This window comes from Pandoraea terrigena (assembly GCF_902459705.1).
Taxonomy (GTDB): Bacteria; Pseudomonadota; Gammaproteobacteria; order Burkholderiales; family Burkholderiaceae; genus Pandoraea; species Pandoraea terrigena.
Window position 1 is genome coordinate 170,915 of sequence record NZ_CABPRU010000007.1, and the last position, 56,027, is coordinate 226,941.

Annotated in this window: 54 protein-coding genes and 2 tRNA genes (1 of these 56 cut by a window edge); 20 read left to right on the forward strand and 36 right to left on the reverse strand. The window is 65.2% G+C overall.

The window, feature by feature from the left end:
• The first annotated feature begins 7 nt into the window (after positions 1-7).
• The 4 genes from PTE31013_RS15770 to PTE31013_RS15785 all read left to right on the forward strand — a co-directional run bounded on the left by PTE31013_RS15770 (position 8) and on the right by PTE31013_RS15785 (position 1,346).
• A tRNA-Ala gene (locus PTE31013_RS15770) sits at positions 8-83 on the forward strand.
• A gap of 17 nt (positions 84-100) precedes the next feature.
• A tRNA-Glu gene (locus PTE31013_RS15775) sits at positions 101-176 on the forward strand.
• 290 nt (positions 177-466) lie between these two features.
• Positions 467-685 (forward strand): hypothetical protein, encoded by a 219-nt coding sequence (locus tag PTE31013_RS15780; RefSeq protein ID WP_150552241.1) that lies wholly within the window; start codon positions 467-469, stop codon positions 683-685.
• Positions 686-842: 157 nt separating this feature from the next.
• On the forward strand, positions 843-1,346 hold the full coding sequence (locus PTE31013_RS15785) for a M48 metallopeptidase family protein (RefSeq protein ID WP_150613771.1): 504 nt from the start codon (positions 843-845) through the stop codon (positions 1,344-1,346).
• Between the two features lie 91 nt (positions 1,347-1,437).
• On the opposite strand, the gene PTE31013_RS15790 is transcribed toward PTE31013_RS15785, so the two are convergent.
• Entirely contained in the window at positions 1,438-1,977 is a 540-nt protein-coding gene (locus PTE31013_RS15790) for an outer membrane lipoprotein (RefSeq protein WP_150613717.1), read from the reverse strand.
• A 547-nt stretch (positions 1,978-2,524) separates the two neighbouring features.
• On the opposite strand from PTE31013_RS15790, the gene PTE31013_RS15795 reads away from it, so the two are divergent.
• Entirely contained in the window at positions 2,525-4,012 is a 1,488-nt protein-coding gene (locus tag PTE31013_RS15795) for an MFS transporter (protein ID WP_150613718.1), read from the forward strand.
• A gap of 248 nt (positions 4,013-4,260) precedes the next feature.
• Here PTE31013_RS15795 and PTE31013_RS15800 read toward each other — a convergent pair whose 3' ends face one another.
• On the reverse strand, positions 4,261-4,737 hold the full coding sequence (locus PTE31013_RS15800; RefSeq protein ID WP_150613719.1) for a CBS domain-containing protein: 477 nt from the start codon (positions 4,735-4,737) through the stop codon (positions 4,261-4,263).
• Positions 4,738-5,321: 584 nt separating this feature from the next.
• On the opposite strand from PTE31013_RS15800, the gene infA reads away from it, so the two are divergent.
• The gene (gene infA / locus PTE31013_RS15805) at positions 5,322-5,543 is read left to right on the forward strand and encodes a translation initiation factor IF-1 (protein WP_017234638.1); all 222 of its coding nucleotides are present in this window, start codon (positions 5,322-5,324) and stop codon (positions 5,541-5,543) included.
• A 312-nt stretch (positions 5,544-5,855) separates the two neighbouring features.
• Here infA and PTE31013_RS15810 read toward each other — a convergent pair whose 3' ends face one another.
• From PTE31013_RS15810 to PTE31013_RS15820, 3 genes are all read right to left on the reverse strand, one after another.
• Positions 5,856-6,152, reverse strand: coding sequence for an acylphosphatase (locus tag PTE31013_RS15810; protein WP_150613772.1), 297 nt, complete (start codon positions 6,150-6,152; stop codon positions 5,856-5,858).
• Positions 6,153-6,280: 128 nt separating this feature from the next.
• A complete protein-coding gene (locus tag PTE31013_RS15815; RefSeq protein WP_150613773.1) occupies positions 6,281-7,393 on the reverse strand; it encodes a metallophosphoesterase in 1,113 nt (370 codons plus the stop codon).
• 188 nt (positions 7,394-7,581) lie between these two features.
• Positions 7,582-7,962: a nucleotide pyrophosphohydrolase gene (locus tag PTE31013_RS15820; protein WP_150613720.1), complete on the reverse strand. Its 381-nt coding sequence runs from the start codon at positions 7,960-7,962 to the stop codon at positions 7,582-7,584.
• Positions 7,963-8,133: 171 nt separating this feature from the next.
• On the opposite strand from PTE31013_RS15820, the gene PTE31013_RS15825 reads away from it, so the two are divergent.
• The 4 genes from PTE31013_RS15825 to PTE31013_RS15840 all read left to right on the forward strand — a co-directional run bounded on the left by PTE31013_RS15825 (position 8,134) and on the right by PTE31013_RS15840 (position 12,441).
• Positions 8,134-8,481 (forward strand): 2Fe-2S iron-sulfur cluster-binding protein, encoded by a 348-nt coding sequence (locus PTE31013_RS15825; RefSeq protein WP_246174619.1) that lies wholly within the window; start codon positions 8,134-8,136, stop codon positions 8,479-8,481.
• A gap of 63 nt (positions 8,482-8,544) precedes the next feature.
• Positions 8,545-10,212, forward strand: coding sequence for an energy-dependent translational throttle protein EttA (ettA, locus tag PTE31013_RS15830; protein ID WP_150613721.1), 1,668 nt, complete (start codon positions 8,545-8,547; stop codon positions 10,210-10,212).
• Positions 10,213-10,366: 154 nt separating this feature from the next.
• Complete coding sequence (locus PTE31013_RS15835) at positions 10,367-11,164, forward strand: 3-hydroxybutyrate dehydrogenase (protein ID WP_174978589.1); 798 nt, start codon at positions 10,367-10,369, stop codon at positions 11,162-11,164.
• Positions 11,165-11,259: 95 nt separating this feature from the next.
• Complete coding sequence (locus PTE31013_RS15840) at positions 11,260-12,441, forward strand: DUF3734 domain-containing protein (RefSeq protein WP_150613722.1); 1,182 nt, start codon at positions 11,260-11,262, stop codon at positions 12,439-12,441.
• Between the two features lie 121 nt (positions 12,442-12,562).
• Here PTE31013_RS15840 and PTE31013_RS15845 read toward each other — a convergent pair whose 3' ends face one another.
• The 10 genes from PTE31013_RS15845 to hemA all read right to left on the reverse strand — a co-directional run bounded on the left by PTE31013_RS15845 (position 12,563) and on the right by hemA (position 22,888).
• Complete coding sequence (locus PTE31013_RS15845; RefSeq protein ID WP_150613723.1) at positions 12,563-14,155, reverse strand: chemotaxis protein CheW; 1,593 nt, start codon at positions 14,153-14,155, stop codon at positions 12,563-12,565.
• The gene (locus PTE31013_RS15850) at positions 14,152-14,679 is read right to left on the reverse strand and encodes a chemotaxis protein CheD (RefSeq protein ID WP_150613724.1); all 528 of its coding nucleotides are present in this window, start codon (positions 14,677-14,679) and stop codon (positions 14,152-14,154) included. The genes PTE31013_RS15845 and PTE31013_RS15850 overlap by 4 nt, the downstream gene beginning before the upstream one ends.
• A complete protein-coding gene (locus PTE31013_RS15855; protein ID WP_150613725.1) occupies positions 14,663-15,505 on the reverse strand; it encodes a CheR family methyltransferase in 843 nt (280 codons plus the stop codon). The genes PTE31013_RS15850 and PTE31013_RS15855 overlap by 17 nt, the downstream gene beginning before the upstream one ends.
• 106 nt (positions 15,506-15,611) lie before the next feature.
• Positions 15,612-17,309, reverse strand: coding sequence for a methyl-accepting chemotaxis protein (locus tag PTE31013_RS15860; RefSeq protein ID WP_150613726.1), 1,698 nt, complete (start codon positions 17,307-17,309; stop codon positions 15,612-15,614).
• Positions 17,310-18,161: 852 nt separating this feature from the next.
• Positions 18,162-18,455 (reverse strand): hypothetical protein, encoded by a 294-nt coding sequence (locus PTE31013_RS15865; RefSeq protein WP_150613727.1) that lies wholly within the window; start codon positions 18,453-18,455, stop codon positions 18,162-18,164.
• Positions 18,456-18,640: 185 nt separating this feature from the next.
• Entirely contained in the window at positions 18,641-19,252 is a 612-nt protein-coding gene (locus PTE31013_RS15870) for a UbiX family flavin prenyltransferase (RefSeq protein ID WP_150613728.1), read from the reverse strand.
• A gap of 20 nt (positions 19,253-19,272) precedes the next feature.
• Positions 19,273-19,587: a Grx4 family monothiol glutaredoxin gene (grxD, locus tag PTE31013_RS15875; RefSeq protein ID WP_150613729.1), complete on the reverse strand. Its 315-nt coding sequence runs from the start codon at positions 19,585-19,587 to the stop codon at positions 19,273-19,275.
• Positions 19,588-19,667: 80 nt separating this feature from the next.
• On the reverse strand, positions 19,668-20,525 hold the full coding sequence (gene prmC / locus PTE31013_RS15880) for a peptide chain release factor N(5)-glutamine methyltransferase (RefSeq protein ID WP_150613730.1): 858 nt from the start codon (positions 20,523-20,525) through the stop codon (positions 19,668-19,670).
• Positions 20,525-21,607 carry a peptide chain release factor 1 gene (gene prfA, locus PTE31013_RS15885; protein WP_150613731.1) on the reverse strand — a complete coding sequence of 361 codons (1,083 nt, stop codon included), beginning with the start codon at positions 21,605-21,607 and terminating at the stop codon, positions 20,525-20,527. The genes prmC and prfA overlap by 1 nt, the downstream gene beginning before the upstream one ends.
• On the reverse strand, positions 21,608-22,888 hold the full coding sequence (gene hemA / locus PTE31013_RS15890; RefSeq protein WP_150613732.1) for a glutamyl-tRNA reductase: 1,281 nt from the start codon (positions 22,886-22,888) through the stop codon (positions 21,608-21,610).
• Positions 22,889-23,204: 316 nt separating this feature from the next.
• On the opposite strand from hemA, the gene PTE31013_RS15895 reads away from it, so the two are divergent.
• The 3 genes from PTE31013_RS15895 (at position 23,205) to PTE31013_RS15905 (ending at position 25,425) form a co-directional block, all read left to right on the forward strand.
• A complete protein-coding gene (locus PTE31013_RS15895; RefSeq protein WP_150613733.1) occupies positions 23,205-23,459 on the forward strand; it encodes a GlsB/YeaQ/YmgE family stress response membrane protein in 255 nt (84 codons plus the stop codon).
• Between the two features lie 21 nt (positions 23,460-23,480).
• Positions 23,481-23,720 carry a GlsB/YeaQ/YmgE family stress response membrane protein gene (locus tag PTE31013_RS15900; protein ID WP_150613734.1) on the forward strand — a complete coding sequence of 80 codons (240 nt, stop codon included), beginning with the start codon at positions 23,481-23,483 and terminating at the stop codon, positions 23,718-23,720.
• 205 nt (positions 23,721-23,925) lie between these two features.
• Positions 23,926-25,425 carry an MDR family MFS transporter gene (locus PTE31013_RS15905; RefSeq protein ID WP_150613735.1) on the forward strand — a complete coding sequence of 500 codons (1,500 nt, stop codon included), beginning with the start codon at positions 23,926-23,928 and terminating at the stop codon, positions 25,423-25,425.
• Between the two features lie 136 nt (positions 25,426-25,561).
• Here the strand turns inward: PTE31013_RS15905 and ychF are convergent, their stop codons facing one another.
• A complete protein-coding gene (gene ychF, locus PTE31013_RS15910; RefSeq protein WP_150613736.1) occupies positions 25,562-26,656 on the reverse strand; it encodes a redox-regulated ATPase YchF in 1,095 nt (364 codons plus the stop codon).
• A gap of 181 nt (positions 26,657-26,837) precedes the next feature.
• Complete coding sequence (gene ypfJ, locus PTE31013_RS15915; RefSeq protein WP_150613737.1) at positions 26,838-27,707, reverse strand: KPN_02809 family neutral zinc metallopeptidase; 870 nt, start codon at positions 27,705-27,707, stop codon at positions 26,838-26,840.
• Positions 27,708-27,896: 189 nt separating this feature from the next.
• Between ypfJ and PTE31013_RS15920 the strand changes: the two genes are divergently transcribed.
• The 3 genes from PTE31013_RS15920 (at position 27,897) to PTE31013_RS15930 (ending at position 31,796) form a co-directional block, all read left to right on the forward strand.
• Positions 27,897-29,084, forward strand: a complete 1,188-nt coding sequence (locus PTE31013_RS15920; RefSeq protein ID WP_150613738.1) for a UbiH/UbiF family hydroxylase — start codon at positions 27,897-27,899, stop codon at positions 29,082-29,084.
• Positions 29,085-29,183: 99 nt separating this feature from the next.
• A complete protein-coding gene (locus PTE31013_RS15925; protein WP_150613739.1) occupies positions 29,184-29,948 on the forward strand; it encodes a DsbC family protein in 765 nt (254 codons plus the stop codon).
• A gap of 51 nt (positions 29,949-29,999) precedes the next feature.
• Positions 30,000-31,796 (forward strand): M61 family metallopeptidase, encoded by a 1,797-nt coding sequence (locus tag PTE31013_RS15930; protein ID WP_150613776.1) that lies wholly within the window; start codon positions 30,000-30,002, stop codon positions 31,794-31,796.
• Positions 31,797-31,809: 13 nt separating this feature from the next.
• On the opposite strand, the gene PTE31013_RS15935 is transcribed toward PTE31013_RS15930, so the two are convergent.
• Complete coding sequence (locus tag PTE31013_RS15935; protein ID WP_150613740.1) at positions 31,810-32,748, reverse strand: LysR family transcriptional regulator; 939 nt, start codon at positions 32,746-32,748, stop codon at positions 31,810-31,812.
• A 213-nt stretch (positions 32,749-32,961) separates the two neighbouring features.
• Here PTE31013_RS15935 and PTE31013_RS15940 point away from each other — a divergent pair, with 213 nt between their 5' ends.
• Complete coding sequence (locus PTE31013_RS15940; RefSeq protein ID WP_150613741.1) at positions 32,962-33,561, forward strand: FMN-dependent NADH-azoreductase; 600 nt, start codon at positions 32,962-32,964, stop codon at positions 33,559-33,561.
• 64 nt (positions 33,562-33,625) lie between these two features.
• On the forward strand, positions 33,626-34,537 hold the full coding sequence (locus PTE31013_RS15945) for a pirin-like C-terminal cupin domain-containing protein (protein WP_150613742.1): 912 nt from the start codon (positions 33,626-33,628) through the stop codon (positions 34,535-34,537).
• A 20-nt stretch (positions 34,538-34,557) separates the two neighbouring features.
• Here PTE31013_RS15945 and PTE31013_RS15950 read toward each other — a convergent pair whose 3' ends face one another.
• The 12 genes from PTE31013_RS15950 to rpe all read right to left on the reverse strand — a co-directional run bounded on the left by PTE31013_RS15950 (position 34,558) and on the right by rpe (position 49,462).
• On the reverse strand, positions 34,558-35,367 hold the full coding sequence (locus tag PTE31013_RS15950; protein WP_150613743.1) for a uracil-DNA glycosylase: 810 nt from the start codon (positions 35,365-35,367) through the stop codon (positions 34,558-34,560).
• Between the two features lie 77 nt (positions 35,368-35,444).
• Positions 35,445-36,140 carry a CYTH domain-containing protein gene (locus PTE31013_RS15955; protein ID WP_150613744.1) on the reverse strand — a complete coding sequence of 232 codons (696 nt, stop codon included), beginning with the start codon at positions 36,138-36,140 and terminating at the stop codon, positions 35,445-35,447.
• 63 nt (positions 36,141-36,203) lie between these two features.
• Positions 36,204-37,016, reverse strand: coding sequence for an indole-3-glycerol phosphate synthase TrpC (trpC, locus tag PTE31013_RS15960; protein WP_150613745.1), 813 nt, complete (start codon positions 37,014-37,016; stop codon positions 36,204-36,206).
• A gap of 116 nt (positions 37,017-37,132) precedes the next feature.
• On the reverse strand, positions 37,133-38,161 hold the full coding sequence (trpD, locus tag PTE31013_RS15965; RefSeq protein WP_150613746.1) for an anthranilate phosphoribosyltransferase: 1,029 nt from the start codon (positions 38,159-38,161) through the stop codon (positions 37,133-37,135).
• 58 nt (positions 38,162-38,219) lie between these two features.
• A complete protein-coding gene (locus PTE31013_RS15970) occupies positions 38,220-38,807 on the reverse strand; it encodes an anthranilate synthase component II (protein ID WP_150613747.1) in 588 nt (195 codons plus the stop codon).
• Between the two features lie 390 nt (positions 38,808-39,197).
• Complete coding sequence (locus tag PTE31013_RS15975) at positions 39,198-40,322, reverse strand: ABC transporter permease (RefSeq protein WP_150613777.1); 1,125 nt, start codon at positions 40,320-40,322, stop codon at positions 39,198-39,200.
• A gap of 65 nt (positions 40,323-40,387) precedes the next feature.
• The gene (gene rbbA / locus PTE31013_RS15980) at positions 40,388-43,261 is read right to left on the reverse strand and encodes a ribosome-associated ATPase/putative transporter RbbA (protein WP_246174623.1); all 2,874 of its coding nucleotides are present in this window, start codon (positions 43,259-43,261) and stop codon (positions 40,388-40,390) included.
• Between the two features lie 10 nt (positions 43,262-43,271).
• Positions 43,272-44,345 (reverse strand): HlyD family secretion protein, encoded by a 1,074-nt coding sequence (locus PTE31013_RS15985; RefSeq protein WP_150613748.1) that lies wholly within the window; start codon positions 44,343-44,345, stop codon positions 43,272-43,274.
• A gap of 19 nt (positions 44,346-44,364) precedes the next feature.
• Positions 44,365-45,891, reverse strand: a complete 1,527-nt coding sequence (locus tag PTE31013_RS15990; protein ID WP_246174625.1) for an efflux transporter outer membrane subunit — start codon at positions 45,889-45,891, stop codon at positions 44,365-44,367.
• 285 nt (positions 45,892-46,176) lie between these two features.
• Positions 46,177-47,682 carry an anthranilate synthase component I gene (gene trpE / locus PTE31013_RS15995; protein WP_150613750.1) on the reverse strand — a complete coding sequence of 502 codons (1,506 nt, stop codon included), beginning with the start codon at positions 47,680-47,682 and terminating at the stop codon, positions 46,177-46,179.
• Positions 47,683-48,068: 386 nt separating this feature from the next.
• Positions 48,069-48,785 (reverse strand): phosphoglycolate phosphatase, encoded by a 717-nt coding sequence (locus tag PTE31013_RS16000; protein ID WP_150613751.1) that lies wholly within the window; start codon positions 48,783-48,785, stop codon positions 48,069-48,071.
• On the reverse strand, positions 48,782-49,462 hold the full coding sequence (rpe, locus tag PTE31013_RS16005) for a ribulose-phosphate 3-epimerase (protein WP_150613752.1): 681 nt from the start codon (positions 49,460-49,462) through the stop codon (positions 48,782-48,784). Before rpe ends, PTE31013_RS16000 begins: the two co-directional genes overlap by 4 nt.
• A gap of 204 nt (positions 49,463-49,666) precedes the next feature.
• On the opposite strand from rpe, the gene apaG reads away from it, so the two are divergent.
• Entirely contained in the window at positions 49,667-50,041 is a 375-nt protein-coding gene (gene apaG, locus PTE31013_RS16010) for a Co2+/Mg2+ efflux protein ApaG (protein ID WP_130027213.1), read from the forward strand.
• A gap of 27 nt (positions 50,042-50,068) precedes the next feature.
• Here the strand turns inward: apaG and PTE31013_RS24835 are convergent, their stop codons facing one another.
• Entirely contained in the window at positions 50,069-50,329 is a 261-nt protein-coding gene (locus PTE31013_RS24835) for a hypothetical protein (RefSeq protein WP_174978581.1), read from the reverse strand.
• Between PTE31013_RS24835 and mltA the strand changes: the two genes are divergently transcribed.
• Positions 50,328-51,470 (forward strand): murein transglycosylase A, encoded by a 1,143-nt coding sequence (mltA, locus tag PTE31013_RS16015; protein ID WP_246174628.1) that lies wholly within the window; start codon positions 50,328-50,330, stop codon positions 51,468-51,470. The two genes, PTE31013_RS24835 and mltA, sit on opposite strands and share 2 nt — an antisense overlap.
• A 70-nt stretch (positions 51,471-51,540) precedes the next feature.
• Here mltA and paaK read toward each other — a convergent pair whose 3' ends face one another.
• The 5 genes from paaK to paaN all read right to left on the reverse strand — a co-directional run.
• Complete coding sequence (paaK, locus tag PTE31013_RS16020; RefSeq protein ID WP_150613753.1) at positions 51,541-52,836, reverse strand: phenylacetate--CoA ligase PaaK; 1,296 nt, start codon at positions 52,834-52,836, stop codon at positions 51,541-51,543.
• 92 nt (positions 52,837-52,928) lie between these two features.
• A complete protein-coding gene (gene paaI / locus PTE31013_RS16025) occupies positions 52,929-53,387 on the reverse strand; it encodes a hydroxyphenylacetyl-CoA thioesterase PaaI (protein ID WP_174978590.1) in 459 nt (152 codons plus the stop codon).
• A gap of 32 nt (positions 53,388-53,419) precedes the next feature.
• Positions 53,420-54,202, reverse strand: coding sequence for a 2-(1,2-epoxy-1,2-dihydrophenyl)acetyl-CoA isomerase PaaG (gene paaG / locus PTE31013_RS16030; RefSeq protein WP_150613754.1), 783 nt, complete (start codon positions 54,200-54,202; stop codon positions 53,420-53,422).
• A 50-nt stretch (positions 54,203-54,252) separates the two neighbouring features.
• Positions 54,253-55,455 carry a 3-oxoadipyl-CoA thiolase gene (gene pcaF / locus PTE31013_RS16035; RefSeq protein ID WP_150613755.1) on the reverse strand — a complete coding sequence of 401 codons (1,203 nt, stop codon included), beginning with the start codon at positions 55,453-55,455 and terminating at the stop codon, positions 54,253-54,255.
• 141 nt (positions 55,456-55,596) lie between these two features.
• Positions 55,597-56,027, reverse strand: the final stretch of a protein-coding gene (gene paaN, locus PTE31013_RS16040) for a phenylacetic acid degradation protein PaaN (protein ID WP_150613756.1). 1,264 nt of this gene lie beyond the right edge of the window; 431 of the gene's 1,695 nt are visible here — the last part of the coding sequence; its start codon lies off the right edge, out of view; it ends in the stop codon at positions 55,597-55,599.

Genomic DNA, 56,027 nt, shown 5'->3' on the forward strand with positions numbered 1-56,027 from the left:
TCGCGCGGGGGGTATAGCTCAGCTGGGAGAGCGCTTGCATGGCATGCAAGAGGTCAGCGGTTCGATCCCGCTTACCTCCACCAAACGAATGACGGTTTCCGTCCCCTTCGTCTAGAGGCCTAGGACATCACCCTTTCACGGTGAGTACAGGGGTTCGAATCCCCTAGGGGACGCCATCTCACGGCTGCGGTGTGACATCGACACATCGAAGCTGGCCGGCGTCGGATTCGGCAAATCGCACAAAGAAGCCGGATGTCTTTCACGACGTCCGGCTTCTTGCGTTTACGGGCGGTTTGCCGACTTGTCTGCCGTCCCGCCTGCCCCGGGCGGCGGAGGGCAGGCGATGCGCGCGCCGTGTGCGGCCGGCCCCAGGCGTCGCCCAGTGCTGACGGGCCAACGGGCGATCGCCGGTACAATGACGTCTTTGCGCGCGCCATGTCGACGTGCGCGCCGTCGTGAATTCCTCATGAGCAAACCTGCCCTCACTCTCAAGTTCAAGTGCACGAAGTGCGCCAAGCCGGTCACGTTGTATCTGCAAAAGACGACCGCGTGTTCGCATATCACGCCGTATCAGGGATGGTGCAAGTGCGGTCAGTTGATGCGCCATGCCACGGGCGACAAAAACGCAGTGGCGTCGTTCGTCGACTCGATGGACCCGCTGTGGTCGCACCATCATCACCATTGAGCGCTGGGCTCGCTCTCGTGCGCGCAGCGCGGTTGTGCGTGTGCACGCCGTTCGCGCTCGTATTCGCTGGCCCGGCCGCTGAGGTGGCCCGGTCCCGCCGCGTGAGTCAACCGTGACTGCCGTGCTTACGCCGTGGCGGCCCGCGCCGAAGGATCCGATGCGCTTCATCGCCGCCTATCCCGCGGGCGTGCTCGCGCAGGTTCGCGAACTGGTCGACGCGGGGCAACTGGCCGCGCATCTTGACAGGCGCTATCCTGCGCGCCACGCCGTGCAGACGGACCGAGCGCTATACGAGTTCACGGCGCAGATCAAACAGGATTACCTGCGCAGCGCACCGCCCATCCATAAGGTGGCTTACGACGCCAGGATCGATGTCGTGCATCACGCGCTGGGGCTGCATACGGCCATCTCGCGGGTGCAGGGGAGCAAGCTCAAGGCCAAGAAGGAGATTCGGGTCGCCTCGTTGTTTCGCGAAGCCCCGCCTGAGTTTCTGCGCATGATCGTCGTGCACGAACTCGCGCACCTCAAGGAAAGCGACCATAACAAGGCGTTCTACCGCCTGTGCGAGTTCATGGAGCCTCAGTACCATCAACTCGAATTCGACACGCGGCTGTTTCTCGTGCGACGCGAAATCGAGGCGGCTTCGCCGGCAGCCGATTGAGCGCCGCGAGCGAGCCAAACGACAACGCCCGCCGGCATGACACCGGCGGGCGTTGTGTTTGGGGACCGCGCGGGTGGCGGCGTGCGTGCGATCAGTACGGATACACCGTATCGTTCGCGACGGCGGCACGCTGGCCCTGCTGAACGCGCAGCGGCGGCGCTTGCGTGACCGTCGCGACGCGACCGTCGTCCAGGCGCACGGTGATGCGGTACAACACGTTCGGCTGCCCCATGTTGTTTTCGATGCGATTCCCCGCGATGGCGCCGATCAAGGCGCCGCCGATGGTGGTGGCGGTGCGCCCGCGCCCGCCGCCCATTGTGTTGCCGAGCAGACCGCCCGCTGCGCCGCCGAGCACCGTGCCGAGGATGTTCGGGCTGTTGTTGTCGCCGTTCACTTGCTCGATCGATTCGACGCGGCCGTACAGCGCTCCCGGAATCTGCTGCTGCTGCTGGGGTTGCTGATACCCCTGTTGGTAGCCTTGTTGATACCCCGGTTGTTGATAACCCTGCTGGTATCCCCCCTGTTGGTAGCCCGGCTGCTGATACCCGTACTGCGGTCCCGGCGCAACGCAACCGGCCAGCGTGAGGGCGGCCAGTGCCGCGCTGATTCCCGTAAGTGTCTTGATGTTCATTTTGGTTCATCCTCGTGAGCGTGAGGTAAATGCTTGATCACCGAAGTCCGCAGTGATGGCACGCACCCTGTGGTGAGTCTATTGCGACCACGACGCGGAATGTAGGGTTCCGCAGACCTTTATGCTGTAAGAAAAGGTAAGCGTTTGTAATGGCGTCGTGCCGGCGACGACGCAGGCCAGGTGCGGATTCCACACACATTGTCTCCTGTTCAAACCGCCCATCGGTGATATTCATCGCCAGATGCGCCATGGCGCCATGCTCTGTAAGCGCTTAATGTGAAAGCGGAATTCGCTAACTCATAGCGAATAGTTAGGAATTTTCCATCGTTGACTGGCTCGTGAGTGCAATTTTGCGCCGAATTCGTCTAAGCATATAACCAGAAAGCACTTGGGTGCCGCAATACCAAACGGTAACATCGCGGCCTCTGGCGTCGGGTTGGCCGTCGTTGGCAATTATGCGGTGCAGTCCTTTCGCCATCGTGGTGCGGGTGCCGCAAGCGTGCCTCAGCCACCTGCCGCTCCGATCATCGTTTTTCCATTCAGCATTATGTCCGTCGACGTTTCCCTGTCTCCCGTCGCGTCTGCCCACGCGAGCTCCACGACTTCGCCCATTTCTCATGCCGCAGGGTCGCATGGGCCCGCCGTGATCCGCTCGGCGGCCGACATCGCCCAACTCGTCAACCAGGGCGGCGCCCGTGTCTCGAATGCTGGCTGGATCGTGGCCATTGCACTCGGCGGTGTGTTCCTCGACGCCTACGACCTCGGCGCGCTCGCCTTCGGCCTGAAAGACGTTTCCCGTGAATTCCATCTCACGCCGGCAGGCACCGGCATGGTGGCGTCTGCCATCACGTTCGGCGCCATCGTCGGCGCGTTCCTCGGTGGCTACTTCACGGACCGCATTGGCCGCTACCGTGTATTCATGGCCGACATGCTGTGCTTCGTGATCGCCGCCATCGCGTGTGCGCTGGCGCCGAACCAGTACGTGCTTGCCGGTTCGCGTTTCGTGATGGGGCTGGGCGTCGGCATCGATCTGCCGGTGGCGATGGCCTTCCTCGCCGAATTCTCCAAACTCAAGGGACGGGGCAATAAGGCCGCGCGGGTGGCGATGTGGTGCCCGACCTGGTACGCGGCGATCTGCGTGTCGTATCTGCTGGTGCTGCTGTGCTACGCGGCACTGCCATCGTCGCACAGTGCGCTGCTGTGGCGCATCATTCTCGGCTTTGGCGCCGTCCCCGCGCTGGCGATCATTGCCCTGCGCAGCCGCTACATGAGCGAATCGCCGGTGTGGGCCGCCAACCAGGGCGATCTCGAAGGTGCGGCGAAGATCCTGAAGCGGTCCTACGGTATCGACGCCGTCGTGGCCGCCGACGCTGAACGCGTGGCGCCGAAGCGTCCGGCCACGTGGCGCAACTACGGGGCACTGCTCAAGGGCATCTACCTGCGCCGCACGACGCTCGCGACCGTTATCGCCGTGGCCTCGTCGTTCGCCTACAACGCGGTGGCATTCGGGTTGCCGGTGATCATCGCCAGCTTCCTGGCGCAGTCGATGCTCACCACCATCCTGATGTCGCTCGCGCTGAATCTGCTGTTCGCGTTCACGGGCGGGTTGCTCGGGGTGCGGCTGGTGCCGAAGGTTGGCGCATGGAAGCTGACGGTGCTCGGCTATGCGTTCCAGTTGACTGCGCTCGTTGGACTGGCGCTCGTGGGCAAGCCTGACGGCGGCGGGCAAGTCGCCTGGGCGCTGGGTTTCCTCGCGTTGTTCCTGCTGGGGCAGGGCTTCGGCCCGGGGGCGCATTCAATGACGTTCGCGTCGCTGAGCTATCCGACGTCGCTGCGCGGCGTGGGCGTGGGCTTGAACCAAACCCTCATGCGCGCCAGCTCGACCGTCTCACTGTTCCTGTTCCCGGTGTTGGCGGCCACGCTCGCCACGAAGGTGTTCTGGGTGATCGCCGCCGCCCCGGCCATCGGTTTGCTGGCGTTGCTGGCCATCCGCTGGGAACCGTCGAATTACGACGTCGACGCGGAAGACTTCTGAGCATCGCTCGCCCCACTATCGATGACGCATGGCGTGCGAACGGCTGATCGGGTGAGCTAAGCGATGGGAGCGGCAGGGGGGATGTTTGCGTTCTGGCATGCGCCTATCGACGGGGCAGGCGCATCCCGGCATTTTGCGTCATGTCCTCAAAAAAAAGGGCGCTTCGAACGAAGCGCCGTGCCCCTGATTGCGCTGTCGGCTTGAATGCGACGCGATGCCGGGTGGTATTGACGCGGGGGTGCGCTGGTTCAACTGGGGCGCGGCGGTGTGCGGCCCGCCAGTGCGGCGCTTCCCCCCATGATGTAATTCTCTAGCTGGTCGATGGTGAACTGTTGTTCCGTGATGATGGCTTTGACCAGGTCGCCGATGGAAAGCAGGCCCACCAGTTCGCCGTCTTTCATGACAGGCAGATGACGAATGCGATGCTCCGTCATCAGCGACATGCACTCCTCGTTGGTCTGTTCGGGGCTGACGTAACGCACCGCCGAGGTCATGACGTCGCGCACCGGCGTATTGACCGAGGTGCGCCCCATGAGGGCGACCTTGCGGGCATAATCGCGCTCGGTAAAGATGCCAACGATCGTGCGGCTGTCTTCGCTGACCAGCACCGCGCCAATGCGTGCCTCGGCCATCAGGGTCAACGCGTCGAGTACCGAATCGGACGGGCGCACCTTGTACACCGTATCGACCGATTTGGACTTCAGGATCTGAGCGACTGTTTTCATGGTCATCCTCGTGCGGGCTGCGGGTACTTACAGCATAGTTGAGCGCGCGCTGCGCGTCATGCTCGCGTTGTCCCCGAGTGAATCCGGGCGCGGTAGACGCGCGCGGGCGCTCCGGCCGGGCTCCCTTGGTGCGTTGCGCCACAAATGTGCACCCCAAGTCCCCGGATTGCCGCCTGGAGGCCACTTTTTTCCCACGCGCAACGTAGAAAGGCGTATCCTTGCGGGATCGGCGAAAATTCGCCGATCAACGCCTGACGATCGCGAAAAGCTTTATCGGCGTCGCTGACAGCCATGTCCTGCGAGCCGGATCACTCGCTGTGCCGATGGCGCAGACCCCACGGTCTTCGCCCTCCCGACACACACTGCTCGTCATTGTGGCACTGCCGCAATGTGCCTTGCTCCTTCGAACCATCGCCGCGTTTCGGTGCGTCGCCATGCTGTCATGGCCGATCCACCGGGTAGGCTCCTTTTGGCGTTCGATGTGCACCCCGCATACCCAGGGTGCGGCGACGGTATTGGCGAACGAACCTTCAGTAACATTGGTGCTGCGCCCTCGCGAGCGGCACCCTCAAGAGGACACGATATTGGCCAAGGAAGAACTGATCGAATTCAGCGGACACGTTTCGGATGTATTGCCGGACAATCGCTTTCGCGTCACGCTGGAAAATGGCGTGGTAGTGATGGCATATGCGAGCGGCCGTATGCAGAAGAATCGCATCCGCATTCTCGCGGGTGACCGCGTGACGCTGGAAATGTCGCCCTACGACCTCAGCAAGGGCCGCATCAACTACCGTCACAAGAATTAAGTCAGCGAAGACGTCTGGCTTTTGCGCGTTGCGGGCATCGCCCTGGCGCGCACGGAAGCGATGTGCGGCGACCCGACGGTTGGTCGCTGCCCGTCACTTCGGATTTCCTCCCGAATTTTCCCCTCCCGCGTTTTCCCCCGGATCGTTCCCCTCGCGCTCGTATCGCGCGCAGAACGCCCCTGTCTGAGCGGTTACCATTTGCGCATGCCTGACGCCAGCGCTGCGTGACGATGGGTTGCGCGCCCGGTTTTGCCGTCGATGGCGCGCCGGGCGAGGTGCGGGCGATGTGGCGGGCGCGTGGGCCTTGTGCGCTCAGAGCTGTTCGAAGCGGTCGAACCGGCGGCCGGTGTATTCGATTTCGCTCTCGAACGCCGTCACGCGCGCGCCGGGCGGTCCATGCCGCATCCATTCGAGCATCTTGTCGACCTGATCGGGCGTGCCTTGCACCATCGCAAGGATGTCGCCCTCGGGCAGCGCCTGAACCCAACCGCGCACGCCGATCAGATGCCCCTCGCGCACGGCCGCCTGACGGTAGCCCACGCCCTGAATCTTGCCGCGCAAACGCACGGCAACGGTTTCGAGCGAGGAACTGGGCGAGAGTGACTTCATGGCGGCAAGCAACGGAAAAACGGCGACAAGGGTGAGGGTGCGAAAGACAAGCCTTCCGGAAAGGGGCGATTGTAACGTCATCGCCTGACGGTTGCCCGCGCCTTTGCCGGTCAGCGCGCCGGTGCCGCTCACGCCGTGCCCACAACCAGCCGAAGGCGCGTGATCTCCGACGGTGCCCCAAAGCGCTTGGGCGGCCCCCAGTAGCCTGTGCCCCGGCTGACATAGATCGCGAGGCGGCCAAGCCGGTGCAGGCCATGCACATAGGGCTGTTGCAGCGGTACGAAGTACATCCACGGCCAGAACTGCCCGCCGTGCGTGTGTCCCGAGAGTTGCAGATCGAAGCCGGCTTCGTGCGCCGCCGGTGCGCTGCGCGGCTGGTGAGCGAGCAACACGCGCGGCACCCCCTCCGGGGCCCCGGCGACAGCCGCGAGCGGGTCGCTCGACTTCGCCGGGTCGAAATGGTGCGCCGTGAAGTCGGTCACGCCAGCCACCGTCAGCGATGCGCCTTCGTGGGCGAGCACCACATGTTCGTTTTCGAGCACCGTCAGGCCGATGCGTCGCAACTCGTCGACCCATGCCGGCGCGCCCGAGTAGTACTCGTGGTTGCCGGTGCACACGTAGGTGCCGTGGCGCGACGTGAGTTGTGCGAGCGGTGCGATGTGCTCGCGCAAGGCGGGCACCCCGCCGTCGACCAGATCGCCGGTGATGGCGATGAGGTCGGGCGAGAGTTTGTTGGTCGCCTCGACGATCGCTTCGATGTAGCTGCGGCGAATCGTCGAACTCACGTGAATATCGCTCAATTGCACAATGGTGAACCCGTGGAGTTCGGGGGGCAGGTTGGCGATGGGAACGTCGACGTCGACCACGCGCGCGAGGCGCCGCGCATTATAGAAGCCCAGCAGGGTGGCCATGGCGGTGAGCATCAGCACGATGACCGCTGAGCGGACGACGAGTTGCGCGTCGATCGCCGAGATCACCATGGCCACGCCAAGCACGATATCGCGCAACACCGTGAGTACGAACAGCGTCGAGAAGATGCCGATGGCGGTCATGCCGGTCCAGGTCAGCAGGGTCGCGAGCGGCTCCCGTTGGATTGCGCGGCTCATCAGGCCGAGCGGGATGAGGGCGGTCGAGGCGACCAGCCATAGCCCGCCCAGCACCTTCCAGCCGACGGCCACGGGCAGCGGCGTGAGCAGGCGCCAGCCAATGTAGGCATGCAGCAGCGCGATGAGCGCGAGCATCAACCAGCGCGGGCGCGCGGGCAGGGCGCGGCGCGGCGACTTGCCGTGCGCGTGCGCGGCGTCCGGGGAGGGCGGGGATGTGCTGGAAGCTTGTGAGGGTTGCGACATGGCGTTGCCTGTTCGGAATTCGGGGGGCGGACGGGATCTCTCTCAGAGGCCCGGCACGATCACAAAGGGCGGCGGGCGCGCTACGCTTGCGGCGCCGGGTACTTCTGCCCGTTCATGACGAGCTTTTCTGTCACGGCGCGGTTCAGGTCGACACCGAGCACCGACGACAGCCGCACGAGATACATGGCGATATCGGCCAGTTCCTGCTCGACGTGGCGGGCTTCGTTCGTCTGCATGACGGCCTGGGCTTCGGCATCCGTCTGCCACTGGAATATCTCGACCAGTTCCGCCACTTCGACGGATAACGCCATCGCGAGGTTCTTGGGCGTGTGGTACGGCTGCCAGTGGCGCGCGTCGGCGAACGCCTGCAGGGCGGTCTCCAGCCCGGCCGTATCGATCAGGCGGGAATGGGGGGCGACGGCGTCGCCGTGCACGGAAGCATTGTTCGGAGCAGCGGGCATGGGAAGCGAAGGTCGGCGATGGCCCGGCAGCGACCCAAGCGATGCAGGCGGGCCGATGTCGGACGCGATGAACGAGATGAACGCGACAAACTGCCGCGAGAACGGAGTATGGTAGCGCGTTGGCGCAAGATGCGCCTTGCACCGTCCCGGTCACTTCCGAACCCGCATCCCTTGGACTGTTTCCCGCCCACCCCCGCGCAATCCGACGCAAGGCCCGAGCCGACGTCCTTCCGCGTTACGCTCACGCCGTATCGCTGGCAGTTCGACGCTCCGGCCGACACGCCGATTCTGCTCGCGGCGCTATCCGCGGGCATCAAGCTGCCGAGCCTGTGCCGCAACGGTACTTGCCGCGCCTGCCTCTGCCGGGCGCAAACCGGCGGCGAGCCTGCGCCGGTGGCTTACCGGATCGCGTGGCCCGGGCTGTCGCGCGAAGAGAAGGCCGAAGGCTGGCTGCTGCCATGCTGCGCCCATGCACGCGCCGACCTCGTCATCGACGCGCCCGACGCCACGCTTTGTTAAACTTGGCGCTATCTGACGCTCGTCCCCGAGCCGACATAACCGATTCAGGATCAGGAAAGCCGAATGGCACAGTACGTATTCAGCATGAACCGTGTGGGCAAGATCGTGCCGCCCAAACGTCACATTCTCAAGGACATCTCCCTGTCGTTCTTCCCGGGCGCCAAGATCGGCGTGCTGGGCCTGAACGGTTCGGGCAAATCGACCCTGCTCAAGATCATGGCCGGTGTCGACAAGGAAATCGAGGGCGAAGCGATCCCGATGTCGAACCTGAACATCGGTTATCTGTCGCAGGAGCCGCAGCTCGATCCGGAGCAGACCGTGCGTGAAGCCGTCGAGGGTGGCATGGGCGAAGTCTTCGAGGCGCGCACGAAACTCGATGAAATCTACGCCGCGTACGCCGAGCCGGACGCCGACTTTGACACGCTCGCGGCCGAGCAGGCCAAGTACGAAGCGATTCTCGCCGCGAGTGATGGCAACAACATCGAACAAACGCTGGAAGTGGCCGCCGATGCGCTGCGCCTGCCGTCGTGGGACGCCCGGATCGGCGTGCTCTCCGGCGGTGAAAAGCGCCGTGTGGCACTGGCGCGCCTGCTGCTCTCCAAGCCGGACATGCTGCTGCTCGACGAGCCGACCAACCACCTGGACGCCGAATCGGTCGACTGGCTCGAACAGTTCCTCACGCGCTTCCCCGGCACGGTCGTGGCCGTCACCCACGATCGCTACTTCCTGGACAACGCCGCCGAGTGGATTCTCGAACTCGACCGGGGGCACGGCATTCCCTGGAAGGGCAATTACAGCTCCTGGCTCGACCAGAAGGAACAGCGCCTGAAGCAGGAAGAGTCGACCGAGTCGGCTCGCCAGAAAGCGCTCAAGAAGGAACTGGAGTGGGTGCGTCAGAACCCGAAGGGCCGTCAGGCGAAGTCGAAGGCGCGTCTTGCCCGTTTCGATGAGCTGAACAGCCAGGAATACCAGAAGCGCAACGAAACCCAGGAAATCTTCATCCCGGTGGGTGAGCGTCTGGGTAACGAAGTCGTCGAGTTCAAGAACGTGTCGAAGGCGTTTGGCGACCGACTGCTGATCGACGACCTGAGCTTTACCGTGCCGCCGGGCGCGATCGTCGGCATCATCGGCCCGAACGGCGCCGGTAAGTCGACCTTCTTCAAGATGCTCTCGGGCCGAGAGCAGCCGGACAGCGGCGAGATCAAGGTGGGGCCGACGGTCAAGATGGCTTACGTCGACCAGAGCCGCGATGCGCTGGATGGCAGCAAGACGGTGTTCGAAGAGATCTCGGGCGGCGCCGACGTGTTGACGGTGGGCAAGTACGAAACGCCGTCGCGCGCCTACATCGGCCGCTTCAACTTCAAGGGCTCGGATCAGCAGAAGCAGGTGGGATCGCTCTCGGGCGGTGAGCGCGGGCGTCTGCACATGGCCAAGACGCTGATCTCGGGCGGCAATGTGTTGCTGCTCGATGAACCGTCGAACGATCTGGACGTCGAAACCTTGCGCGCCCTCGAAGATGCCCTGCTCGAGTTCGCCGGTTGCGTGATGGTCATCTCGCACGACCGCTGGTTCCTCGATCGTATCGCCACGCACATCCTGGCCTTCGAAGGCGACTCGCACGTCGAGTTCTTTCCGGGCAACTATCAGGAGTACGAGGCGGACAAGAAGAAACGCCTCGGCGAGGAGGCCGCAAAACCGAAGCGCATCCGCTACAAGCCGATCGCCCGGTAATGCAGGAAAGGGCGCCGCAAGGCGCCTTTTCTGTTTGAACGACGCCGGCAAGTGCGTGGCAGTATGCCGGCTGTCGGTATCCCGTGTTCGACGAGTCGTGCTGGCGCGCGCTGCGCCGCATGACCCGCCATTTTGACGAATCAGGAGTGTGCAAATGAGCCAGTCAGTGAACCCGTTGAATGGGAAAGTCGCCGTGGTCACCGGTGCCGCCAGCGGCATCGGTCGGGAAATTGCGTTCACGCTCGCGCGTGCCGGCGCGGCCGTGGCCATCGCCGACCTGAACCAGCAGGGGGCGGATGCCGTGGCGCAAGAGATCCAGGCGGCCGGTGGCCGCGCCCTTGGCGTGGCGATGGACGTGACCAGCGAGGAGGCCGTGAATAGCGGCATCGACAAGGTGGCGGCGACCTTCGGGTCCATCGACATCCTGATCTCGAACGCGGGTATTCAGATCGTCAATCCCATCGAGAACTACGCGTTCGCCGACTGGAAGAAGATGCAGGCCATTCACGTGGACGGCGCCTTCCTCACGACCAAGGCGGCGCTCAAGCATATGTACAAGGATGATCGCGGCGGTATCGTCATCTACATGGGCTCGGTGCATTCGCACGAGGCGTCGCCGCTGAAGTCGGCCTATGTGGCGGCCAAGCATGCGCTGCTGGGTCTCGCGCGCGTGCTCGCCAAGGAAGGTGCGAAGCACAACGTGCGCTCGCACGTCATTTGCCCGGGCTTCGTGCGTACACCGCTCGTCGACAAGCAGATTCCGGAGCAGGCGAAGGAACTGGGGATTTCGGAAGACGAGGTCATCAAGAAGGTCATGCTTGGCGGCACGGTCGACGGCGTATTCACCACCGTCGACGACGTTGCGCAAACCGCGCTCTTCCTCGCCACGTTCCCGACGGCCGCATTCACCGGCCAGTCGTTCGTGGTGAGCCACGGCTGGTTCATGCAGTAACGCGCAGACGGTGCGGGGGCGCCGGTCGCGTCATGCGCCGTCGCCCCCCTCCGTTGCGTCTTGATTCAGCCTCGGAAAGCTTCAGGAGAACGGTCATGACGGCTAACCCGCCGCAAGTCCCCAAACGCGCCATCGATCTGCCGCCTTACGAGACGGTCGCACTTGTCTTGCAGGGCGGTGGCGCGCTCGGGGCCTATCAGGCCGGCGTGTACGCCGGCCTGTTCGAGGCTGGCATCGCACCGAACTGGATCGCCGGCATTTCCATCGGGGCGCTCAATACCGCGATCATCGCGGGCAATCCGCCTGAGCGCCGCGTGGCGCAGCTCGAAGCGTTCTGGCGCACGATTTGCGAGCCGGCCGTGTTCCCGCCGCTGCCCGCAGCGCTCGAAGCGGCCATCCTCAACGGCCCCGAGTCGGGACGCATCGCCTACAGCGCATGGCAGGCATGGCGCGCCATCGCGGAAGGCCAGAAGGGCTTTTTCTCCCCGCGGTGGCCGCAGCCGTTGCCCGCCGCGATGGGCGATCCGGCGCATGCGAGCTACTACGACACGTCGGCGCTGCGCGGCACGCTGGAGCGTTTCGTCGACTTCGACCGGATCAATTCGTGTGAGACGCGGGTGTCGGTCGGCGCCGTCAACGTGCACACGGGCAACTTCGTCTACTTCGACAACACACGCGAGAAGCTGCGTGTGGAGCACTTCATGGCATCGGGGGCCTTGCCGCCGGGGTTTCCCGCCGTGGAGATCGACGGCCAGTATTTCTGGGATGGCGGCCTCGTGTCGAACACGCCGCTCTCGGAGGTGCTCGGTACGTCGCCGCGCCGCGACACCCTCGCGTTCCAGGTGGATCTGTGGAGTGCGCGCGGACCGTTGCCCGACAATCTGAACGATGTCGCGGACCGGCAGAAGGACATCCAGTTCTCGAGCCGTACGCGTCTGGTGACCGACAACCTGCAGCGCGCCCAGCACTATCGTCGCGTGCTGCGTGAAGTGCTCGATCGCGTGCCAGCGGACGTGCGCGCGCGCGACCCGTGGTGTCACGCAGCGCAGGAGATCGCTTGCAGCAAGCGCTATAACGTCATCCAGCTCATCTATCGCAACAAGGAATATGAGGGGCACTACAAGGACTATCAGTTTGGACTTGCCACGATGCTCGATCACTGGGCGAGCGGTCTCGACGATGTGCGCCGCACGCTCTCGCATCCCGACTGGCTGTCCATGCCTGATGACACCTCGGGCTTCGCCACGCACGACATTCATCGTCACGAAGTCATCTGACCCGTCGTCGCGTCCCATCGCCTTTGGACTACCCCTGTGGCGTGCCCCCCGACACGCCACAGGGCCCTGCGACCGGCAGTTGCAAATCGCCGGCATTTCGTGAACCGATTCCCTCACATGCTCACACCGACGACTGCGCCAGCGCCGTTTCCAGTCGCGCCTTGAGCGGTTGCAGATCGAGCAGCATGGCCGTGCGTGCGGTGCCGTCTGCGGCGGGCAGCTCGACGGCTTCGCGCATGTCATTGCGCATTTCGTGCGTGGCGCGTCCGAGCAGCATGGCGGGCACCGGCAGCTTGTCGGCGTCGTCGAGCGTGACAATGTTCTCGATGGCGTCGACGAGCAGCCCGAGCTTGTCCTTCCCGTGTTCGATAACGAGAATCTTGCGCGCCTGCGCGTCGTCCTGCGGCGGCATGCCGTACAGCGCGCGCAGATCGACGATAGTCACCAGTTCGCGTCGCAAATTGAGCATGCCGCGCACGAAAGGCGGTGCGCCCGGTGCGGGCATGATGTCCGCCGAGTCGTGAATGATTTCGCGCAGTTGATCGAGACGCACGGCCAGCATGTGTTGCAGACGGAATGACACATACGCGTGGCGTGTACCGCGCGACGACTTGGTCCCAGTGCCACGCCACGCCGGATCGCCCGACTTCGCGCATTGTGCGCTGTCCGTCTCCCGATATAGCTCGCGATGGCCGCGCGTGAGTTCGAGCACCTGCGTGTGCGTGAAGAGTTCGTCGGCGTTGAGCAGCACGATGTCATCGGCCTGCTCGCGCGCGATGCAGCCCGAGAAGAGCTGGGCGTGCGAGGCGCTGAACGACGGCATGGCGAGCAGCTCGTCGGCGAAGTACGTCACGATGCTGTCCACGGCGTCCACCAGCAGGCCGAAATGCACGTCTTCCTGCTTGACGATCAGGATCCGGCGTGGATCCGAGGCGGTGCCCGCGACATCGGCGTCGGGGCGGCTGGCGTGCAGGCCGAGGAAGTGGGCGAAGTCGATGACGGGCACAACGGTGCCGCGCAGATTGAGCATGCCAACGCAGAACACGCTGGCGAGGGCCGAGTTCTGCAGGTCGGGCATGCGGATGATCTCGCGAATCGCACTCATCGGCAGCGCCAGGCGCGAGTGCTCGACCGAGAACGACACGCATTGCAGGCGCTGACGTTGCTGACGTCGCTGCGGCGCGGTGAGCGCCTGACGCGAGAGCAATTGCGGCATGTTCTCGATGCGCACAAGGGCGCCCGGGGCGAGGATCTGCAGGATGCGGTCGCCATCGTCGAGCTTGATGGCGCCGCAGACGACCTGCGGCGTCGTGTGCGACGGGGCGTACTCGAACTCTGTGCGCTGCGATGCGCGTACGCGCAGGATTTCGCCCGTTGTGTCGAACACCAGCCCCACCCGCACGCCGTCGACATCGACAATGGCGATCTTCTCGGTCACCGGTGCGGGCCGTCCCGAGGTCTCGGCGGCCATCGCCAGCAACGGCTTGAGATCGACGATGGGGATGAGCGTGCCGCGCAGATTGAACAAGCCGAGCAGGAAGGGGGGCGAGAGCGGCACGGGCGTCACGCGCGCCGGGTAGTTCACGACCTCCTGCAAGGCGGCGATGGGCAGCGCAAATTCGACGTCGCCCAGATGAAATGAGCCGAAGACTTCGACGTCCTCCGGGTTTGACACGCGCTGCGGAAACGGAAATCCGGATGTACGTGCGTTCATGATTCTCGTCCCACGAGTCGGAGAGCGGGCGGGTGGGTCGCCGCGGCGTCCCCATGAGTGCCGATCGTGCGCACCTGGAAGGTGTGATGCGCGCAGTGAATCGTCAGTTGCCGGCCGATCTCGCCGCCGACCTCGACGTGCACGATGGGAATGCCGGTCTCGGCCATCAGCGCCTGTGCCATCCTGGCATTCGCCACACCGATCAGTCCGTGCCGGGCCGGTGGCTGGTGGGGCATCATGTTGCCGCCGCCAGCGATCACCGCTTCGATCTCGCCGCGCCGTGCGCCGTCGGCCCGCATCAGCGCGAGCAGCGACGGCACCGCTTGCGTGACGTACTTCGCCCCGATGGCAAAGGTGGGGTTCGGCGCTTCGGGCAACAAGCAGTGCGCGAGACCGTAGAGTCCACGCGCGCGCCACATCAGACCGATACCCACACACGACCCGAGGGTGGCGCGCAGCACGTCGTCGCCGCGCCCGATGCGCACCTCGCCCATCAACACCTGAATGTCATGCGACGGCCCCATTCGACGCCCCCTGGTTCCGGTAAATGAGTGGCTGCTCAAACTGATAGCCGGTCGAGAGCCGCGTCAGCGACTCGGATTCCCCGACAATCAACACGCCTTCGGGGGTCAGCGTGTGGCGCACGTTCTCGAGAACGCGCTCCTGATCGGCGGCTTCGAAATAGATCAGGACATTGCGCAGCATGACGAGATCGAACGCCTCGCGGCGCGGCATGCGCTGGTACAGGTTGTGCTCGGCAAAGGTGATATGCGCACGCAGTTCCGGGGCAACGGAAAAGCCGCCTGCGCTCGGGCGGAAATACTTCGCGAGCATGGCGGGGCGTTGCTGTTTGAGACCGTCGATGCTGCGCCCGCCGAAGTTGCCCGCCATCGCCATGGCCAGCACCTGGCTCGAAATGTCGGTCGCATGAATCTGGTACTGGAAGCCGCTGTGCCGCGATCGAAACTCCTCGCAGAGCATCGCTGCGGAATAGGACTCCTCTCCGGAAGCCGCCGCAGCCGACCACATCCGGAACATCCGGCCGGGATTCGCCGCATGCCAGCGTGGCAGGTAGTGTTGTGCGAAGTAATCCCAGACGCGCGGCGTGCGAAAGAAGGTGGTCTCATTCGTGGTGACCAGGTTCACGAAGTTGCGCACCTCGTCGGGGGTGGTCTCCAACAGCGCCAGGTAGTCCCGATAGCAGCACAGGGAGAGCATGCGCAGACGCGGGCGAAGGCGGCCCTGCAACATCGTCCACTTTTTTTCGTTCATCGAGATGCCGGTGTGCCGGTGGACAGCGCGCAGCAGGGCGTGCTGGGTAGCGGGGTCGACGTCGGCTTCGATTTCCATATCGGGCCCTCGTGGTGGACGTGAGATCCGGTGTGGCGCGCGGCCAGAACCGGCAGAGACTGGCGAACGACCCGTGCAGAAGCCCGTGGTGTTCGCCGGATGGGGCTTATACCTTGAACCGCGACACCGTGCGGTCGAGGTCCTGCGCGCCGTGATTGAGCCCGGTGGTCGCCTGTGCGATGGTCTCGCAGGCGCCGGCGGATTTCTCCGTTTCTTCCGCCACGTGCTGAATGGCAAGGCTCACCTCACGGGCGGCGACGAGCTGCTCCTCGGCCGCGCACGAGATTTCGGAGATCGCCTGCGTGGTGCGCGACACGCCGCCGACGATTTTCTCGAACGCCTCGCCCGCTTGCCGCGAGACGTCGCTGCCCTGGACTACGCGCTTGGTTGACTCGTTGATCAGCTTGGAGATTTCCTTGGTCGCCTGCGACGAGCGTTCGGCGAGCTTGCGCACTTCGTCGGCCACGACCGAGAAGCCGAGGCCGTGTTCGCCGGCGCGGGCCGCTTCGATGGCCGCGTTGAACGCGAGCAGGTTGGTTTGCCCGGCGATCTCGCCGATCACCTTCACGATCTCGCTGATGTCTTCGGACGACTTGTTGATCAGCTCCATGGCTTCGACCGAGCGCGCAATCGCACGGGCACCGGTCTCGGCTTCCTGTTGCGTTGCCTTGGCGAGCTGGTCGGCACCCTTGGTGTTGTCCGCAATCGAGTTGATCGATGCCGTCAGCTCTTCGATCGACGCGTTCATCTCCTCGACCGTTGCGCCGAGTGCTTGTGCGCCAGTGGCCACGGTATTGGCACGGTCGGCGATATCGCGCGACGCGCCCGAGAACTCGCCCGCCGATTTGACTACCTTGCCGATGACGCCGCGCAGGTCGTCCATCATGTGACGGATGCCGCCGGCCAACTGGTCGATGGGGTCGTTGCCGGCGACCGCGATCTCGCCCGTCAGGTCGCCCGACGCCGCACGATTGACCGTATCGAGCAGCAGCGCCACCTTGTGCTGGTCGTCTTCGGCGCGGCGTTTCACGCTCACTTCCAGCTCGACCTGCTGGGTGATATCGGTGGCGAACTTCACGACCTTGTAGGGGCGGCCGCTCGCGTCGAGGATCGGATTGTAAGTCGCCTGAATCCAGATTTCCCGCCCGCCGCACCCGATGCGCTTGTAACGGCCCGCATCGAACTCGCCACGATTGAGCTTCGCCCAGAAGTCGCGATAGGCCGGCGACGCGGTGTACTCCGTCTCGCAGAACATGCGATGGTGCTTGCCGCGAATCTCGTCGAGCGAATAGCCGAGCGCGCTCAGGAAGTTGTCGTTGGCGGTGATGACGGTACCGTCGAGGTTGAATTCGATGACGGCCTGGGCGAGATCCATGGCGCGCACCTTGCCTTCGAATTCGGCCTGACGCGCGCGATCCGCCGTAATGTCCGTGGCGAACTTGATGACTTTGTAAGGCGCGCCATGCGTGTCGAATACCGGGTTGTACGAGGCCCGAATCCACACCTCGCGTCCGCCTTTGCCGATGCGCTTGTACTCGCCGGCGTCGAACTCACCACGGTCGAGCTTGGCCCAGAATTCGCGGTACGCACCCGATGCCGCGTAGTCAGGCTCGCAGAAGATGCGGTGATGCTGCCCCTGGATTTCATCGAGCCGGTAGCCGACCGTCTGCAGGAAATTCTCGTTGGCGTGCAGGATACGGCCCTGCAAATCGAATTCGATCACGGCCTGCACGCGATTGAGCGCGGCGCTGACGGCCTCTAGTTCCTGCTGTTCCATCTGGAATTCCGGTGTGGCGATTTCCATGACGTTCTCCCTTGATACGCTTGCCCCGGCGCGTGTCGTGCGGCCGTCACGAAAGGGATGCTGCGCCAACACTCCATTGGCGCGCAGTCCTCTATAGACGCGATTACGACAGGGCAGCGGGACAACTTGAGATCGGTGCCTACCCGTATGCCGTTGTCTGCCACGAACGATGAACCCCGTCGAAAGCCGCGTCAAATAAGGTTCTCACGATAAAGCAACCGTGCAGGAAGTCGACGTTCTTATACTGGCGATGTATTTCAAACGCTCAAATGAAGTGGAGTTCAGAGGACTCCTGCATAGTGTGTATGCAGGAAGCGCGCGCGATCCGGTGTCGGATTGCCGGAGGGGCGGGAGGAGGGTCAGACGCAAAGTTGCTCGCTTCGCGGCCGTTGAAAGGGCGACGTCGATTCCTGGGCAAACCGTTGCGGCAATGGGGATGATCCTGGCAACCGGCGCCGCTATTGCGGCATTGGATGTTGCGAAGGCGCAATGCTTCGGTGCGGTAGCCGGCGTGTTACGTAACAAAGTGCGACGCGTTCGCCGTTCCGGCAACCTTCGCTTACACCGCTTACAGACGTGTGATGGGTTTCCTGCCGGCGCAGCGATATAAAGAAGGCGAGCCGATTGGCGTTTCCCTTTCCAGGAGTCTGATCATGAAGTTAGTCGTCGCTGCGTTACTCGCCCTCACGCTTGCCGGGTGCGTCGTCGTCCCCGCCCAGCCCTATTACGGCGGGGGCTATGGTCATCGATGCTGTTATCGTTACTGACCGGTGAAGCGCTGCGCGAATGAGAAAAAGCCCCGCCAGTTCGACCTTGCGGGGCTTTTGCCATCGTTGCCGCAAATGGAGGCGCTCAACGGCGCTCGTGATCGCGCGGGGCAAGAAAGCTCGCCGGGCGGCGTGGGCGGCGCGACGATGCCTCGAAGTACGAGGGGCGGCGCAAGTCCTGCGTGTCTTCCGGGGAGCGCCAGTACGGCGTGCGCGGTGTGCCGAGCAGGTCGCCCGGACGATGCGGCGACAGCGGTGGCATCGACGCGGGCCAGGCCACCTGGCGCCAGCGGGCGCCGACGGGCACGACGAGGACGAGCACGACGAAAATGAGCGTTACGACGGCATAGACGACAACAGGCGAGAGGTCGGTCTCCATCACAAACTCCGATCGCTAAGATGTCACACCACGGGGGAATGCGGCTCGGCACGCAACGCATGGCGCTTTCACTATAGCCCAAGCGGCTCCCGCTGGCACTCGGTTGCCGCTGCGCAATGGGGCGGCACCGTGCCACGGCGGGCTTGCCAGTCGCGCCGCCAAGCCGCTAGGCACTGCGGCGGCGCTCATCGGTCCTGGACGTCGGTACCCTTGCCAAGGCCGTTCCAGCTGGTGGAGACGGGCGGCGCGATCCCGAACAGATCGATCACGCGTGCCACGGTGTCGTCGACCATCGCGTCGAGCGATGCCGGGTGGTTGTAGAACGCGGGGAGTGGCGGGTAGACGATACCGCCCATTTCCGTGACAGCCGTCATATTGCGCAGATGCGCGAGGTTGAAAGGCGTTTCGCGCACCATCAGCACGAGGCGGCGCCGCTCCTTGAGCGTGACGTCGGCGGCGCGCGCGATCAGGTTGTCCGACAGTCCATGGGCGACGCTCGCGAGCGTTTTCATCGAACAGGGGGCCACGACCATGCCCGCCGTGGCGAACGAGCCGCTGGCGAGATTGGCGCCCACCTCGCGCACGCTGTGGTACGCATGGGCCAGTGCCTGCACGTCGGCGCGTTCCAGGCCGAGTTCGTGACGCAACGTCAGCCAGCCCGCGCTCGACACCATCAGATGGATCTCGACGCCACCCATTGCCCGCAGCCGTTCCAGCAGGCGCACGCCATAGATGGCACCGGTCGCGCCGGTGATGGCCACGACCAGACGCGCCGGCTGCGAGGCTCCCGTCGACACCGTCTTCAATCAGCGGGGCGTTACGCCAGGTCGGCGAGGACCTGCTTGAGTTCGCCGCTCTGGTACATCTCCATCATGATGTCCGAGCCACCGACGAATTCGCCGTTGATGTAGAGCTGCGGAATGGTCGGCCAGTTGGCGAATTCCTTCACGCCCTGACGGATTTGCTCGTCCTGCAGCACGTCCACCGTGAACAGGTTGTCGACGCCGCAGGCTTTCAGGATTTGCACGGCACGGCCCGAGAAGCCGCACATCGGGAATTGCGCGTTGCCCTTCATGAAGAGCACGACGGGATGTTCGGTGACGATTTGCTGGATACGTTGCTGGGTGGTCATGGTGGAAAGCCCGTGGAGATACCGGAAAGTCGGCGTATCCGCCATTTTAGCGGTTTTCCGCCGCGTCCGTCGGTGCGCGCTCAGACGCGCCGGCCGCCCGTGGTGCGCTCGATGCCCGCGAGGTCGCGGTCGGAGGCGACGTCGGCGAAGCCCGTGGCCAGACAAAGTGCACGTACCTCGGCGGCCTGATGGTAGCCGTGCTCGCAGAGCAGCCAGCCGTTCGGCAACAGGCGCGACGGGGCACCGGCCACGATCGCGCGCAGCGCGGCAAGACCGTCCGAGTGATCGGTCAGCGCATCGATCGGTTCGAAGCGCAGATCCCCTTGCGAGAGATGCGCGTCGCCCGACACGATGTACGGCGGATTCGAGACGATGATGTCGAATGGTGCCTCGTTGGCGGGCAATGCGGCATACCAGTCGCTGGCGAGGAACGTGACGCGGTCCGCCAGCCCAAGCTGCCGGGCGTTCTCGCGAGCGACATCGAGTGCGTCGGGCGAGCGGTCGAGCGCCGTGACTTGGGCGTCGGGGCGGCTATGCGCGATGGCCAGCGCAATCGCGCCGCTGCCCGTGCCCAGATCGAGTACGCGCGGCGCCCGCCGGCCTTCCAGACGCGCCAGCGCCAGTTCCACGAGCAGTTCGGTCTCCGGCCGGGGAATCAACACCGACGGGCTGACGGTCAGCGTCAGGCCGAAGAATTCCCGGGAGCCGGTCAGATAGGCGATGGGTTCGCCCGCCACGCGACGCGCGTGCAGCGCGCGGTAGACGGCGAGCGTCTCGGGCGCCAGCGGCTCGCGGTCGCGGGTGATCAGTTGCGTGCGGGGCCAGCCGAGGACGTGCGAGAGCAAGATACGCGACTCCGGCGGCGGCAGCCCCGGCTCGCGCAGCAGCGATGCCACAGTGGCGACGTCCGGCCTGGCGTCGTGCTCACCCGGTGACATCAAGCGGCCTCGCCCAGCGACGCCAGTTGCTCGGCCTGATGCTCGGTGACGAGGGCGTTGATCAGGTCGTCGAGATCACCGTCCATGATGTATTCGAGCTTGTAGAGCGTGAGATTGATGCGGTGATCGGTCATCCGCCCTTGAGGGAAGTTGTATGTGCGAATGCGCTCCGAGCGGTCGCCCGAGCCGATCAGGCTTTTGCGCGTGGCGGCTTCCTTGGCTTGCTGGGCGCGCAGTTGGGCGTCCTTGATGCGTGCCGCCAGCACCTTGAGGGCCTTGTCCTTGTTGCGATGCTGCGAGCGGTCGTCCTGGCATTCGACGACGATGCCCGTGGGCAAGTGCGTGATACGCACCGCCGAATCGGTCTTGTTGACGTGCTGGCCGCCGGCGCCCGAAGCGCGAAACGTGTCGATACGGATATCCGCCGGGTTGATGTCGACGTCCGCGACATCGTCGGCTTCCGGCATCACGGCCACCGTGCAGGCGGACGTGTGAATCCGGCCCTGCGTTTCGGTGGCCGGCACCCGCTGCACGCGATGGCCGCCCGACTCGAACTTGAGGCGAGAGTAGGCGCCGTGACCAATCAGCCGGACGATGACTTCCTTGTAGCCGCCCAGATCCGATTCGCTGGCCGACATGATCTCGACCTGCCAGCGCTGGCGTTCCGCGTAACGCGTGTACATGCGCAGCAGGTCGCCCGCGAACAGCGCCGATTCGTCGCCGCCGGTCCCCGCGCGGATTTCCAGGAAGATGTTGCGCTCGTCATTGGGGTCGCGCGGCAACAGCATACGTTGCAGCGAGCCTTCCATGTCGTCCATGCGTGCTCGCGCGCTGGCGGCTTCGTCGTCGGCGAACTCGCGCATCTCGGGGTCGAGTGCCATCTCCTGCGCGGCAGCGACATCGCTCTGGGCCTGACGATAGTGACGATACTGCTCGACGACGGGCGCCAACTCGGCGTGTTCGCGCGTGAGCTTGCGGTAGTTGTCCAGGTCGCGCGTGACGTCGCCCTGGCTCAATAGCCCATCAAGCTCGACCAGACGTTGCGTCAACTGGTCGAGCTTGGCTTGCATGCTCGCTTTCATCTATTTGTCGGCGGATCCCGAGGTGCGGAACAGTTCGGGAATGAGGTGGAGGATTTGCTCGCGCGAATCGCCGCGCGCCGTGTTGAGCGCGTGCGTCGGGCCGTGCAGAAATTTCTTGGTGAGGGACTGGGACAGGGCTTCGAGCACGGCGGCGGGGTCGTCGCCGCGCGCGAGCATGCGCTGGGCACGCTCGAGTTCGGCGAGGCGCATGGCCTCCGCCGTGCCGTGGATGTCGCGGATGACGGGCACGACGCTGCGCGCGTCGAGCCATTGCATGAAGTGCTGGACGCGCGTCTCGATGATCGCCTCGGCCTGCGCGACCGCGGCTTGACGCAACGCATTGCCTTCGCGCACAACCGCGCCGAGATCGTCGACGGTGTACAGGAAGATGTCGGTCAGGCGGCCGACTTCCGGCTCGATGTCACGCGGCACGGCCAGATCGACCATGAACATCGGCTTGTGCTTGCGGGCCTTGATGGCGCGCTCGACGGCGCCCAGACCGATCAGCGGCAGCGTGCTCGCCGTGCAGGACACGACGATGTCGAACTCGTGCAGGCGCTGCGGCAGCTCGGACAGGCGGATGGCCGTGCCGCCCAGCCGCTCGGCCAGCCTCTCGCCGCGCTCGGCGGTCCGGTTGGCGATGTACAGGGCTTTCGGGTTCTGCGCGGCGAAGTGCGTGGCGCACAGGTCGATCATCTCGCCCGCGCCGATGAACAGCACCTTCTGCGTGCTGAGGCTCTCGAAAATACGCTGGGCGAGACGCACCGCGGCGGCGGCCATCGAGACCGAGTGCGCGCCGATCTCGGTCTGGCCGCGCACTTCCTTGGCCACGGCGAACGTGCGCTGGAAAAGCTGGTTCAGGTAGGTGCCCAGTGCCCCCGCCTCGGCGGCAGTGCGCACAGCGTCCTTCAACTGGCCGAGGATCTGCGTCTCGCCAAGCACCATCGAGTCCAACCCGCTCGCCACGCGAAACGCGTGACGCACGGCGTCGGACTGGGGCAGGGCGTACAGATGCGGTGCGAGATCGCTGGCCGGGATGTTGTGAAACTCGGCCAGCCAGTGCACGGCACGCTCGCGTGCCGTGGCGTCGTCGGTCGCGCAGTAGATTTCGGTGCGATTGCACGTCGACAGGATGGCGGCCTCGGGGGCGCTCGACCTGCCGGTCCACAAGCCCTTGAGGCCCGCCAGCGCCGGCTCGATCCGCTCGAACGGAAACGCCACCCGTTCGCGCAGCGAGACGGGCGCCGTATGGTGGTTCAGGCCGAGAGCGAGCAGTTGCATGATGTGGGGTATCTAATAACCGCTGATTATAGCGCGTCGACGCGATGCCCGTTTTGGAGGCGCCGCGTGTCCCGCGCGCCGGGACAGCGATGCCTCATGATCGCGCAGCCGCCCGGTTTTGACAAATACGTATCCCTTATACCCGGCATATCGCTGGTGATCTCGGCTTCGCCGGGGCCATCGGCCTTGCCGGCCTCTCCGGCCAAGTCGGGATGGCACCGCCGGCATTCCTCGGCGGGGCGCGCGCGACACGCTTGCCGAATCGTCCGATTTCGGGGCTATACTGCGTTCGGGTTCCCATCCTTGGAGAGACGTCATGGGCATCATCGGCACCATCGTTGTCGGTCTGGTTGTCGGCCTCATTGCACGCGCCCTGCATCCCGGACGGGACAGCTTGGGCATCATCATGACCATCATCCTCGGCATTGCCGGCGCGCTTCTCGCCAAGTATGTCGGACAGTTCCTCCATCTCTACACCGAAGGCCAGTCGGCCGGCTGGATCGCGTCGATCATCGGCGCCATCGTGCTGCTGGTGATCTACGGGGCCATCAAGCGCAGCCGCTCGGCCTGACGCGGCGCACTGGAGCGGCTCATGCATATTCTCGTTCTCCTGCTCGTGGGGCTCGTGGCCGGCTGGCTTGCCGGCCTGGTGGTGGGCGGCGGCTTCGGCGTGATAGGTGACATGGTCGTCGGCGTGATCGGCGCCTTCGTCGGCGGTTGGTTGCTGCGGCATTTGGGGATCGCCGTCGGGTACGGCACGCTCGGGCGCATCATCACGGCCACCATTGGCGCCATCGTGCTGCTCGCGCTGTTGCGTCTGGTGCGACGATAGGCCGCACCCGGCGGGTGTCGTACGCGTTTTCCCGCATTCGGCTATTCTTGACGCCATTGTCTGGCCCAAGTCGTCTTGACGACGCGTGCGGCATCGCCGCCACGTTTGATCCCGTCTTCCGCCAATCGGCATGAGCGCCGCGCCCGTCAGGGCGGCGGCGTGCCGCGCAAGTCGCATCGTCCGCTCCCCCACCTCAAAAGAACACATGTCTGCGACACGCCATTCCATGCGGCCATTCATCGTGGCATCCGTCATGGCAGCGACCTCCATGGTTGCCATCGAGGCCACGATCATTTCGACGGCCATGCCGCAAATCGTCGCTCAGCTCGGCGGTCTGCACCTGTATAGCTGGGTTTTCTCCGCCTTTTTGCTCGCGCAGACGGCCATGACCGTGGTGTTCGGCAAGCTGGCCGATCTCTACGGTCGCAAGCCGGTCATGCTCGTGGGCATCGCCGTGTTCCTGATTGCCTCGCTCGGCGGCGGGCTGGCGTGGTCCATGCCGGCGATGATCGTCTTCCGCCTGTTGCAAGGGGTGGGCGCGGCGTGTATCCAGCCGGTCAGCCTGACCATCGTCGCCGACTACTACCCGATCAGCGAGCGCGGCAAGGTGCAGGGCTACCTGGCGAGCGTGTGGGCCATCTCGGCGGTGCTCGGCCCGATGCTCGGCGGCATCATCATCCGCGACTTGTCCTGGTCGTGGATCTTCTGGATCAACATTCCGATCGGCCTGCTGGCCGCGGCAGGTTTCGTTGCCTATCTTCACGAGGCGGCGCCGCGGCAGCGGCCGAGCATCGACGCGCTGGGGGCCATATTCTTCGCGATTGCCGTGGCGGCGCTGATGATCGCGCTCACCGATGCGAACGCCTTCTCCGACACGCATGTCTGGGCCGGGGTGCTGGTGTGCGCCGCCGCGTCGCTGCTGTTCGTCTGGCAGGAGCGCCGCGCCCGGGATCCGATGATCTCGTTTGCGCTGTGGAAGCGTCGGCCGATTGCGGCGGCGAATGCGGCGACGCTGCTCTCCGGCATGGTGCTCATGGGCCTGACGACCTTCCTGCCGATGTATGCACAGGGGGTGTTGCGCCAGACGCCGGTCGTGGCGGGCATGGCGCTCACGATGATCATGGTCGGCTGGCCGATTGGATCTACGGTGGCTGCCAAGACCTTCACGCGCTATGGGCTGCGGCGTATTCTCGTGGGCGGCAGCCTGCTGATGCCGGTGGGCGGGATCGTCTTTGCGTTGCTTGGGCCGAACAGTTCGCCGCTGCTAGCGGGGTTTGGCTCGTTGCTGATGGGCTTTTCGATGGGCACGGGCAGCGTGAGCGCGCTCGTGCTGATTCAGGAGCTGGTCGATCCGTCGCAGCGCGGCAGCGCCACGGCATCGAACATTTTCTCGCGGAACCTGGGCAGCACGCTCGGCGCGACGCTCTTTGGCGCCGTGCTGAATTTCGGCTTGACGCAATCGAGCGGATTGGCGCCCGTCACCTCCGATCAGTTGCGTCACGTGCTGGAAGACCGGGGCGTGTCGACGCTGGCCGATCAAGCGATTCGCGCGGCGTTGCAACATTCGCTGCACCTCACGTTCCTGTCGATCCTGGCGATCTCGATCGGTGTCGTGCTGCTGTTGCTGCTGGTGCCGACCAACGCCGTCGACCGTGCGCGCGACAAGCCGCGTGACAAGCCGGAATTCGTGCCTGGCGGACATTGATCGATACGGTGATGGTCGCGTTGATCCCGCCGGCAAGGTGGGGAAAGCGCAGGAAACCGTACTCCAGATGGCGTATCCCCAAAACAAAACACCCCGGCGCGATGGCCGGGGTGTCTTGTTTTGATCGACGACAGTGTCAGACGTTGAACAGGAAGTTCAAGACATCGCCATCCTGAACAACATATTCCTTGCCTTCGGCGCGCATCTTGCCGGCTTCCTTCGCGCCTTGTTCGCCCTTGTACCGGAGAAAGTCGTCGTAGGCGATGGTTTGCGCGCGGATGAAGCCGCGTTCGAAGTCGGTGTGGATCACGCCCGCGGCCTGCGGGGCCGTGTCGCCTACGTGGATCGTCCAGGCGCGCACTTCCTTCACGCCCGCAGTGAAGTACGTCTGCAGACCCAGCAGCTTGAAGCCCGCGCGGATCACGCGATCCAGGCCCGGCTCATCCATGCCCATGTCGGCCAGGAATTCCGCCTTGTCGGCGTCGTCCATATCCCCAATTTCCGCCTCGATGGCCGCACACACCGCCACCACCGGCGCATTCTCGCTTTCCGCGTACTTGCGCACCGCTTCCAGATGCGGATTGTTCTCGAAGCCGTCGTCCTTCACGTTGGCCACATACATCGTCGGCTTCGCCGTGATCAGGCAGAACGGCTTGATCAGCGCCAACTCGTCGTCCGCCAGCTTGAGCGAGCGTACCGGACGCGCTTCATTGAGCACCGGCACCACCTTTTCCAGCACCGCCACCAGCTTGGCGGCTTCCTTGTCGTTGCCCGACCTGGCCGCCTTCGTATAGCGCTGCAACGCCTTCTCGACTGTGGCCAGATCGGCCAGCGCCAGTTCGGTGTTGATGACCTCGATGTCCGAAATCGGATGCACCTTGCCTGCCACGTGGATGACGTTTTCGTCCTCGAAGCAGCGCACGACGTGCGTGATGGCGTCCGTCTCGCGGATGTTGGCGAGGAACTGGTTGCCCAGCCCCTCACCCTTGGACGCGCCCGCCACCAGGCCGGCAATGTCCACGAACTCTACCGTCGTCGGCACGATCCGCTCGGGCTTGACGATCTCGGCCAGCTTGCCCAGACGCGGGTCGGGCACTTCCACCACGCCGACGTTCGGCTCGATGGTGCAGAACGGATAGTTCTCGGCAGCGATGCCCGCTTTGGTCAACGCGTTGAAAAGGGTCGACTTGCCGACGTTGGGCAAGCCGACGATGCCGCATTTGAGGCTCATGCTAAATCCTGTCTAATCCGATGAATGCGCCGACAAATGCGCCGGAGGTGCGCCGTGGGAAGCGCCGGTGATTGCGTCGCGGAAAGTCCGCTATTGTACCTGTTCTGCCGACAACGGCGCCCTGGGTGCCTAAGGCGCCGGTCCCGTGCCAGCCGCTCGACACCGACCTCCCGCGCTGCGCTCAACTCAGGGACTTCGCCGAAAACGTGTCGCACTTGCGCATGTCGCCGTACTGCAATCCCTGGCGCAGCCAATACACCCGCTGTGCGCTCGTGCCATGCGTGAACGACTCCGGCACCACGCGGCCCTGCGCCTGTTGCTGCAGCCGGTCGTCGCCGATCGCCGCCGCCGTCTTCAGCCCCTGCTCGATGTCGCCCGGCTCCAGCAATTGCTGGTTCGCCTTCTCGGCATTGCTCGCCCAGACGCCCGCGAAGCAGTCCGCCTGCAGTTCCAGTCGCACCGACAACGCATTGGCCTGCGCCTCGCTCATGCGGCGCCGGGCTGCGTCGAACTTCTCGGAAATCCCCAGCAGATTCTGGACGTGATGGCCCACTTCGTGCGCGATCACGTACGCCTGCGCGAAGTCGCCGCCCGCGCCAAAGCGCTGGCGCAACTCGTCATAGAACGCCAGATCGATATACACCTTGCTGTCGCCCGGGCAGTAGAACGGCCCCATCGCCGTTTGTCCGGTGCCGCATGCCGTGGGCGTCGCGCCCGAGAAAAGCACCAGCTTCGGCGGCACGTACTGACGGTTCACTTGCTGCGGGAACACCGTGCCCCAGGTGCGCTCGATGTTGCCGAGCACCTTGCGGGTGAAGACGGTCTTCGGATCATGGGCCGGCGTGGCGTTCGGCACGGACTGGGGCTGCGACGCTGTCTGCCCCTGAAGCATCTGCGAGCCCTGGATGATCACGCGCGGGTCGATCCCGAAGAAATACGAGGCGGCCAGCGCCACCACGATCGTGCCGATGCCGATGGTGGTGCGTCCCCCGAAACCGCTCCCTCGGCGATCTTCGACGTTGTCGCTTTCGGATTCGTTGTCGAGGCGCATTGGAGGACTCCCTGTCTGATAATCGGTATGCGCGCAAGTATAGCGCCGGCCCGTGGCACGCGACGCTGTGCCACAGCCGGTCCTCGGGCAACCGGGCATCGCTTGGGCGACAGGCGTGCGACAATACGCCATCTCGTTTTCTGAACCAGCCGGCTCGCGCGATTCAGGCGCTGGCGCTGCATTCGCCGCATGTCTCTAACGCAAACCTCCAGCCAATCGCACGATGTCATCGTCGTCGGTGGCGGTCTGGTCGGCAAGGCCGCCGCCCTGCTGCTTTCGCAGGCACGTCTGTCCGTCGCACTGCTCGCCCAGCCGGCCGCGCCTGCGCCCGCGCCGGGCGACCGGTGGGACGCCCGCATCTATTCGCTCTCGTCCAGTTCCCAGGCGCTCTTCGAGCGCATGCGCGTCTGGCAGGCCGTCGACCCCGCGCGCGTCAATCCCGTCTACGACATGGAAGTCTTCGGCGACGAGCGCGGCAGCCTGCACTTCTCCGCGTACCAGGCCGCCGTGCCGCAACTCGCCTGGATCGCCGAATCGTCGAACCTCGAACGCGCGCTCGACGCCGCCCTGCGATTCTCCCCGCAAGTGCAATGGCTCGACGCTCGCGCCGACGCGCTCGAAGTCGATGCCGCCGCCTCCTCGGTGCGACTGTCGGACGGCAAGACCCTGCGCGCGTCGCTGGTCGTCGGCGCCGACGGCGCCCACTCGTGGGTGCGCAGTACCGCCGGGCTGGACGGTTCGGTGCGCCCGTACGAGCAACTCGGCGTGGTGTGCAATTTCCGCGCGGAGCGGGCGCACCGCGACACCGCGTTCCAATGGTTCCACGACGGCGAGATCATTGCGCTGCTGCCGCTGCCCGATCAGCATGTCTCGCTGGTCTGGTCCGCCGCCAATGACCATGCCCAGGCGCTGCTTGCGCTTGATCCCAAAGTGCTGGCCGAGCGCGTCGGCACCTTCTCGAACGTTGAACTCGGCCATCTCACGCCGGTCTCATCGCGCGCCCAGGGTTTCCCACTCGTGCTCGCACAGGCCAAACGTCTGATCGCACCGCGCGTGGCGCTGGTCGGCGACGCGGCGCACGTTGTGCATCCGCTCGCGGGCCAGGGGATGAACCTCGGGTTGCGCGACGTGGCGGCGCTCGGCGACGCGCTCGCCGGACGCGAATCGTTCCGCGATTGTGGCGACGTCGCGGTGTTGCGTCGCTACGAGCGCGCCCGCAAGGAAGACATCGGCAGCATGGCGATGACGACGGACGGCCTGCACAAGTTATTCGCCACGCGCAGCCCGCTGGCCAGGTTTGTGCGCAACGCGGGGCTCGACGGCGTGAACGTGCTGCCCTTCGTCAAGAAATTCCTGATTGGACGCGCCCTGGGCTGACGTCGTCGGGCGCCTGTTGCGGCCCGTTCCAACCCATTCCGTTCGAAGCCTGGCGTGCCCGGTCGCGCCTTTCGCTCGACACACTACTGGAGATACTCCATGTTGAAACGTTATCGCGCCGCGGCGCTCGCAGCGCTTGGTCTGGCGGCCGTTTGCGCCGCCACTGTCACGACGCTCGCCGTCGCGCAGAACAAGGCCGACGCTGCGCTCGACCGTGTGAAGGCTGCCGTGCAGAAAACGCTCGGTGCCGACGCCCCCGTCAAGTCGGTGGCCCGTACGCCCATCCCCGGACTCTACGAAGTGGGCGTTGGCGGCGACATCATCTATGTCGACGAGAAGGCGAAATACGTGATCATCGGCGGTAATCTCGTCGATACGAAGACGCGTCAGAGCCTGACCGAAGCGAGTCAGTCGGAACTGAACAAGGTCGACTTCGCCAAGCTCCCGATCGATCGCGCCATCAAGTACGTGAAGGGCAACGGCAGTCGCAAGATCGCCGTGTTCTCGGATCCGAACTGTCCGTACTGCAAGCGTTTCGAAGAAACGCTCAAGACGTCGAAGCTCGACAACATCACGGTCTACACCCTCCTGTACCCGGTGCTCGGCGCCGACTCGGACGCCAAGGCAAAGGCGATCTGGTGCGCCCCGAATCGTCTCACGGCATGGCATGACTGGATGCTCGACAAGAAGGCGCCGCCGACCCCCGCGGCCACGTGCAACGACAACGGGGTGATGCAGAACGTGGCGCTGGGCCACGAGTTGAACGTGACGGGTACGCCGACGATCATTCTGTCCAACGGTCGCCGTTTGCCGGGCGCCGTGTCCGCCGAAGCCCTCGAAAAGGCGCTCGCCGCGGTCAAGTAACCGATTGTCCCGACAACAAGAAGCCGCCACCTCATGAAAGCCACGTCTGCCCTGCCTCCCATCCGGTATGCGATCGTTCCGAAGTCGCCTGCCGCGCATCTGTTCGAAGTGACCGTCACGGTCTCGCATCCCGCCCCCGAAGGGCAGCGGTTCTCGCTGCCCGCGTGGATTCCGGGCAGCTACATGGTGCGCGAGTTCGCCCGCAACATCGTGACGATCGGCGCGACGTGCCGTGGCCGCAAGGTGGCGCTCGACAAGCTCGACAAGCACACGTGGCAGGCGGCGCCGTGCAAGGGCACGCTGATCGTGACCTATGAGGTGTACGCGTGGGACCTGTCGGTGCGCGCTGCGCATCTCGACGATACCCACGGTTTCTTCAACGGCACGAGCGTGTTCCTGCGCGTTGAAGGCCAGGAGCAGGCGCCGTGCGAAGTCGATGTGCTGCGCGCGCGCGGCGCGGCGTTCAAGGCATGGCGTGTCGCGACGGCGCTCGCGCCGGCCGACGGCACGGCGGCACTCGACTTCGGGCGCTATCTGGCCGCCGACTACGATGAGCTGATCGACTCGCCGGTCGAGATGGGGACGTTCGTGCATGGCACGTTCAAGGCCTGCGGCGTAACGCACGAAGTCGCCATCACCGGACCGGTGCCGAATCTCGATCTCGATCGGTTGCTGCGCGACATGAAGAAGATCTGCGAAGCGCAGATTCGTATGTTCGAGCCGGGCGCCAGTTCGCGCTCGCGCGTGCCAATGTCGCGCTACGTTTTCCTGCTCATGACGGTCGGCGAGGGCTACGGCGGTCTGGAGCACCGCGCCTCCACGGCGCTGCTCGCGAGCCGAAACGATCTGCCGGTGCAGGGGCAGGCGCGCATGAGCGAGGCCTATCGCGGCTTCCTCGGCCTGGTGAGCCACGAGTACTTCCACACCTGGAACGTCAAGCGCATCAAGCCGGCGGCGTTCGCGCCCTACGTGCTCGATCGGGAGGTCTACACGCGGCTGCTCTGGCTGTTCGAAGGCTTCACGTCCTATTACGATGATCTGATGCTGGTGCGCAGTGGCGTGATCGCCCCTGCCGACTACTACGACCTCGTCGCCAAGACGGTGGCGAACGTGTTGCGCGGCAGCGGCCGTCTCAAGCAAACCGTAGCCGAGAGTTCGTTCGATGCCTGGACGAAGTACTACCGCCAGGACGAGAACGCACCGAACGCCATCGTCAGCTACTACACGAAGGGCTCGCTGGTCGCGCTCGCGCTCGATTTGACGATTCGTTCGAAGACGCGCGGCCTGAAGTCGCTCGACGACATCATGCGTGCGCTTTGGCAACGTTATGGCCGAGACTTCTACCGCGGCGCGCCCGTGGGCATCGACGAGGATGCCGTGCAGGCGTTGTTCGAAGACGTCTCGGGACTCGACCTGTCGGAATTCTTCGCCACGGCCATCCACGGCACGCGCGATCTGCCGATCAAGACGCTGCTCGAACGCGTTGGTCTCACGCTGGAACCGGCCACGCCCGAGGACGCCCGTCCCGCGCTGGGGGTGAAAACGGCGAAGCGCGGCGACGACCTCACGCTCTCGCAGGTGCTCGACGGGGGCGCGGCACAAGCCGCGGGACTGTCGGCGGGCGATGTGCTGGTCGCCATCGACGGTCTACGCGTGACGCAGACCAATCTCGACAAGCTGCTCGAGCGCTATCGCCCGGGCGACCGGTTGACGGTCCACGCGTTCCGTCGAGACGCGCTGCGCGAGACCGCGCTCACACTCGACGCGCCGGAAATCTCGAAATACCGCATCGCCGAGACGCGCGATCGCACCGCGGCGCAGCGCCGCGACAAGTGGTTGTCGGCCTGAGGCGCCGCGCCCGTTAGCCTTGCACCGGACCCGGCACCGTCGGGTCCCGGTTGTCTTCCGGACACGATTTGGCGACCGCGAGCATGTGCTCGATGAAGACCTGCGTCTTGCGCGGGAGGAAACGTCGCGACGGCGTGATCAGGTGCACCGGACTGGACGGTAACGACCACTCGGGCAGTACTTTGATAAGGCGGCCGGTGCGCAAAGCATCCTCGGCCAGGATGTCCGTCAGCGCGGCGATGCCGCTACCCGCCACCGCCATCTCCTTGACCATTCCCATGCTGTTGACCTGGATCGCTCCGTGCATGGTGATGTCCGTGTGCTGGCGTCCCTTGTGCAGCGTGTCCGAGTTGAACAGACGCCGCGCACCTTGCAGGATCACGAAGCGATGGCCCGCCAGCTCATCGGGCGTGGCGGGCAACCCTGTCGCGCTCAGATACAGCGGGCTGGCATACAGACTGCGAGTGAGCTTGAGGAGCGGGCGCGCCACGAGGGTGGAGTCGGACAGTTGTCCGGCACGAATGGCGACATCGATGCGCTCGGCGATCAGATCGACCTGCCGCGAGCTCAGATCGACATCGACCGTGATCTCGGGATAGGCCGCGCAGAATGTCGCGAGCGGCACCGCCAGCCACTGTGCCGCAAAGTCGCCGGGCGCCGTGATGCGAAGACGCCCGCGCGGCTTGCTCGACATCTGCGAGGCGAAGTCTCGCGTCTCTTCCACTTCCTCGAGAATTGGCAGGCAGCGCTCGTAATACGCCTCGCCGACTTCCGTCAGTTCCAGTCGCCGTGTGGTCTTGTGCAGCAACTTCGTGCCCAGACGTATCTCCAGTCGCGACAGACGCCGGCTCACCGTCGCCTTGGGCAGAGCGAGCCGCTCACCGGCCCGCGTGATGCTGCCGGAGCGCACGACCTCGGCGAAGATCAGCATGTCATTCAGATCGTCAATCATCGCACGCGCTCCTCGGTGACGCGCCCATCCGGCAAGGGGAAAGGGATGGCGCGCATTGTTCCAAAATGGGAACAAACAATTCGATTTTACCGGCTTGTTTCATTTATGGGGGTAACTAGAATTCATACCAAGCCGACGCGCCATTCACGGCAATCCCGAGACGGGGGCCAGCGCGGACGGATTATCGAACCCCCAGGCTCAGGAGCCAGTGACATGACCACGATTCTGCAAATCAATTCCGCCGCCCGTTCGCAAGGCGCCAACTCGACCACGCTCGCCAACGAGTCCGTGGCGCAACTGGTCGCGAAGCACGCCGATGCCAAGGTCGTCGTGCGCGATCTGCTCGCCGATGGCGTGCCGCACCTGGACGAAGCCGTGATCGGCGCGTTCTTCACGCCGGAAGACCAGCGCTCGGCGGAACAGAACGCCATCATCGCCCGCAGTGATGAACTGATCGCCGAACTCCAGGCAGCCGACTATGTCGTGTTCGGCGTGCCGCTGTACAACTTCCAGGTGCCGTCGCAACTGAAGGCGTACTTCGACTGGATCGCCCGTGCCCGCGTGACCTTCCGATATCGTGAAGACGGCACCGTGGAAGGCCTCGTCCAGGGCAAGAAGGTGATCGTGGCGTTCGCCCGTGGTGGCAACTACAAGGACACGCCGGCCGACAGCCAGACCCCGTACCTCAAGACGATTCTTGGCTTCCTCGGCATGACGGACGTGACGTTTATCTTCGCGGAAGGCCTGGCGCGCGGTCCGGAGTCGGCGGCGGCCGGGTTCGCGAACGCTCGCGAAGCCATCGCGGCGCTCTAAGCCCTCGGGCTGACGCTGCTGCTACTGTCATTACCGCTGTTCTCCCGCACGCGCAGGTACCCCCATGGCCCATCCGACGCCCTTGCATCCGCGTCAGACGAAGCGTCCGGCAGCTCACGCCGACGCGACCGCCATCCCGCGCGTGCTTCCCGTCTCCCGGCCCGGTCGCTGCGCCGCGGCCGCGGGGGCGGGCGTTTTCGATCAGGTCGCGCAGACGGATCCATTTCTGTCGATCGACCTCTTCCGCCGCCATGGCGCGTGCATACCGCCACATCCGCACGCCGGATGCGTGGTGGCGACCTACCTGTTTCCCGAGTCGACGACGTCGCTGCGCTGCCGTCACGCCCATCATGGCGACGACAGGCTGCGCGCCGGTGATCTGCTCTGGCTCGAAGCCAATTGCGGCACCGTGCACGAGGACATTCCCGAGAACGCCCACGGCACGGCGCGCGGCGTGCGAATGATCGTGAGTCGCGCTGGCCGCCATGCGCACGGCGGTCCTGCGCAAACCGTGGTGCGTGCCGACGCCATGCCGCGTTGGCACGACGGCGCCGTCGACCTGACGTTGATCTGCGGGCAGTGGGGCGAGCGTCATGTCGCCCGTGCGGAAGGTGGGCGCACGACGCTGCTGCAACTCGACTGGCGCGAGGACGAATTGCGCACCTTGACGCTCCCGTGCGATGGCCGTCGCTGGGTCGCATTGATCGCGCAGGGCGAGGTGGCACTGGCCAGTCATGCATTGCGTGCGGAAGGCGCCGGCGCGCAAGCGCTGTTACTGCCCCCCGGTGCGTGGCAATTGGCCGGACGCACTGGTGCGCGTCTCATGCTCGCCGGCGGCGAACCGCTGGCCGAACCCGTGGTTTATCGCGGCAACTTTGCGGCGCGCGATGAGAGCGACCTCGTGGCACTAACGCGCCGCTATCAGCAGGGCGCGATGGGCACTCTGATGCCCGTGGGCGAGTCATCGAGCGACTGAGTCACGCTTGCGCAAACGTCTTACGCCGGCAGGTGCCAGTCGATAGGCGTCTTGCCGTGCTGTTCGAGGAAGGCGTTGGCGGCGCTGAAGTGACCGCAGCCCAGGAAGCCGCGATGTGCCGAGAGCGGCGAGGGGTGCGGCGCTTCGAGCAACAGGTGACCATGACCAGCAAGCAGCGGCGCCTTGGCCTGCGCATGGCTGCCCCACAGCAGGAAGACCCGGGCCCCTTGCTGGGCCGCCAGCCCCTTGAGCAGCGTGTCGGTGCAGGCTTGCCATCCCCCCTTCTTGAACGGCTTCGCATGACTCGCCGCGTTCCCTGCTTCCACGGTCAGCGTCGTGTTGAGCAACAGCACCCCTTGCTTTGCCCAGGCATCCAGATTGCCGTGCGAGGGGGCGGTGATGCCCAGATCGCGCTCGATCTCCTTGTAGATGTTTCTCAGCGACGGCGGAACCCGCACACCGCGCTGCACGGAAAATGCCAGGCCGTGCGCCTGCGCGATGCCGTGATCGTCGCCGTGATACGGGTCCTGCCCGAGGATCACGACCTTGACGTCGGAGGGCGATGTCGCGCGTAGCGCGTGGAAGATGTCTGCCGGGTAGACGGTCTTTCCGGCGGCGACTTCGGCGTCGACGTATCGGCACAGCGGCGCATAAGCGTCGCTCTCGACGAACGGCGCGACCAGTGTCTTCCAGTCGCCGGGCAAGGCGGCGAACTGATCTTCGACGCGGCCCTTGAGCGGGCCGGCGACGTTGGCGCTCGCTTCGTCGAACAGCGAGCGTTGCCGTTCATCGGCAGGCGATGGGGATGCCGCGCGTGAGCGTGAGGTCATGCGATGAGTTGGTTGAGTGGGCTTGAGTGGGCTTGTGAGAGCGCAGCGTACGTCGTGCGGGTGTCCGGGCGGGACGCTCAGCGACCGAGCACCTGTTGCCGCAGGCGATACCCGCGCTGCGCCTTGCTCACGTTGTCGCTCTGCAATTCGGGGAGTACATCGCGCAATTCCTGTGCGAGCGCGTGCAAAATGCGTTCACCTTGACCCTCACGGTCATCGTCCGGGGCGTCGAGCAGTTCCAGTTCCACTTCCACAAACGGCTCCGTATGGCGTTTGCCGTCGGCTTCCACCGCGACTTCGCCCCGGTCGAACGCAATCTCGACGGCCGTACCGTCGCCTGCGATATAGCGCCACAGGCGTCGCACGAAATTCGTCTCGAACTGGGCGACGACATTCGCCCCCTCGGTGCGCAGCAAATCGGCCGTGCCGGGCACATCGCATGCGGCGATCAGCGGTGGGAGTTCGAGCGCTTCGCCCTGCACCGCCAGCTCCCATTCGTGACGCACATGCAGCCCATCGCGCGCGTCGCCCACGGACTTGAGCGTTTGCAGCCATTGTCCGGGGTCACCCTCGCGCGCCACGAAACGCAACCGCAGCGCGGCCTTTGCTTGCGCGAGCGCCAGCGTCGGCGTATCAAAATAGCGATTGACCAGATGCCGTTCGCCCCGGGCTTGCGCGCCGGGCAAACGGTTCAGGTGGGAAATCAACGCGTCAGCGCGCACGCCTGAGAGGTCGCCGGGGAGGGACAGTTTGAGTTCGCGTTCGATAGCCATCGGGGCCGCTCCGGTGAGGGGGACGCCGCGCCATCGATCGCTCGCGTGGCGCGTGTCAGGGGGTCAGCGCGGCATGTCGAACAGCGTGGCGAGTGCATCGCCCGGTTCGGGCGCGCGCATGAAGGCTTCGCCGACGAGGAAGGCATTGACGCCCGCCGCGCGCATACGTGTCACGTCGTCACGCGACAGGATACCCGACTCCGTCACGACCACACGATCGTCCGGAATGTGCTTCAACAAAGCGAGCGTCGTGTCGAGCGACACCTCGAAATTGTGAAGGTTGCGATTGTTGATGCCCAGCAGCGGTGTGCTCAGCTTGAGTCCTGCATCCAGCTCGTGGCCGTTATGCACTTCGACGAGCACTGCCATGCCCAGCTCGTGGGCCTGGGCTTCGAGATCGCGCATATGGGCCAGTTCCAGCGCAGCGGCGATGAGCAGAATGCAGTCGGCGCCCATCTCGCGCGCCTCGTACACCTGGTAGGCATCGATCATGAAGTCCTTGCGCAGCACCGGCAGATCGCAGGCGGCCCGCGCGGCCTTCAGATACTCGGGCGAGCCCTGGAAGAACTGCACATCGGTGAGTACCGACAGGCAGGCCGCGCCGCCTTGCTGATACGACTCGGCAATCTGCGGCGGGACAAAATGCTCACGAATCACGCCCTTCGACGGACTGGCCTTCTTGATCTCGGCGATCACGCCGGGCAAACCGCCGTCGAGCTTCGCGCGCAACGCGCCCACGAAATCGCGTGTGCGCAGGGCGCTGTCGGCGACGGTGGATTCGGCGTCGCGGCGCAGGCTCGCGAGGTCACGCACGCGCTTCGCAGCGGCGACTTCTTCAGCCTTGACGGCCAGGATCTTGTCGAGAACGGTAGACATATCGATGGATGACTCGGGAACTACGGAATGTGAAGGGCGTGATCGGAAACGACGCCCGTCGTAATCGCAACCGGGAGCGGCGGACGCGGTACCTGCGGCGGTACCGACGTCATGCCTTATCCCTTGAATCGCTGTGTGAAGGCGACGAACGCATTGAGCTTCGCGCGCGCCGCGCCGGTGGCGATCGATTCGCGCGCCAACTGAATCCCTTCGCCGATCGACGCCGCCCGGTTGGCCGCATACAGCGCGGTACCGGCGTTGAGCACGACAATCTCGCGCGCGGTGCCCGGCTGGTTGTCGAGCGCTTCGATCAGCATCGTCTTCGATTCGTCGGCGCTGCCGACCTTCAGGCCGCGATTGCTCACCATCTGCAGGCCGAAGTCTTCAGGATGGATCTCGTACTCGGTGATCTTGCCGTCCTTCAATTCGCCGACCAGCGTGGCGGCGCCGAGCGACACTTCGTCCATGCCGTCCTTGCCGTAGACCACGAGCACGTGTTCGGCGCCCAGACGCTGCATCACGCGCACCTGGATACCCACCAGGTCGGGGTGGAACACGCCCATCAACTGGTTCGGCGCGCCGGCTGGATTGGTGAGCGGACCGAGAATATTGAAGATCGTGCGAACGCCCATTTCCTTGCGTACGGCCGCCACGTTCTTCATCGCCGGGTGGTGGTTCGGCGCGAACATGAAGCCGATGCCGACTTCGCGCAGGCACTCGGCGACCTGCTCGGGCGAGAGCATGATGTTCACGCCCAGCGCTTCGAGCACGTCGGCGCTGCCCGACTTGGAGCTCACGCCACGGTTGCCGTGCTTGGCGACCTTTGCGCCTGCGCCCGCCGCCACGAACATCGACGCGGTGGAGATGTTGAACGTATGCGACACGTCGCCGCCGGTGCCCACGATGTCGACGAAATGCTCGCCAGCGGGCGCCTCGACATGGTTGGCGAATTCGCGCATCACTTGCGCGGCCGCCGCGATTTCACCGATGGTCTCCTTCTTCACGCGCAGGCCGGTGATGATGGCCGCGCACATGACGGGCGAGATCTCGCCCTTCATGATGAGACGCATCAGGTGCAGCATCTCGTCGTGGAAGATTTCACGGTGCTCGATGGTGCGCTGCAGGGCTTCTTGCGGGGTAATCATTGCGTGTTCTCTCCTCGGTCGGCTCGGGTGGCGCTGGGGGTTCGCTCGGCTGGCGCGCTCATGCGGCCTGCGCCACGCGCGGCGCGGCTTGCAGGAAATTGCGCAGCACGTCGTGGCCGTGCTCCGACAGGATCGATTCCGGGTGGAACTGCACGCCTTCGACATCGAGCGTTTTGTGACGCACGCCCATGATCTCGCCGTCCTGCGTCCATGCGGTGATTTCGAGGCAGTCGGGCAGCGATGCGCGCTCGATGGCCAGCGAGTGGTAACGCGTGACGGTAAAGCGCTTGGGCAGATTCGCGAACACGCCTTGTTGCGTGGTCTCGATCTCGCTCACCTTGCCGTGCATGATCTGTTGGGCGCGCACGACCTTGCCGCCGAAGGCTTCGCCGATCGCCTGATGGCCAAGGCAGACGCCCAGGATCGGAATCTCGCCAGCGAAGCGCTTGAGCACGTCGAGCGTGATGCCCGCGTTGGCCGGACAGCTCGGACCCGGTGAGAGGCAGATGCGCTCGGGGGCGAGTTCGGCGATGGCGTCGAGCGTGATTTCGTCGTTGCGAAAGACCCGCACGTCTTCGCCCAATTCACCGAAGTACTGGACGATGTTGTAGGTAAACGAGTCGTAGTTGTCGATCATCAGCAGCATGATGGTCCCTGTTCGTCGGGTGACAAAGGATTGTCGAACGCATGAGATTTGCGAATTCCCCCTGAGCGTGCCCCCACATTGAGTTCGCGATCCGCGGGGGAGGGCGCTATGGGGATGAAATAGACGTGGCGGGTTACCGCCACCAGCGCAGGGCGGCGGTCAGAGGCGACCAGAGGAGGGGGGAAGGCTGAAGCGACTTCATAGTGACGACGATTGTAGCAGTATCTGCGGGGTATCGTGGGCGGGGCGGCGAAAATTGCGGTCAATCGTCGGGATTCTCGCGCGATCGAGCCATTTCTCGCAAGAATATATGCGCCGCAGCGGCCGTCGTTCGACGATTCTGCAACACCGGCGGCGGCCCGCGCGCCACCTTTGGCACTTGTCGCCTCGTTACGCCATCAGACTGAGCGTGCGACGAAACCGTCGCAGCGAGAAGGCGAAGAACACGACGCCGATGAGCGCGAGCGCCACGAACTGCACCCACACGACGCCGATCCCGGCCCCACGGAACAGGATGGCCTGACCCAACTCAACGAAATGCGTGGTGGGCGCGGCCAGCATGAGGTCCTTCACCACCGTCGGCATGCTCTCGCGCGGCGTATTCGCGCCCGAGAGCAGTTCCAGCGGCAGCAGCACGAGGATCAACAACATGCCGAACTGGGGCATCGAACGCGCGAGTGTCGCAAGGAAGATGCCCATCGACGTCGTGGCGAACAAGTGCAGCGACGCGCCCAACAGGAACAGCGCCACCGATCCGTCGATCGGCACATGCAGCGCGCCGCTCACGATCAGCCACAGTGACATCGCGGCGGCGATCAGCACCACCAATCCCATCGACCAGATCTTCGCCAGCATGATCTCGGTCGGCGTTACCGGCATGACGAGCAAATGCTCGATCGTGCCGTGCTCGCGCTCGCGAATGAGGGCCGCGCCCGTGAGGATGATCGAGAGCATCGTGATGTTGTTGACGATCTCCATGAGCGCGCCGAACCGTGCGCGTTCCAGCGTCGGGTTGAAGCGCACGCGCAACGCCAGATCGACCGGCAATGCCGGATTCGAACGGTATCGCTGCAGGAATTCACGCACCTCCGCCGAGACGATCTGCTGTACATAGCCGCTGCCGGTGAACGCCTGACTCATGCGCGTGGCGTCGACATTGAGCTGGACTTCGGCCGCACGTCCCGCCAGCACATCGCGCTGAAAGTTCGGCGGAATGTTTAACGCGAACGTGTACGCGCCTTGGTCCATGCCCCGGTCGACGGCGTCCGCCGTGATCATGCGCGGCACGGTGAACTGCGGCGGATAGAAGGCCGAGACGATGCGCTGCGAGAGTGGCGACGCGTCTTCGTCCACAATCGCGATGGGCGCGAGATGTAGCGTGTCGGGCTGTGCCGTCGCCGCCGAATAGACCGATGCCGTGAACGTGAAGACGATGAGCGCCAGCATCGTCACATCGCGCGCCAGACTCCACAGCTCCTTGACGCCGAGCCGATAGATGTTCGCCAGATGCCGCAGCCACGGATGCACATCGTGCCGGGGGGGGGCGGAAGGGGCGGTTTGCGTTGGCGTCGGGCTTGCCATCACGTCTCCTGTTTGTTGAGCAGCAGGATCGTGGCGCCCAGCACCACGGGCACGGCGATCAGCATCGGCCAGAATTGGTTGCCAAGATCGACGAATCCGAGCGCCTTGTTGAACACGCCGCGGCTGACGATCAGCATGTAGGTCGCCGGATAGATCTCGCCGATGAGGCGGCCCGAGCCCTCCATCGAGGGCACCGGCGTGAGCATGCCGGAGAACTGGATCGCCGGGATCATCGTGCCGATCATCGTGAAGAACATCGCCGCGACCTGGCTGCGCGTGAACGTGGACGCAAGCAGGCCGATGCCCGTGGCGACGACGTTGTAAATCAGGACGGCGCTCACCAGCGTCAGGAAGTTGCCCTTGATCGGCACGCCGAACAGCGTCACGGCGATGAGCGCCATGAGCAGGAAGTTCAGCATGGCGAGCGCGACGTACGGAATCTGCTTGCCGATCAGGAATTCCGTGCGCGTGACCGGGGTCACGTACAAATTCAGGATCGAGCCGAGTTCCTTCTCCCGCACCACCGAGAGCGCCGTGAGCATGGCGGGCAGCATCAGCAACAGCAATGGAATCACCGCCGGCACCATCGCGGGCAGGCTCTTCACGTCTGGGTTGTAGCGATACCGCGTCTCAATGTCGAGCGACGCCGTCGGGCGCACGCCGAGACGGTGCAATGACTGATCGGCCAGCCAGTTCTGGTGCATCCCCTGCACGTAGCCCTGTACCGTCTCCGCGCGCATCGGCATCGCCCCGTCGATCCACGCGCCTATCTCTACCGCCTTGCCACGCATCACGTCGCGCGCGAAGCCGGGCGGAATCTCGATGGCCAGCGCCAGTTCGCCTTTGCGCAGTCGCCGGTCCATATCGGCGTCGTCCTTGATGGCCGGTTGCTCGATGAAGTAGCGCGACCCCGCGATATTGAGCGCGTAGTTCTGGCTCAACGTGGTCTGGTCGCGGTCGAGCACGGCGTAGCGCAAATCTTCCACGTCCATGCTGATGCCGTAGCCCATCACCAGCATCAACACGAGCGAGCCGACCAGCGCCAGCGTGGCGCGCACCGGATCGCGCTGCAGCTCCAGCGTCTCGCGCCAGAGGTAGCTCATCATGCGGTCGAGCGAGAACGCCTTGTGCTGCGCGGGTGCCGCCTCGGCGGGCACGCTGGCGGCAGCGGGCGAATTGGGGGAACCGGGAGAACCGGCCGAACCGGGCGTACTGAGCGCGCTGGGCGAGTCGGAGGATTGGGGCGAGTGGAGCGCCTTGGGCACCGGCGGTGCGGTACCCCCCGCTTCGACGAGAAACGCGATGAATGCCTGCTCGAGCGTGGCCACGCCCTTGTCATGTGTGATGGTCGCGGGCGGGTCGGACACGAGCACCTTGCCAGCGTGCATCAACGAGATGCGGTCGCAGCGCTGCGCCTCGTTCATGAAGTGTGTGGAGATGAAGATCGTCACGCGATCGCGGCGCGACAATTCCACCAGCAGGCGCCAGAAGTTGTCGCGTGCGATCGGATCGACGCCCGATGTCGGCTCATCGAGAATCAGCAGTTCGGGCTTGTGCACCATCGCCACGGCGAGCGACAGGCGCTGGCGCATGCCAAGCGCAAGGGTGTCGGGCAGTGCACCAAGCACGTCCGCCAGACCGAAGCGCCGCGCCATCTCAGCCACGCGCGCGCCGACCTCGGCCTCGGGGACATGGAACAGCCGCGCGTGCAGCACGAGGTTCTGGCGCACCGTCAGTTCGGTGTAGAGCGAGAACGCCTGCGACATGTAGCCCACGCGCCGGCGCGTGTCGATGTCCTTTGGGTCGACGGCGTGGCCGAAGAGCCACGCCTGACCGTCGCTCGCTTGCAGCAGGCCGGTGAGCATCTTCATCGTGGTGGTCTTGCCGCAACCATTCGAGCCGAGGAAGCCGAAGATCTCGCCGCGCCGGATGCGGAAGTCGACGTGATCGACGGCAACGAAATCGCCGAAGCGCATCGTCAGGTCCTTGGCTTCGATGGCGATCTCCGTCTGTTCGCCCACAGGCAGCGGCGGGATCGCGACGGGTTCGTAGCCCCGCGTCTTCGCCGCCGGCAGCAGGTCGATGAATGCGGCTTCCAGGGTGTCCCGATGCGTGCGCGAGAGCAACTCGGCGGGCGTGCCCGTCGCGAGCACCTTGCCGGCGTCCATGGCGACGAGCCAGTCGAAGCGCTGCGCCTCGTCCATGTAGGCGGTGGCGACGATCACGCTCATCGCCGGGCGGGCGCGACGAATGCGCGCGATCAAGTCCCAGAACTGCGCGCGCGCGAGTGGATCCACGCCGGTCGTCGGCTCGTCGAGTATCAGCAGGTCGGGATCGTGAATCAGCGAGCAACACAGGCCGAGCTTCTGCTTCATGCCGCCGGAGAGCTTGCCCGCCGGCCGGTCGAGAAACGGATGCAGGCCGGTGCTGTGTGTGAGATCGTCGATGCGGTGGCGGCGCTCCGGGGCATTGTGACCGAAGAGCCGTGCGAAGAATTGCAGGTTCTCTTCGACGGACAGCGTCGGGTAAAGATTCTTGCCGAGCCCCTGCGGCATGTAGGCGATGCGCGGACACACGCGGTCACGGTGCGCCCGGCTCGCCATGTTGCCGCCGAGCGCTTCGACGGTGCCCGTCTGCACCCGGCGCGCGCCTGCGATGAGCGACAGCAGGGTGGACTTGCCGACGCCGTCCGGCCCGATCAGCCCGACCATGCGGCACGCGGGAAGGTCCAGGCAGACGTTGTCGAGCGCGAGGGTCTTGCGGCCGTAACGCAGCGTCACGTCGGCCACGTGCACCACCGGCGGCAAGTCGTTGCCGGGCGCGGACGACAGCGAGGGCGGCGAAGGCGGGGGAGGCGGCGGAGGCACCGTCATGATGCGCGGCTCACTGTGGCAGCTTCGTCTGTAACTGGGCCGGCCACGGCACCTGGCTGTTGGTCTTCACCCAGGCGACGCCGGGCAGGCCGGTCTTCACGAGCTTCAGATGCTGTTGCAGCAATTCTGGCGCGATCTGTGCGCGCACGCGGAACATCAGCTTCTGGCGCTCGCTCTCGGTCTCGACCGTCTTCGGCGTGAACTGCGCGGTGCTGGACACGAAGGACAGGCTCGCGGGAATGACATACTGCGGCGCCGCGTCGAGAATGATACGGACTTCGGCCCCCATGGCGAGGCGGCCCGCCACCGTTTCGGGCAGGAAGAACGTCATGTAGACATCTGACAGGTCGACGACGTTGAGCACCTTGCCGCCGGCCGCCAGCACTTCACCGGGTTGCGCCACGCGATATTGCACGCGGCCGTCGCGCGGCGCCTTGAGTTCGCTGTCCGCGATGTCGGCTTCGATACGGTGGATGGTGGCTTGCGCGGCTTCCACCGTCGATTTCGCGCCGATCACTTGAGCGTTGGCCGCTTCCACGGCCGATTGCGCGGCGGCGACCTGCGCGCGGGCAGCGGTGACGGCGGCGCGCGTGCTGCGAACGCGCGCGCGGTCGTCATCCAGCTCCTGCACCGACGACGCGCCTTCCTTCGACAGGGTTTCCGAGCGCGACAGACGCCGCTCAGCGGCATCGAGCTCGGCTTCGCGTGCCGCCACGTTCGCCTCGGCCGTCGCTTTGTCCGACACGCGCGCGGCGGCCTGCGCCTGGATCGCGGCGACGTTGGTCACGGCCTGCCGATACTGGGCGCTTGCTTCATCGCGCTGCGCGCTGAGCGTGTCGATCTGCATCTTGGCAAGCACCTGGCCCGCCTTCACGAAATCGCCTTCCCGAACGTAGATGGCGTCGACACGTCCGCCGAGTTTGGTGGCGATGTCGACTTCGGTTGCTTCGATGCGACCGTTGCCGCTCGCGAAGCCCTCCCCCGGCCCGGCGTTTCGGTAGGTCTTCCATCCATACCAACCTAGCCCGATCACAACTAGCACGATCAGCGCGGGAACCAGTGTCTTGGCATTGGGAAGCGTCATGGGCGCTGACCTCGGGAGCTTAGTGAACGGACGGCGCGGCGTTCGCCGGGCTCGTTGCGCCCGAGGCGCCGGCCGCGCTGGCTGGCGACGGCGCGACGACGCGCGGCGTATGGCCAATCGCTCGGCCGGGCGCATCGGCGGCGGGCAAGCGCCGGCTGCCGCCACCCAGCGCGGTGTATAGCGACACGCGTGCGGAAAGCAGCGCGCGGCGCGTCTGTACGGTCTGTTGCTCGATGGCGAGGAGATCGCGCTGGGCGTCGAGCACTTCGAGAAACGCGGCCGCGCCGTGGTCGTAACGCAGCTTGGCGAGCCGTGCGCGCTCGGCCTGGGCGTCCTGCGTGGCTTGCAGGATCGTGACCTGATCAGCCAGCCAGCGGCGCGCGCTCAGGGCGTCGGCCACATCGCGGAATGCCCCCTGAATCGTCTTCTCGTAATTCGCGACCGACTCCACGCGCTGCGCTTCGGCGAGATCAAGGTTGTTCGCGAGGCGTCCGCCCTGGAAGATTGGCACGCTGAGGCTGGGCGCGAATGTCCACGCGGCGCTACCGGCCTTGAACAGGCCATCCAGTGCGCTGCTCGCCGTGCCCACCGAGCCGGTGAGCGTGATCTGCGGGAAGAATGCCGCGCGCGCCGCACCAATGTTGGCGTGTGCCGCGCGCAACTGATACTCGGCCGCGATGATGTCGGGCCGATCTTCCAGCAACGATGACGGTAAGGCTGGGGCGAGGTCGCGCATCAGGCGGTCGTCGTCGACCGTGGTGCCAAGGGCCACGGGCGATGTATCGATCGGCGCGCCCACGAGCACTTGCAGTGCGTGGGCCTGTGCGGCGCGCTGTTGCTGGAGCTGCGCGACGAGCGCCCGGGCCTGTTGCCAGAGCGTGGTGACTTCGGTGAGGTCGAGCTTCGAGGTCGAGCCGACCTGCTCGCGGCGCGTGAAGATACGCAGCGACTCGGCCCGGCTGTCGACTGTCTGCTGCGCCAGGGCGATGCGCTCGTCGAATTCGCGCAGGCTCAACCATGTTTGTGCGATTTGCGAGATCAGGCTGAGCGTGAGCGCACGTCGAGAGGCATCGGACGCCAGGTAATCGTCGAGCGCGGCATCCTTCAGATTGCGGATGCGCCCCCAGAAATCCAGCTCCCACGTCGACATGCCGAGGCCAACCTGATACTGGCTGCTGATATAAGGGCTGCCGGTGAGGCTGAGATCGCCGGGCAGACGTTGACGTGTCTGATTGGCGCCCGCGCCAAGCGATGGCAACAGATCGGCGCGTTGAATCCCGTACACCGCTCGCGCTTGCTCGACACGGGCGAGCGCGACGCGCAGGTCACGATTGTTGACCAATGCAGTCTCGATGAGGCCGCGCAACCGCGGCTCGGCAAAATACTCGCGCCAATCGAGTCCGGACGCCGGCTGCGCGGCCGTCGCGGCCGGCGACATACTGGCATCGGCGGGCCACACACCGGCCACCGGGAGCGCTGGGCGCTCGTAAGGCGGTGCCATCGAAAGACAGCCGCCCAGCAGGGTTGTGACGAGCGCGGCAATCATGGGCATCGCGGCGGTGTTCGCGACGCCCAAACGCCTGAGTGAATTGCACGATTTCGCCATGGAAGTTTCAGCCTGCCGACGGACACTTCACTATAGCCCGGTGACGTCGCTCGGCGTATACGAGAGGAGGCGAAAATGGCGAACGGTTGTGCTAAATCAACAAGGGCTCCGAGTCGACGATCGATTCGGAGCCCTGCTCATTCACCTATCTGGCCCGGGCGATACCGCTGAGGCCGTTGCGTCTCAAGCTGCCGCAGGCATCATATCGGTGCAGCGCCGTGGGGATCAATACTCGGCGTCGAGACCGTCCTGCACCTGCTCGGCCGCACGCAGCACGGCGCGGGCCTTGTTTTCCGTCTCTTGCCATTCGGATTCGGGCACCGAGTCGGCCACGATGCCCGCCGCGGCCTGCACATACAGATTACCGTCCTTGACGACGCCGGTGCGGATCGCGATGGCGACATCCATTTCGCCGCCGAACGAGAGATAACCCACTGCGCCGCCGTACAGGCCACGCTTGACGGGCTCGAGTTCGTCGATCAGTTCCATGGCGCGAACCTTCGGGGCGCCGGTGAGCGTGCCGGCCGGGAACGTCGCGCGCAGCACGTCGATGTTCGACAGCCCCGGTTGCAGGCGGCCTTCCACGGAGCTCACGATGTGCTGCACGTGCGAGTACTTCTCGATCACCATCTTTTCGGTGACGGCGACGGTGCCCGTTTGGGCGATGCGGCCCACATCGTTGCGCGCCAGGTCGATAAGCATGACGTGCTCGGCGATCTCCTTCGGATCGCCAAGCAATTCGGTGGCCAGTTCGGCGTCGCGCTCAGGCGTGGCGCCACGCGGACGCGTGCCGGCGAGCGGGCGAATCGTCACGATTTCCTGCTCGCCATCGGGGGTTTGCCGACGTTCATGCCGCACGAGGATCTCGGGCGACGCGCCCACGACCTGGAAGTCGCCGAAGTTGTAGAAGTACATATACGGCGACGGATTGAGCGAGCGCAGGGCACGGTAGAGCGAGAGCGGGGCGTCGCGATACGGCTTGATGAGACGCTGGCCGACCTGGACCTGCATCAGTTCGCCGGCGGCAATGGCGTCCTTGGCCTTCGCGACGGCCGCGAGATAGTCCGGCTTGGCGAATTCACGGAAGGTTTCGGTGCGCACGCTGCCGGACGTGACCGGCGCATCGACCGGCGCCTTCAGGCGGGTGCGCAGCTCACGCAGACGCAGGCGGGCTTTCGAGAAGGCTTCGGGCTGCGTGGGGTCTGCATAGATGATGAGGTAGAGCTTGCCGGTCAGGTTGTCGATCACGGCCAGCTCTTCGGTGAGCAGCAACTGGATGTCGGGCAGGTTCAGGTCATCGTGCGGCGTGGTGTGCGCCAGCTTCTTCTCGATGTAGCGCACGGCATCGTAGCCGAAGTAGCCCGCGAGACCGCCGCAAAAGCGCGGCATGCCCGGGCGCAGGGCCACCTTGAAGCGCGCCTGGAACTGGGTGATGAACTCGAGCGGATCGCCGTCGTGCGTCTCGACGACGACGCCATCGCGTACGACTTCGGTCTTCGGGCCGAAGCTGCGCAGCAGGGTGTGAGCCGACAGGCCGATGAACGAGTAGCGGCCGAAGCGCTCGCCGCCGACCACCGATTCGAGCAAGAAGGTGTTCGCACCGCGCCGGTCGCCCAAGGCGAGCTTGAGGTACAGCGAGAGCGGTGTATCGAGATCGGCCAGCGCCTCGGCGATCAGGGGGATGCGGTTGAAGCCTTGGTTGGCCAGCGATTTGAATTCGAGTTCGGTCATATTGCGCTCTGCCTGCGAGTTTGCCGGCGGGCGGTCCCGCAAAATCGGCGTGAATTGGCGTTGAGAATACCTGAGTCGTGTCGGGGTGGAGATGCTGACCCACGTCGAGCCACAGTGAATGCGCGCGCCTGTGCGAAACGATGGCGCTTGCCGCGGCTCGGCGAACCCGCGCGCTGTGCACGACAGCGCGCCGAGGTATGACGTCTTGGGAACAACAACGATGCAAGAAACGGGTTGCCGAAGTCGAACTCCGACGATCCCGGCCACCCCTTGGAAGGGTTCAGCAGGACCAGCGTCGCCAGGGCCAGGCCCCCCGGTCGATCACGCTCAGACTCCGTTTCTTGTTCAGGAACATGCGCTTGAATGCAATGTGGACGATGGCGAATTCAGCTCGCCAGCACGGGCGTTGCCCTGGGCAGGATCGCCCGGGCGGCGCCCAGAATTGAGCCGACTATACCATCCGTGTCGATCGTTTGTACAGATTCGCCATGGTTGTAGCCATACGGCACGGTCAGCGACCGGCAACCCGCCGCCCGGGCCGCCTGTGCGTCGTTGCCCGAGTCGCCGACCAGCACGGCTTGCGCTGGCGATACGCCGAAGACTTCGCATGCCTTGACGAGAGGCATCGGGTCTGGCTTGCGCTTGGGCCAGGAATCGCCGCCGTACACGAGGTCGAAGTGTTCGGACAGGTCGTAATGCGCGAGCAGCGCCACCGCGAAGCGATGTTGCTTGTTGGTGATGCAGGCCACGGGCAGACCGGCGGCGCGCAGGGCCGCCAACCCTTCGCGAACTTCCGGATAGAGCGCCGTGTTCGCGCCGTTGACCGACGTGTAGACCGCTTCGTACTTGTCCTGCGCGCGCTCGAACAGGGTGTCGATGTCGTCGGCGGGGAAGCGTTCGGCGAGGGTCTTGCGCACGAGATTGGCAGTGCCCTTGCCCACGAACGTCATCAGGCGTTCGGTCGACACGGGCGCTGCGCCCAGATCGGCCAGCATGGCGTTCAGTGCCACCGCGAAGTCGCCCGCCGTGTCGACGAGCGTGCCGTCGAGGTCGATCAGCACCGCGCGGATGCCGTCCAGTTGAAGGTCCGGGGTGTATGTCATGCCACGCTCGCCAGTTGGGCGCGCATCTGGTCGATGACCGCCTTGTAGTCGGGTTTGCCGAAGATGGCCGACCCGGCGACGAACGTGTCGGCCCCTGCGGCGGCAATTTCCGCAATGTTGTCGACCTTCACGCCGCCATCGATTTCCAGACGGATTTCACGGCCGGTCTCGGCCGTATAGGCGTCGATGCGCGCGCGCACGGCGCGCAACTTGTTGAGGGCTTGGGGAAGGAATGACTGGCCGCCGAAGCCGGGGTTCACCGACATGATGAGCACCATGTCGAGACGATCCATCACGTGGTCGAGATAGTGCAGCGGCGTGCCGGGGTTGAATACAAGACCGGCTTTGCAGCCGTTCTCGCGAATCAGCGAGAGCGTACGGTCGACGTGTTCCGATGCTTCCGGGTGGAAGGTGATCACGTTCGCGCCGGCCTTGGCGAAATCGGGCACGATACGATCCACTGGGCGTACCATCAGATGTACGTCGATGGGCACGTCCACATGGGGGCGGATCGCCTCGCACACCATCGGGCCGATGGTCAGGTTGGGAACGTAATGGTTGTCCATCACGTCGAAGTGGATCCAGTCGGCACCTGCCGCCACGACGTTACGGACTTCTTCGCCCAGCCGGGCAAAGTCGGCGGACAGGATGCTGGGGGCGATACAGAATTGCGTCATGGCGGAGCGGGGGGATGGGCGTCAAAACCGACATTTTAAGGCTTTCGCCCGACGCTTGCCGGCGGTGGGCCGAACAGGTGGGCGCCGGTCCGCCTCGAATCGGTCGCGGACTGGCGTCTTTGCCGGTTGCGACCCGCGACGACTTGCCGCAGAATGCGTTGCAAAACGCCACCAGAGAGCACGCATGCGCAACAGGAAGACCCGATGAGCCAGTACGAATTTACCGTCACAGTGCGCCCGCAATACCTCCCGGAGCAATCGGAACCGGATCGGCAGCAATTCGCCTTTGCCTATACGATCACGATTCGCAACAGCGGGGAGGTGCCGGCGCAACTGATTTCGCGTCATTGGGTAATTACCGACGGCGACAACCATGTGCAGGAAGTCAACGGCCTGGGCGTGATCGGCCATCAGCCGTTCCTGCAACCCGGCGAGCAGTTCGAGTACACGAGCTGGGCGATGGTCGCCACGCCGGTCGGCACCATGCGCGGCGAGTACTTCTGCGTGGCCGAGGATGGCACGCGTTTCGACGTCCCCATCGCCGAATTCGCGCTGACCATGCCCCGCACGCTGCACTGAGGCGGGCATGCGCGCAGCGATCAGGCGTCAGCGGCGGTCGTCGGACCAGTCTTCGCGTTTGAGCGGGTCGTCGGCCGCCGGTGCGGCAGCGTCCCGATCTGGCGCACCGCGCGGATCCACCGGGTCTACCGTGTCGCTCGGCATCGGCCGGATCGCGCGCATCTGGCGAACCCTGCGTTTGGGCGACGGCTTGCGGCGCAACACCACGATCGCGGCGACGATCGCGATCGCCAGCAACACCTCCGGCAAGACCAGCAAGGCCGGATATTCATCGAACAGATTACCCATGACGCTCTTCCTGACGAAGTTCGGGCGGTGGCGCGCCGGCCGGGGCCTGGCGTTCGCCGCGTTTGTCGCTTTGCTCTACGGATGTTCGAGTGTGCCTCCGACGAGCACGTCGCGTCCAGGCACGCCGCCGTCGAGCGTGGCGACGCCCCCCGCGGGCGCAGGCCGCATGCAGGCCGTGTCGTGGTCGCAGGTCGACGGCTGGCAGGACGACTCGCTCATCGGCGCGCGTCTCGCGCTCGCCCAGAGTTGCGCGAAGCTGGGCCGTCAAATCAACTGGCAACCGGCCTGCCGCGCGTCCGAGCATATCGACGATCTGGACCCGGCCGCGGCCCGGCAGTTCTTCGAGCAGTACTTTACGCCGTTTCGCATCGCTAACGCCGACGGCACCCAGACGGGCCTGATTACGGGCTACTACGAGCCGTTGCTGCACGGCTCGCGCGTGCGTGGCGGCATCTATCAGACACCGCTCTACAAATGGCCCACCGGCCGGCGCGCCGGATCGCTGCCCGCTCGAGCCGAACTCATGCGCAGCGGCATCCTGCGCGGCCACGAGCTGGTGTACGTCGACGACCCCGTCGAGGCGTTCTTCCTGCAGGTGCAGGGCTCGGGCCAGGTGCTGCTCGACGACGGCTCCATCATGCGCGTGGGCTATGCGGGCAACAACGACCAGCCGTACAAGTCGATCGGACGCTGGCTGATCGATCATGGCGAGATTACGCCTGCGCAGGCGACGATGCAGGGCATTCGCGCGTGGGCGCGCGCCAATCCGACGCGCGTCGACGCCTTGCTCGATGTGAATCCGCGCTTCGTCTTCTTCCGCGAAATGCCGAATCACGGCGTGGGGGGCATCGAGGGGCCGGTGGGCGCCTTGGGCGTGCCGCTCACGGCGGAACGTTCGATCGCCGTGGATCCGGCCTCGATCCCGCTCGGCAGCCCGGTGTTCCTCGCGACGACGCGTCCGCCGTTTGGCGCGAAGGCGAATGCGCCGATCAACCGGCTGATGTTCGCGCAGGACACTGGCAGCGCGATCAAGGGCGGCGTGCGCGCCGACTTCTTCTGGGGACTGGGCGACGACGCCGGCGATCTGGCCGGCCGCATGCGCCAGAGCGGCCGGATGTGGGTGTTCCTGCCCAATCAGTGACGGTCGAGCGCCAACGAAAAAGCCCGCGATGATTCGCGGGCTTTTTCGTTGTGCCGGACGCCGTCGGTGCTTAGCGTGCGCGCTTGTCCAGGACCCGGCGTGCCTTGCCCGCCGAGCGCTCGATGCCACCGACCGGCTTCACACGCACCGCGCACGACACGCCGATGAGCGTCTTGATGTCGCGCTTGAGTTCGCTGCCTGCCGATTGCAGCGCCGCGTCGTCGTGACAGCCGGCGGTTGCCTCGACCTCGACGGCCATCGTGTCCATCGGACCTTCCTTGTCCAGGATGATCTGATAGTGCGGCGAGAGCACCGGCTGGCGCAGCAGCAGTTCCTCGATTTGCGACGGGAAGACGTTCACACCGCGAATGATCATCATGTCGTCGGAGCGGCCGGTGATTTTCTCCATGCGGCGCATCGTGCGCGCCGTGCCCGGCAGCAGACGCGTGAGATCGCGCGTGCGGTAGCGGATGATCGGCAGCGCTTCCTTTGTGAGCGAGGTGAACACCAGTTCGCCGAACTCGCCGTCGGGCAGGACTTCCCCGGTCTGCGGATCGATGATCTCAGGGTAGAAGTGATCTTCCCAGATCGTCGGGCCGTCCTTGGTCTCGGCGCATTCGCTGGCAACCCCCGGGCCCATCACTTCCGACAGACCGTAGATGTCGACCGCGTCGATTCCCATGCGCTTCTCGATGGCCGAGCGCATGTCGTTCGTCCAGGGCTCCGCGCCGAAGATGCCGATGCGCAGCGACGATTCGGCGGCCACCATGCCCTGGCGCTCGAGTTCGTCGGCAATCGCGAGCATGTAGCTCGGCGTGACCATGATGATGTCCGGCTTGAAGTCCTGGATCAGTTGCACCTGCTTTTCGGTCTGGCCGCCGCCAAACGGGATCACGGTCAACCCGGCACGCTCGGCGCCGTAGTGCGCACCGAGCCCGCCCGTGAACAAGCCGTAGCCGTAGCTGACATGCACCTTGTCGCCGCGGCGCGCGCCAGCGGCGCGAATCGAGCGCGCCACCAGATCAGCCCACGTGCTGATGTCGTTGGCGGTGTAGCCCACCACCGTCGGCTTGCCCGTTGTGCCCGACGACGCGTGCACGCGCGAGACCTGCTCCATCGGCACGGCGAACATGCCGAACGGATAGCTGTCGCGCAGATCCTGCTTGGTCGTGAATGGGAACTTGGCCAGGTCGGCCAGCGAGGTCAGGTCGTCCGGGTGGACGCCGGCCTCGTCGAACTTCCGGCGATATACCGGCGAATTTTCATAGGCATGCCGCAACGTCGTCTTCAGACGGTCGAGCTGAAGGGCGCGCAGTTCGTCGAGGCTCGCTTTCTCGATCGGCTCGAGCGGCAAGGCGGTGGTCATGACTGTCTCCTTGGGACTGGCTACTTACTGGTACTGACTCAAACGTATGTGTCTCGCGAACCCGTGTCTGGATGCGCGTGCTGCCGGGCGCGTCAGACGACGTTGCCCTTGATCTGTGCGGACTTGCCGCGGAACATGGCGACGGCTTCACCGGCCGAGTTCGTCAAGCGAATGTCATAGACGCCGTGACGCCCCGAAAGCACCTGCTCCTGTGCCTCGGCCGTAAGCGTGTCGCCCCCCGAGACCGGCTTCAGGAATTCGATGCTGCACCCGGCGGCCACGGTATTGATGTTGTAGCTGTTGCACGCGAATGCAAACGTCGAATCGGCCAGGGTAAACATCAGGCCGCCGTGGCAGATGGCGTGGCCGTTGAGGAATTCGTCGCGGATGCGCATCGTCATGCGCGCATAGCCCGGCCGCACTTCCTGCAGCTCCATGCCGAGCCACTGGCTCGCGCGGTCGCTGCGGTACATGGCCTCGCCCGTGGCGTGGGCAAGTTCTTCCGGTGTCATCTCGCTGGTTGCCTTGGGGGCGGGGGAGGTCAGGCTCATCGTGTCTCTCGTCTTGTTATGGTGTTGGTCGATCAGCGGCCTTCGAACTTCGGCGCGCGCTTCTCCAGGAACGCGTTCACGCCTTCGGCATAGTCGTGCGATGCGCCCAATGCGCGCTGTCCGTCGCGTTCGAGGTCGAGTTGCTGGTCGAGCGTGTTGGTCGCCGAGGCGTATAGCGCTTCCTTGATCGTCGCGAGCGCCTTCGTGGGTTGCGATGCCAGCTGCGTGGCGAGTTTCTGCGCCTCGGGCACGAGCGCATCGTCGTCGACGCAGCGCCAGATCAGTCCCCAGTGCTCGGCCTGTTCGGCCGAAAGCTTGTCGCCGAGCATCGCCAGCCCCATCGCACGCGCCATGCCGACGCGTTGCGGCAGGAACCACGTGCCGCCTGTGTCTGGCAGCAACCCGATCTTCACGAACGCCTGCAGGAAGTTGACCGACGCGCCCGCGAGCACGATGTCGCAGGCGAGCGCCAGATTCGCGCCCGCACCTGCGGCGATACCGTTCACGGCCGCGATCACCGGCAGCGGCATCGCGCGCAGCTTGCGCACGAGCGGATTGAAGTTCTCGTCGATCAGCGCCCCGAGATCGGTCGAGGCCCCCGGTGTGAAGTCGAGATCCGCCAGGTCTTGGCCGGCGCAGAAGCCGCGTCCGGCACCGGTCAGCACAATGGCGCGCGCGCCCTGTGCCTGCGCGGTATCGAGGGCGTCGCGCAACGCCGCATGCATCTCCCGCGTGAAGCTGTTGAGCTTCTCGGGGCGGTTGAGCGTGATCGTCGCGACGTTGGCTTGCAGCGTCAGTTGAACCGTGGCGGTCATCGGTGTCTTCCTCCGGGTGTCGTCTATCGGGTGGGGGGCGGGGCCCGGGGTCAGAGGCGTTCGATGGCGATCGCGATGCCTTGGCCCACGCCGATGCACATCGTGCACAGCGCGTAGCGTCCGCCGGTCCGGTGCAACTGGTATATCGCCGTGGTCACCAGGCGCGCGCCCGAGGCGCCCAGCGGGTGGCCCAGCGCAATTGCGCCGCCGTTCGGGTTCACGCGCGCGTCGTCGTCGGCAATGCCGAGCTGACGCAACACCGCCAAACCCTGGCTCGCAAAGGCTTCGTTCAGTTCGATCACGTCGAACTGATCCAGCGTCATGTTCAATTGCCGCAGCAGCTTGCGCGTGGCCGGGGCCGGGCCGATGCCCATGATGCGCGGGGCCACGCCAGCGGTTGCCATGCCGAGCACGCGCGCGCGCGGCGTGAGGCCGTGCAGCTTGGCGGCGCTCTCGCTCGCAAGCAGCAGCGCGCATGCGCCGTCGTTCACGCCGGAGGCATTGCCCGCGGTGACGGTGCCGTCCGGACGCACCACGCCCTTGAGCCTGGCCAGCGCCTCGAGGCTCGTGGCGCGCGGATGTTCGTCGCGCTCAACGATGATCGGATCGCCCTTCTTCTGCGCGATCGAGACCGGCGTGATTTCCTGTGCGAGCGTGCCGTCAGCCTGCGCGCGCGCCGCCTTCTCCTGGCTGCGCACGGCGAAGCGGTCCTGGTCTTCGCGGCCGATCTTGAAGTCGTCGGCGACGTTTTCGGCCGTCTCCGGCATCGAGTCCACACCGTATTGCGCTTTCATCAGCGGGTTGATGAAGCGCCAGCCGATGGTCGTGTCGAAGATCGCGGCCTGACGCGAAAACGCGCTGTCGGCCTTGCCCATCACAAACGGCGCGCGAGTCATCGACTCGACGCCGCCGGCAATCATCAGTCCGGCTTCGCCCGCCTTGATGGCGCGTGCGGCGGTGCCGATGGCGTCCATGCCCGAGCCGCACAGGCGATTGAGGGTAGCACCCGGCACGTCGATCGGCAGCTCGGCGAGCAGCGAAGCCATGCGGGCGACGTTACGGTTGTCTTCGCCGGCCTGATTGGCGCAGCCGTAGATGACGTCGTCGATCAGCGACCAGTCGACGCTCGGGTTGCGCGCCATGAGCGCCTTGAGGGGAATCGCGCCGAGATTGTCGGCGCGCACGTCCTTCAGGGCACCGCCGTAGCGGCCGATTGGGGTGCGGATCGCGTCGCAGATGAAGGCTTCGGTCATGATCTTTCGTTCCTGTCTTTGCGTGGGGCGGGGTGTGCGCAGCGGCAGCCGCGCAACGGTGAGTGCCTGGAGTCGTGACTTACCGTCGCGCTGGCTTCCCGTCCTCTTGTCTATATATAGAGATGTCGATGTACGGAAGGCTCAGGCAGCGCCGGCGTCTGACTTGGCCGGCACATGGCGGCGGCTTTGCACGACGCGGAAGCGATTCGCGACGAAGGCGGCGTCGGCGAGGCTCGCATTGGCGGCCGGATTACCGCCCGTGCCGTGGTAATCCGAGTAGGCCGCGGATTGGTTCACGAACACACCGCCCGTCAGATTGAGCGACAGGGCAACGCGCCCTTCGATGGCGGCGTCGAGCGCCTGGGCCTCGCCCTCGGCGGACGTCGTGTATGCCGACAGCGTGAGCGCGCCATGCTCGGCGGCGGTGCGTCCGGCCAGGGCGAACGCCTGCGGGCTGTTGTCCACTGCGATCACGAAGGCGATCGGGCCGAACCACTCGCGGGTGTAGGTGGCTTCGTCGGCAACATCGAGCGCGACGATCAACGGCGTGCGCACGCGGGCGTCGGCAAAGG

Bases quoted from the DNA above. Each gene is read 5' to 3' on its own strand.
- PTE31013_RS15990 (WP_246174625.1), bottom strand. From the start codon at position 45,891: ATGATTGCCGCGCTCGTCACAACCCTGCTGGGCGGCTGTCTTTCGATG.
- PTE31013_RS15840 (WP_150613722.1), top strand. From the start codon at position 11,260: ATGACGGCTAACCCGCCGCAAGTCCCCAAACGCGCCATCGATCTGCCG.
- pcaF (WP_150613755.1), bottom strand. From the start codon at position 55,455: ATGACCGAAGCCTTCATCTGCGACGCGATCCGCACCCCAATCGGCCGC.
- PTE31013_RS15940 (WP_150613741.1), top strand. From the start codon at position 32,962: ATGACCACGATTCTGCAAATCAATTCCGCCGCCCGTTCGCAAGGCGCC.
- PTE31013_RS15815 (WP_150613773.1), bottom strand. From the start codon at position 7,393: ATGCTCGCGCTCATCGCGCTGCTGCATGCCTACATTGGCTGGCGCCTG.
- grxD (WP_150613729.1), bottom strand. From the start codon at position 19,587: ATGACCACCCAGCAACGTATCCAGCAAATCGTCACCGAACATCCCGTC.
- prfA (WP_150613731.1), bottom strand. From the start codon at position 21,607: ATGAAAGCGAGCATGCAAGCCAAGCTCGACCAGTTGACGCAACGTCTG.
- PTE31013_RS15955 (WP_150613744.1), bottom strand. From the start codon at position 36,140: ATGGCTATCGAACGCGAACTCAAACTGTCCCTCCCCGGCGACCTCTCA.
- ypfJ (WP_150613737.1), bottom strand. From the start codon at position 27,707: ATGCGCCTCGACAACGAATCCGAAAGCGACAACGTCGAAGATCGCCGA.
- PTE31013_RS15860 (WP_150613726.1), bottom strand. From the start codon at position 17,309: ATGGAAATCGCCACACCGGAATTCCAGATGGAACAGCAGGAACTAGAG.
- PTE31013_RS15845 (WP_150613723.1), bottom strand. From the start codon at position 14,155: ATGAACGCACGTACATCCGGATTTCCGTTTCCGCAGCGCGTGTCAAAC.
- PTE31013_RS15970 (WP_150613747.1), bottom strand. From the start codon at position 38,807: ATGCTGCTGATGATCGACAACTACGACTCGTTTACCTACAACATCGTC.
- PTE31013_RS15985 (WP_150613748.1), bottom strand. From the start codon at position 44,345: ATGACGCTTCCCAATGCCAAGACACTGGTTCCCGCGCTGATCGTGCTA.
- rpe (WP_150613752.1), bottom strand. From the start codon at position 49,462: ATGACGCAATTCTGTATCGCCCCCAGCATCCTGTCCGCCGACTTTGCC.
- PTE31013_RS15855 (WP_150613725.1), bottom strand. From the start codon at position 15,505: ATGGAAATCGAAGCCGACGTCGACCCCGCTACCCAGCACGCCCTGCTG.
- PTE31013_RS15950 (WP_150613743.1), bottom strand. From the start codon at position 35,367: ATGACCTCACGCTCACGCGCGGCATCCCCATCGCCTGCCGATGAACGG.
- PTE31013_RS15820 (WP_150613720.1), bottom strand. From the start codon at position 7,962: ATGCCCGCTGCTCCGAACAATGCTTCCGTGCACGGCGACGCCGTCGCC.
- PTE31013_RS15865 (WP_150613727.1), bottom strand. From the start codon at position 18,455: ATGGAGACCGACCTCTCGCCTGTTGTCGTCTATGCCGTCGTAACGCTC.
- PTE31013_RS16000 (WP_150613751.1), bottom strand. From the start codon at position 48,785: ATGACATACACCCCGGACCTTCAACTGGACGGCATCCGCGCGGTGCTG.
- prmC (WP_150613730.1), bottom strand. From the start codon at position 20,525: ATGTCACCGGGTGAGCACGACGCCAGGCCGGACGTCGCCACTGTGGCA.
- hemA (WP_150613732.1), bottom strand. From the start codon at position 22,888: ATGCAACTGCTCGCTCTCGGCCTGAACCACCATACGGCGCCCGTCTCG.
- trpD (WP_150613746.1), bottom strand. From the start codon at position 38,161: ATGATTACCCCGCAAGAAGCCCTGCAGCGCACCATCGAGCACCGTGAA.
- paaG (WP_150613754.1), bottom strand. From the start codon at position 54,202: ATGACCGCCACGGTTCAACTGACGCTGCAAGCCAACGTCGCGACGATC.
- rbbA (WP_246174623.1), bottom strand. From the start codon at position 43,261: ATGACGGTGCCTCCGCCGCCTCCCCCGCCTTCGCCGCCCTCGCTGTCG.
- PTE31013_RS15835 (WP_174978589.1), top strand. From the start codon at position 10,367: ATGAGCCAGTCAGTGAACCCGTTGAATGGGAAAGTCGCCGTGGTCACC.
- PTE31013_RS15945 (WP_150613742.1), top strand. From the start codon at position 33,626: ATGGCCCATCCGACGCCCTTGCATCCGCGTCAGACGAAGCGTCCGGCA.
- PTE31013_RS15850 (WP_150613724.1), bottom strand. From the start codon at position 14,679: ATGGGGCCGTCGCATGACATTCAGGTGTTGATGGGCGAGGTGCGCATC.
- PTE31013_RS15785 (WP_150613771.1), top strand. From the start codon at position 843: ATGCGCTTCATCGCCGCCTATCCCGCGGGCGTGCTCGCGCAGGTTCGC.
- PTE31013_RS15795 (WP_150613718.1), top strand. From the start codon at position 2,525: ATGTCCGTCGACGTTTCCCTGTCTCCCGTCGCGTCTGCCCACGCGAGC.
- paaK (WP_150613753.1), bottom strand. From the start codon at position 52,836: ATGACCACCGCCTTGCCGCTCGAGCCGATCGAGAAAGCGAGCCTCGAC.
- PTE31013_RS15905 (WP_150613735.1), top strand. From the start codon at position 23,926: ATGTCTGCGACACGCCATTCCATGCGGCCATTCATCGTGGCATCCGTC.
- PTE31013_RS15790 (WP_150613717.1), bottom strand. From the start codon at position 1,977: ATGAACATCAAGACACTTACGGGAATCAGCGCGGCACTGGCCGCCCTC.
- trpE (WP_150613750.1), bottom strand. From the start codon at position 47,682: ATGACCGAACTCGAATTCAAATCGCTGGCCAACCAAGGCTTCAACCGC.
- trpC (WP_150613745.1), bottom strand. From the start codon at position 37,016: ATGTCTACCGTTCTCGACAAGATCCTGGCCGTCAAGGCTGAAGAAGTC.
- PTE31013_RS15810 (WP_150613772.1), bottom strand. From the start codon at position 6,152: ATGAAGTCACTCTCGCCCAGTTCCTCGCTCGAAACCGTTGCCGTGCGT.
- ychF (WP_150613736.1), bottom strand. From the start codon at position 26,656: ATGAGCCTCAAATGCGGCATCGTCGGCTTGCCCAACGTCGGCAAGTCG.
- PTE31013_RS15780 (WP_150552241.1), top strand. From the start codon at position 467: ATGAGCAAACCTGCCCTCACTCTCAAGTTCAAGTGCACGAAGTGCGCC.
- PTE31013_RS15920 (WP_150613738.1), top strand. From the start codon at position 27,897: ATGTCTCTAACGCAAACCTCCAGCCAATCGCACGATGTCATCGTCGTC.
- mltA (WP_246174628.1), top strand. From the start codon at position 50,328: ATGACGCTCTTCCTGACGAAGTTCGGGCGGTGGCGCGCCGGCCGGGGC.
- PTE31013_RS15900 (WP_150613734.1), top strand. From the start codon at position 23,481: ATGCATATTCTCGTTCTCCTGCTCGTGGGGCTCGTGGCCGGCTGGCTT.
- ettA (WP_150613721.1), top strand. From the start codon at position 8,545: ATGGCACAGTACGTATTCAGCATGAACCGTGTGGGCAAGATCGTGCCG.
- PTE31013_RS15895 (WP_150613733.1), top strand. From the start codon at position 23,205: ATGGGCATCATCGGCACCATCGTTGTCGGTCTGGTTGTCGGCCTCATT.
- PTE31013_RS24835 (WP_174978581.1), bottom strand. From the start codon at position 50,329: ATGGGTAATCTGTTCGATGAATATCCGGCCTTGCTGGTCTTGCCGGAG.
- apaG (WP_130027213.1), top strand. From the start codon at position 49,667: ATGAGCCAGTACGAATTTACCGTCACAGTGCGCCCGCAATACCTCCCG.
- PTE31013_RS15935 (WP_150613740.1), bottom strand. From the start codon at position 32,748: ATGATTGACGATCTGAATGACATGCTGATCTTCGCCGAGGTCGTGCGC.
- paaI (WP_174978590.1), bottom strand. From the start codon at position 53,387: ATGAGCCTGACCTCCCCCGCCCCCAAGGCAACCAGCGAGATGACACCG.
- PTE31013_RS15925 (WP_150613739.1), top strand. From the start codon at position 29,184: ATGTTGAAACGTTATCGCGCCGCGGCGCTCGCAGCGCTTGGTCTGGCG.
- PTE31013_RS15800 (WP_150613719.1), bottom strand. From the start codon at position 4,737: ATGAAAACAGTCGCTCAGATCCTGAAGTCCAAATCGGTCGATACGGTG.